At 65.0% G+C, this 55,438-nt stretch carries 54 protein-coding genes; 24 read left to right on the forward strand and 30 right to left on the reverse strand.

Annotated features, from left to right (window positions below; translation table 11 throughout):
* Positions 1-189 precede the first annotated feature (189 nt).
* The 5 genes from JQ617_RS39095 to JQ617_RS39115 all read right to left on the reverse strand — a co-directional run bounded on the left by JQ617_RS39095 (position 190) and on the right by JQ617_RS39115 (position 2,824).
* On the reverse strand, positions 190-675 hold the full coding sequence (locus JQ617_RS39095) for a F0F1 ATP synthase subunit B family protein (RefSeq protein ID WP_063686536.1): 486 nt from the start codon (positions 673-675) through the stop codon (positions 190-192).
* Positions 676-680: 5 nt separating this feature from the next.
* A complete protein-coding gene (locus JQ617_RS39100) occupies positions 681-1,247 on the reverse strand; it encodes a F0F1 ATP synthase subunit B family protein (RefSeq protein ID WP_145656718.1) in 567 nt (188 codons plus the stop codon).
* A gap of 60 nt (positions 1,248-1,307) precedes the next feature.
* Complete coding sequence (locus JQ617_RS39105; RefSeq protein ID WP_018643436.1) at positions 1,308-1,535, reverse strand: F0F1 ATP synthase subunit C; 228 nt, start codon at positions 1,533-1,535, stop codon at positions 1,308-1,310.
* 53 nt (positions 1,536-1,588) lie between these two features.
* Positions 1,589-2,338: a F0F1 ATP synthase subunit A gene (locus JQ617_RS39110; RefSeq protein ID WP_212031003.1), complete on the reverse strand. Its 750-nt coding sequence runs from the start codon at positions 2,336-2,338 to the stop codon at positions 1,589-1,591.
* A 111-nt stretch (positions 2,339-2,449) separates the two neighbouring features.
* Complete coding sequence (locus tag JQ617_RS39115) at positions 2,450-2,824, reverse strand: AtpZ/AtpI family protein (RefSeq protein ID WP_063686541.1); 375 nt, start codon at positions 2,822-2,824, stop codon at positions 2,450-2,452.
* 75 nt (positions 2,825-2,899) lie between these two features.
* Between JQ617_RS39115 and JQ617_RS39120 the strand changes: the two genes are divergently transcribed.
* The 3 genes from JQ617_RS39120 to JQ617_RS39130 all read left to right on the forward strand — a co-directional run bounded on the left by JQ617_RS39120 (position 2,900) and on the right by JQ617_RS39130 (position 4,318).
* Positions 2,900-3,142: a hypothetical protein gene (locus tag JQ617_RS39120; protein WP_212031004.1), complete on the forward strand. Its 243-nt coding sequence runs from the start codon at positions 2,900-2,902 to the stop codon at positions 3,140-3,142.
* Positions 3,143-3,184: 42 nt separating this feature from the next.
* The gene (locus JQ617_RS39125) at positions 3,185-3,706 is read left to right on the forward strand and encodes a hypothetical protein (RefSeq protein WP_212031005.1); all 522 of its coding nucleotides are present in this window, start codon (positions 3,185-3,187) and stop codon (positions 3,704-3,706) included.
* 132 nt (positions 3,707-3,838) lie between these two features.
* Complete coding sequence (locus JQ617_RS39130) at positions 3,839-4,318, forward strand: secondary thiamine-phosphate synthase enzyme YjbQ (protein ID WP_212031006.1); 480 nt, start codon at positions 3,839-3,841, stop codon at positions 4,316-4,318.
* An 84-nt stretch (positions 4,319-4,402) separates the two neighbouring features.
* Here the strand turns inward: JQ617_RS39130 and JQ617_RS39135 are convergent, their stop codons facing one another.
* Positions 4,403-6,028, reverse strand: a complete 1,626-nt coding sequence (locus JQ617_RS39135) for an MFS transporter (protein WP_212031007.1) — start codon at positions 6,026-6,028, stop codon at positions 4,403-4,405.
* 342 nt (positions 6,029-6,370) lie between these two features.
* Here JQ617_RS39135 and JQ617_RS39140 point away from each other — a divergent pair, with 342 nt between their 5' ends.
* Positions 6,371-7,042 (forward strand): response regulator, encoded by a 672-nt coding sequence (locus tag JQ617_RS39140; protein WP_063686549.1) that lies wholly within the window; start codon positions 6,371-6,373, stop codon positions 7,040-7,042.
* Between the two features lie 124 nt (positions 7,043-7,166).
* Positions 7,167-9,011, forward strand: coding sequence for a DUF3857 domain-containing transglutaminase family protein (locus JQ617_RS39145; protein ID WP_212031008.1), 1,845 nt, complete (start codon positions 7,167-7,169; stop codon positions 9,009-9,011).
* A 628-nt stretch (positions 9,012-9,639) separates the two neighbouring features.
* Here JQ617_RS39145 and JQ617_RS39150 read toward each other — a convergent pair.
* The gene (locus tag JQ617_RS39150; protein WP_212031009.1) at positions 9,640-12,483 is read right to left on the reverse strand and encodes an ATP-binding protein; all 2,844 of its coding nucleotides are present in this window, start codon (positions 12,481-12,483) and stop codon (positions 9,640-9,642) included.
* Between the two features lie 196 nt (positions 12,484-12,679).
* On the opposite strand from JQ617_RS39150, the gene JQ617_RS39155 reads away from it, so the two are divergent.
* The 4 genes from JQ617_RS39155 to JQ617_RS39170 all read left to right on the forward strand — a co-directional run bounded on the left by JQ617_RS39155 (position 12,680) and on the right by JQ617_RS39170 (position 15,641).
* Positions 12,680-13,099 carry an organic hydroperoxide resistance protein gene (locus tag JQ617_RS39155; RefSeq protein WP_212031010.1) on the forward strand — a complete coding sequence of 140 codons (420 nt, stop codon included), beginning with the start codon at positions 12,680-12,682 and terminating at the stop codon, positions 13,097-13,099.
* Between the two features lie 35 nt (positions 13,100-13,134).
* Positions 13,135-14,163, forward strand: a complete 1,029-nt coding sequence (locus JQ617_RS39160; RefSeq protein WP_212031011.1) for an alpha/beta fold hydrolase — start codon at positions 13,135-13,137, stop codon at positions 14,161-14,163.
* 74 nt (positions 14,164-14,237) lie between these two features.
* Entirely contained in the window at positions 14,238-14,801 is a 564-nt protein-coding gene (locus JQ617_RS39165) for a cytochrome P460 family protein (RefSeq protein WP_212031012.1), read from the forward strand.
* Between the two features lie 18 nt (positions 14,802-14,819).
* Positions 14,820-15,641, forward strand: coding sequence for an SDR family NAD(P)-dependent oxidoreductase (locus JQ617_RS39170; protein WP_212031013.1), 822 nt, complete (start codon positions 14,820-14,822; stop codon positions 15,639-15,641).
* A 12-nt stretch (positions 15,642-15,653) separates the two neighbouring features.
* Here the strand turns inward: JQ617_RS39170 and JQ617_RS39175 are convergent, their stop codons facing one another.
* The 3 genes from JQ617_RS39175 to JQ617_RS39185 form a co-directional block, all read right to left on the reverse strand.
* On the reverse strand, positions 15,654-19,163 hold the full coding sequence (locus JQ617_RS39175) for a PAS domain-containing hybrid sensor histidine kinase/response regulator (RefSeq protein WP_212031014.1): 3,510 nt from the start codon (positions 19,161-19,163) through the stop codon (positions 15,654-15,656).
* A gap of 268 nt (positions 19,164-19,431) precedes the next feature.
* Positions 19,432-20,661, reverse strand: a complete 1,230-nt coding sequence (hemA, locus tag JQ617_RS39180) for a 5-aminolevulinate synthase (RefSeq protein WP_063687741.1) — start codon at positions 20,659-20,661, stop codon at positions 19,432-19,434.
* Between the two features lie 224 nt (positions 20,662-20,885).
* Positions 20,886-21,611 carry a GntR family transcriptional regulator gene (locus tag JQ617_RS39185; protein WP_502754916.1) on the reverse strand — a complete coding sequence of 242 codons (726 nt, stop codon included), beginning with the start codon at positions 21,609-21,611 and terminating at the stop codon, positions 20,886-20,888.
* Between the two features lie 164 nt (positions 21,612-21,775).
* Between JQ617_RS39185 and JQ617_RS39190 the strand changes: the two genes are divergently transcribed.
* The 4 genes from JQ617_RS39190 to aroQ are packed head-to-tail and all read left to right on the forward strand — an operon-like array spanning position 21,776 to position 25,094.
* A complete protein-coding gene (locus JQ617_RS39190; RefSeq protein WP_212031016.1) occupies positions 21,776-22,804 on the forward strand; it encodes a TRAP transporter substrate-binding protein in 1,029 nt (342 codons plus the stop codon).
* A gap of 13 nt (positions 22,805-22,817) precedes the next feature.
* Positions 22,818-23,360: a TRAP transporter small permease gene (locus JQ617_RS39195; RefSeq protein ID WP_212031017.1), complete on the forward strand. Its 543-nt coding sequence runs from the start codon at positions 22,818-22,820 to the stop codon at positions 23,358-23,360.
* 3 nt (positions 23,361-23,363) lie between these two features.
* Positions 23,364-24,644 carry a TRAP transporter large permease gene (locus JQ617_RS39200; RefSeq protein WP_212031018.1) on the forward strand — a complete coding sequence of 427 codons (1,281 nt, stop codon included), beginning with the start codon at positions 23,364-23,366 and terminating at the stop codon, positions 24,642-24,644.
* An 18-nt stretch (positions 24,645-24,662) separates the two neighbouring features.
* Positions 24,663-25,094, forward strand: a complete 432-nt coding sequence (aroQ, locus tag JQ617_RS39205; RefSeq protein WP_212031019.1) for a type II 3-dehydroquinate dehydratase — start codon at positions 24,663-24,665, stop codon at positions 25,092-25,094.
* Between the two features lie 140 nt (positions 25,095-25,234).
* Here the strand turns inward: aroQ and JQ617_RS39210 are convergent, their stop codons facing one another.
* The 4 genes from JQ617_RS39210 to JQ617_RS39225 form a co-directional block, all read right to left on the reverse strand.
* Positions 25,235-26,296, reverse strand: coding sequence for an MBL fold metallo-hydrolase (locus JQ617_RS39210; RefSeq protein ID WP_212031020.1), 1,062 nt, complete (start codon positions 26,294-26,296; stop codon positions 25,235-25,237).
* 284 nt (positions 26,297-26,580) lie between these two features.
* Entirely contained in the window at positions 26,581-28,734 is a 2,154-nt protein-coding gene (locus JQ617_RS39215; protein WP_212031021.1) for a methyl-accepting chemotaxis protein, read from the reverse strand.
* A gap of 164 nt (positions 28,735-28,898) precedes the next feature.
* Complete coding sequence (locus JQ617_RS39220) at positions 28,899-29,621, reverse strand: outer membrane protein (protein WP_212031022.1); 723 nt, start codon at positions 29,619-29,621, stop codon at positions 28,899-28,901.
* A 225-nt stretch (positions 29,622-29,846) separates the two neighbouring features.
* On the reverse strand, positions 29,847-30,167 hold the full coding sequence (locus JQ617_RS39225; RefSeq protein WP_063686571.1) for a hypothetical protein: 321 nt from the start codon (positions 30,165-30,167) through the stop codon (positions 29,847-29,849).
* Positions 30,168-30,350: 183 nt separating this feature from the next.
* On the opposite strand from JQ617_RS39225, the gene JQ617_RS39230 reads away from it, so the two are divergent.
* The gene (locus JQ617_RS39230; RefSeq protein ID WP_212031023.1) at positions 30,351-30,638 is read left to right on the forward strand and encodes a hypothetical protein; all 288 of its coding nucleotides are present in this window, start codon (positions 30,351-30,353) and stop codon (positions 30,636-30,638) included.
* 15 nt (positions 30,639-30,653) lie between these two features.
* Here JQ617_RS39230 and JQ617_RS39235 read toward each other — a convergent pair whose 3' ends face one another.
* The 3 genes from JQ617_RS39235 to JQ617_RS39245 form a co-directional block, all read right to left on the reverse strand.
* Positions 30,654-31,592, reverse strand: a complete 939-nt coding sequence (locus JQ617_RS39235) for an AEC family transporter (RefSeq protein ID WP_212031024.1) — start codon at positions 31,590-31,592, stop codon at positions 30,654-30,656.
* Positions 31,593-31,734: 142 nt separating this feature from the next.
* Positions 31,735-31,944, reverse strand: coding sequence for a hypothetical protein (locus tag JQ617_RS39240; RefSeq protein ID WP_063686575.1), 210 nt, complete (start codon positions 31,942-31,944; stop codon positions 31,735-31,737).
* Positions 31,941-32,105 (reverse strand): hypothetical protein, encoded by a 165-nt coding sequence (locus tag JQ617_RS39245; RefSeq protein ID WP_212031025.1) that lies wholly within the window; start codon positions 32,103-32,105, stop codon positions 31,941-31,943. Before JQ617_RS39245 ends, JQ617_RS39240 begins: the two co-directional genes overlap by 4 nt.
* Before the next feature lie 385 nt (positions 32,106-32,490).
* Between JQ617_RS39245 and JQ617_RS40490 the strand changes: the two genes are divergently transcribed.
* Positions 32,491-32,769: a hypothetical protein gene (locus tag JQ617_RS40490; RefSeq protein WP_249157868.1), complete on the forward strand. Its 279-nt coding sequence runs from the start codon at positions 32,491-32,493 to the stop codon at positions 32,767-32,769.
* Between the two features lie 18 nt (positions 32,770-32,787).
* Here JQ617_RS40490 and JQ617_RS39250 read toward each other — a convergent pair whose 3' ends face one another.
* The 4 genes from JQ617_RS39250 to JQ617_RS39265 all read right to left on the reverse strand — a co-directional run bounded on the left by JQ617_RS39250 (position 32,788) and on the right by JQ617_RS39265 (position 38,049).
* The gene (locus JQ617_RS39250; protein WP_212031062.1) at positions 32,788-34,407 is read right to left on the reverse strand and encodes an ABC transporter ATP-binding protein; all 1,620 of its coding nucleotides are present in this window, start codon (positions 34,405-34,407) and stop codon (positions 32,788-32,790) included.
* 2 nt (positions 34,408-34,409) lie between these two features.
* On the reverse strand, positions 34,410-35,249 hold the full coding sequence (locus JQ617_RS39255) for an ABC transporter permease (protein WP_212031026.1): 840 nt from the start codon (positions 35,247-35,249) through the stop codon (positions 34,410-34,412).
* The gene (locus JQ617_RS39260; RefSeq protein WP_212031027.1) at positions 35,246-36,217 is read right to left on the reverse strand and encodes an ABC transporter permease; all 972 of its coding nucleotides are present in this window, start codon (positions 36,215-36,217) and stop codon (positions 35,246-35,248) included. The genes JQ617_RS39255 and JQ617_RS39260 overlap by 4 nt, the downstream gene beginning before the upstream one ends.
* Before the next feature lie 269 nt (positions 36,218-36,486).
* Positions 36,487-38,049, reverse strand: a complete 1,563-nt coding sequence (locus tag JQ617_RS39265; protein WP_212031028.1) for an ABC transporter substrate-binding protein — start codon at positions 38,047-38,049, stop codon at positions 36,487-36,489.
* 216 nt (positions 38,050-38,265) lie between these two features.
* Here JQ617_RS39265 and JQ617_RS39270 point away from each other — a divergent pair, with 216 nt between their 5' ends.
* The 3 genes from JQ617_RS39270 (at position 38,266) to JQ617_RS39280 (ending at position 40,431) form a co-directional block, all read left to right on the forward strand.
* Complete coding sequence (locus JQ617_RS39270; protein ID WP_063686583.1) at positions 38,266-38,904, forward strand: TetR/AcrR family transcriptional regulator; 639 nt, start codon at positions 38,266-38,268, stop codon at positions 38,902-38,904.
* A gap of 267 nt (positions 38,905-39,171) precedes the next feature.
* Complete coding sequence (locus JQ617_RS39275; protein ID WP_212031029.1) at positions 39,172-39,834, forward strand: DUF3313 domain-containing protein; 663 nt, start codon at positions 39,172-39,174, stop codon at positions 39,832-39,834.
* A 27-nt stretch (positions 39,835-39,861) separates the two neighbouring features.
* Positions 39,862-40,431 (forward strand): DUF2147 domain-containing protein, encoded by a 570-nt coding sequence (locus JQ617_RS39280; protein WP_212031030.1) that lies wholly within the window; start codon positions 39,862-39,864, stop codon positions 40,429-40,431.
* Positions 40,432-40,434: 3 nt separating this feature from the next.
* Here the strand turns inward: JQ617_RS39280 and JQ617_RS39285 are convergent, their stop codons facing one another.
* Complete coding sequence (locus JQ617_RS39285; RefSeq protein WP_212031031.1) at positions 40,435-40,746, reverse strand: hypothetical protein; 312 nt, start codon at positions 40,744-40,746, stop codon at positions 40,435-40,437.
* 180 nt (positions 40,747-40,926) lie between these two features.
* Between JQ617_RS39285 and irr the strand changes: the two genes are divergently transcribed.
* A complete protein-coding gene (gene irr, locus JQ617_RS39290; protein WP_283842111.1) occupies positions 40,927-41,451 on the forward strand; it encodes a Fur family transcriptional regulator Irr in 525 nt (174 codons plus the stop codon).
* Here irr and JQ617_RS39295 read toward each other — a convergent pair.
* The gene (locus JQ617_RS39295; RefSeq protein ID WP_212031032.1) at positions 41,415-42,965 is read right to left on the reverse strand and encodes a winged helix-turn-helix domain-containing protein; all 1,551 of its coding nucleotides are present in this window, start codon (positions 42,963-42,965) and stop codon (positions 41,415-41,417) included. The genes irr and JQ617_RS39295 overlap by 37 nt on opposite strands.
* 133 nt (positions 42,966-43,098) lie before the next feature.
* On the opposite strand from JQ617_RS39295, the gene mddA reads away from it, so the two are divergent.
* The gene (mddA, locus tag JQ617_RS39300) at positions 43,099-43,887 is read left to right on the forward strand and encodes a methanethiol S-methyltransferase (RefSeq protein ID WP_212031033.1); all 789 of its coding nucleotides are present in this window, start codon (positions 43,099-43,101) and stop codon (positions 43,885-43,887) included.
* A 218-nt stretch (positions 43,888-44,105) separates the two neighbouring features.
* A complete protein-coding gene (locus JQ617_RS39305) occupies positions 44,106-44,528 on the forward strand; it encodes a GFA family protein (RefSeq protein ID WP_063686595.1) in 423 nt (140 codons plus the stop codon).
* Between the two features lie 238 nt (positions 44,529-44,766).
* Here the strand turns inward: JQ617_RS39305 and JQ617_RS39310 are convergent, their stop codons facing one another.
* Positions 44,767-46,362, reverse strand: coding sequence for a winged helix-turn-helix domain-containing protein (locus JQ617_RS39310; protein ID WP_212031034.1), 1,596 nt, complete (start codon positions 46,360-46,362; stop codon positions 44,767-44,769).
* A gap of 311 nt (positions 46,363-46,673) precedes the next feature.
* Complete coding sequence (locus JQ617_RS39315; protein WP_212031035.1) at positions 46,674-47,081, reverse strand: BA14K family protein; 408 nt, start codon at positions 47,079-47,081, stop codon at positions 46,674-46,676.
* Between the two features lie 286 nt (positions 47,082-47,367).
* On the opposite strand from JQ617_RS39315, the gene JQ617_RS39320 reads away from it, so the two are divergent.
* Positions 47,368-48,729, forward strand: coding sequence for a class-II fumarase/aspartase family protein (locus tag JQ617_RS39320; RefSeq protein ID WP_212031036.1), 1,362 nt, complete (start codon positions 47,368-47,370; stop codon positions 48,727-48,729).
* Positions 48,730-48,842: 113 nt separating this feature from the next.
* Entirely contained in the window at positions 48,843-50,099 is a 1,257-nt protein-coding gene (locus tag JQ617_RS39325; RefSeq protein WP_063686605.1) for an aminopeptidase, read from the forward strand.
* A gap of 134 nt (positions 50,100-50,233) precedes the next feature.
* Here JQ617_RS39325 and JQ617_RS39330 read toward each other — a convergent pair whose 3' ends face one another.
* Positions 50,234-50,788 (reverse strand): hypothetical protein, encoded by a 555-nt coding sequence (locus JQ617_RS39330; RefSeq protein WP_212031037.1) that lies wholly within the window; start codon positions 50,786-50,788, stop codon positions 50,234-50,236.
* A gap of 236 nt (positions 50,789-51,024) precedes the next feature.
* On the opposite strand from JQ617_RS39330, the gene JQ617_RS39335 reads away from it, so the two are divergent.
* Complete coding sequence (locus JQ617_RS39335) at positions 51,025-51,480, forward strand: cupin domain-containing protein (RefSeq protein WP_063686609.1); 456 nt, start codon at positions 51,025-51,027, stop codon at positions 51,478-51,480.
* Positions 51,481-51,561: 81 nt separating this feature from the next.
* Here JQ617_RS39335 and JQ617_RS39340 read toward each other — a convergent pair whose 3' ends face one another.
* The 4 genes from JQ617_RS39340 to JQ617_RS39355 all read right to left on the reverse strand — a co-directional run bounded on the left by JQ617_RS39340 (position 51,562) and on the right by JQ617_RS39355 (position 55,338).
* Positions 51,562-52,614, reverse strand: a complete 1,053-nt coding sequence (locus JQ617_RS39340; RefSeq protein ID WP_212031038.1) for an amidohydrolase family protein — start codon at positions 52,612-52,614, stop codon at positions 51,562-51,564.
* A gap of 297 nt (positions 52,615-52,911) precedes the next feature.
* On the reverse strand, positions 52,912-53,433 hold the full coding sequence (locus tag JQ617_RS39345) for a hypothetical protein (protein WP_212031039.1): 522 nt from the start codon (positions 53,431-53,433) through the stop codon (positions 52,912-52,914).
* A gap of 74 nt (positions 53,434-53,507) precedes the next feature.
* On the reverse strand, positions 53,508-54,452 hold the full coding sequence (locus JQ617_RS39350) for an EamA family transporter (RefSeq protein WP_212031040.1): 945 nt from the start codon (positions 54,450-54,452) through the stop codon (positions 53,508-53,510).
* 70 nt (positions 54,453-54,522) lie between these two features.
* Complete coding sequence (locus tag JQ617_RS39355; protein ID WP_212031041.1) at positions 54,523-55,338, reverse strand: MBL fold metallo-hydrolase; 816 nt, start codon at positions 55,336-55,338, stop codon at positions 54,523-54,525.
* Between the last annotated feature and the right edge of the window lie 100 nt (positions 55,339-55,438).

The raw sequence follows: 55,438 nt of genomic DNA on the forward strand, positions 1-55,438 counted from the left end.
GCTACTAACCGTCCTCAACGCCATGATGCGCGAAAGGAAGCCCTACCTAAAGGCCAAGCCGACATAACAGTTGCCGGCTCTGCGCCGCGTCATTTCATGCCGCGTCGCGTCCGGGACACGAGACCTCTCCGCCCAACAAAAAAGCCGGCGCTCATCGCGCCGGCTTTTTGATTGGTGAAGGCGAAACCCTCAGTTCAGCTTCTGCCGGACTTCGTTGATGCCCTTGGCGAGCAGGTCGTCGGCGACCTGGCCCTTGACCGACTGCGACAGGATCGTGGAAGCGGCCTGGACGGCGGCTTCCGCGGCTGCGGCGCGGACATCGGCCAGCGCCTGGGCCTCGGCGAGTGCGATCTTGCTCTCCGCGGTCTTGGTGCGGCGGGCGACGAAGTCTTCCATCTTCGCCTTGGCGTCGGCAGCGATGCGCTCGGCTTCGGCCTTGGCGTTGGAGATGATGTCGGCGGCCTCGCGCTCGGCGGTGGCGCTGCGCGCCTTGTAGTCCGCGAGCACCTTGGCCGCTTCTTCCTTGAGGCGCGTCGCGTCGGCGAGCTCGGCCTTGATGCGATCGGCGCGATGATCGAGCGCGGTCATCGCCGACTTGAACACCCCGACATAGCCGAACACGACCATCAGGATCACGAAGGCGACGGCGACCCAGGTCTCAGGATCGAAGAACATATCGACTAACCCTTCAAGGACGCGTCAACGGCAGCATTGACCGAGGCCGCATCCGGAACGACGCCGGTGAGCTGCTGCACGATCTGGCCTGCCGCATCGGCCGCGATGCCGCGGACGTTGCTCATGGCGGTAGCGCGGGTCGAGGCGATGGTCTTTTCCGCCCCGGCGAGCTTGGCCGCCAGCTGCTCTTCCAGGGCCTTGCGCTCGGCTTCCGCCTGCGCATTCGCCTTGTCGCGGGATTCGTTGCCGATCGCCTGTGCCCGCGAGCGGGCCGAAGCAAGCTCGCCTTCATAGGCCTTCAGCGCAGCCTCGGACTGGTCCTTCAGCTTCTGCGCTTCGGCGAGGTCACCCTCGATCTTGTTCTGACGCGCTTCGATCGCACCGCCGACCTTCGGCAGAGCGAACTTGGACACGATCACGTAAAGCAGGACGAAGAAGATCGCGAGCGACACCAGCTGTGAAGCGAAGGTGCTGCTCTCGAACGGCGGAAACCCGCCACTGTGGTGACCACCGTCAGCCTCAGTGTGAGCGCCCGCCGCCGGACCTTTTGCGCCGCCATGACTCTCAGCCATGGAGTACTCCCGTTGCTGTCACGCGCCGCTTCGGATGAAGCGGCGCGAAAGAAGTCGTTCTTAGAAAACGAACAGCAGAAGCAGCGCGATCAGCAGCGAGAAAATGCCGAGCGCTTCGGTCACGGCGAAGCCGAAGATCAGGTTGCCGAACTGGCCCTGAGCGGCCGAGGGGTTGCGGACGGCTGCGGCGAGGTAGTTGCCGAAGATCACGCCCACGCCGACGCCCGCGCCGCCCATGCCGATGCATGCGATGCCCGCGCCGATAAGTTTTGCTGCTGCCGGATCCATTTTAGACTCCTTGGAAGAAAGATTGGGTTGTGGGTGGAAATTCCCCGGACCGCTCAGTGTCCCGGATGAATGGCGTCGTTGAGGTAGATGCAGGTCAGGATCGCAAACACATAGGCTTGCAGGAACGCGACCAGAATCTCGAGCGCGTACAGCGCGACGGTGAGCGCCAGCGGCAGCACGCCGCCGACCCAGCCGATGGCGCCGAGCGAGAAGCCCAGCATGGCGACGAAGCCCGCGAACACCTTCAGCGCGATGTGGCCGGCCAGCATGTTGGCGAACAGACGAATGCTGTGCGAGACCGGCCGCAGGAAGAACGACAGGATCTCGATGAACATGACCAGCGGCAGGATGTAGCCCGGGACGCCGTGCGGAACGAAAATCGAGAAGAATTTCAGGCCGTTCTTGGCGACGCCGTAGATCAGCACGGTGAAGAAGACCAGCAGCGCCAGTCCGACGGTGACGATCAGGTGGCTCGAGACCGTGAAGGTGTAGGGGATGATGCCGACCAGGTTCGAGACGCAGATGAACATGAACAGCGAGAAGATCAGCGGGAAGAACTTCATGCCTTCCGCGCCGGCCGTCGAACGGATGGTCGAGGCCACGAATTCGTAGGAGATTTCGGCGACCGACTGCAGGCGCCCGGGAACGAGTTGCGAGCCGCTGGCGAGCATCAGCAGCGTGATGATCGCCACCGCCACCAGCATGTAGAGCGACGAATTGGTGAAGGCGATCGTGTGATGGCCGATCTGGCCCAGGGTGAAGAGAGGCTCGATGTTGAACTGGTGGATCGGGTCGATTTTCATCAGCGCGGCATCTCTTGGTCTGCCGGGCGACGCCGGCGGGTCTCGGTCTGCCGGCCGGGCCGGCCCGTACCGGCGATGCCGGCACGATCATTCCTCTCCGTGCGGATCGCCTTACGAACCACCGCGCCTGTTCTGACCCGCGCCCGCCGATCTCACCACGTTCACCACGCCGGCCACGAAGCCCAGCAGCAGGAACACGATAAATCCGAAAGGCGACGTCGACAGCAAGCGGTCGAACCCCCAGCCAATCCCCGCTCCGACAGCGACACCGGCGACCAACTCGGAGGATAACCGAAAACCAAGCGCCATCGCCGAGGCTCTGGCCGCTCCGTCTCCACCGTCACCTGCGGGTTGCTCGGTCTTGATCCGGCGGTCGCGAATTTCCGACAACCGCTGATCGAGATTTCCGAGCCGTTCGGAAAGCGCAGCTTCCTCGGGCGATCTATCGCGATCTCCATTCTCGCCGTGTCCCGTGCCCTGTGTCATGCAACGAAGACCCGAAACGCCGCGGCTGAATGGAAATTACGCCCGCCACCCTCAAAAGCCGCGCGGACCATACTGATGGCCTATAATCAAGTCAAGCCAAGTCACGATTGCGTCGCTTTCTTCTATGTAGTTGATTTATTTGACGATATTGGCGCGCACGGCAGCGCTGCACACAGCGTGACGCCGCACCGCAGCAGCTCTCTTGCGGATCGGTGGACGTGGCCGCCATTTCGCCGCGCTGCAGGGATCAAACACCCGCCCGGCATCGTTGATTCCGGGCGGGTGTTTTTGGCGGCGGATCGCCTCGGCCGGGTGTAGAATTGCGGACGTGCCACGTTTGGCGTCGTGGCGGAGAGTGCGATGAGACCAGTGACGTCATCCACAGCATCATGGCTTGCGGCGGCGTCGTTCGCCGTAGTGATGACCGTCAGCGGCAGCCTCTTGGCCGCCCAATCGGCGCCGGACAGCGAAAACGGCCGCTACACCATGACACCGATCCCGGAGGGGGTGCTGCGGCTCGACACCCGCACGGGCACGATGTCGACCTGCACCCGGAACGGGTCCGGCTGGGCCTGCTACGCCGTGCCCGACGAGCGTGCCGCGTTCGATGCCGAGATCGGCCGGCTCCAGGCCGAAGTCGAGAAGCTGAAGGGGCAGCTCGCGGCCGGGCCGACGGTCTCGGGCAAGATCGACGAGGCACTGCCGAAATCCGACCCGCTGAAGAAGGCCGAGCCGAAGGTTGCCGAGGGCGACCGCAAGATCGAGATTCCGTTGCCGAGCGATCAGGACGTCGACCGCGTGATGTCGTTCCTGGAAAAGGCATGGCGCCGGCTGATCGACATGGCCAACCGCGTGCAAAAGGACGTGTCGGGAAAGATTTGACGCGCGACGAGCTGCCGTAGGGTGGGCAAAGGCGCAACGCGCCCGGCCCACGATCCTGATATCGTCGCGCGGATTGGTGGGCACGCTTCGCTTTGCTCACCCTACGGCGGCTTTCCGAGTTGAGAGACGTTCATGACATCCACCAAATCCATCACCCGCTCAACGCCGAGCTCGGTGCAGGCCACCATCATCTCATCGTCGCTGCTGACCGTGCAGACGCCGGGCTGCGGCTTCATCGATCTCACCAGCGAGGCCGCGAAGTTCGTCGCCGAAGTCCGCGCGCGCGACGGCGCGCTGACGCTGTTCATCCGTCACACCTCGGCGTCGCTGACGATCCAGGAGAATGCCGATCCTTCCGTGCTCGTCGACCTCACCACGGCGCTGGCGCGGTTCGCGCCGGACGATGAAGATGCGGGCTGGACTCACGACACCGAAGGGCCGGACGACATGCCGGCGCACGTCAAGACCATGCTGACGGGGACCTCGCTCCACGTGCCGGTTATAGAGGGCAAGCTCGCGCTCGGCACCTGGCAGGCAATCTATCTGATCGAGCATCGGACCCGCCCGCATCGCCGCGAGGTGGTGCTGCAATTCATCGGCGGCAATCGCTAGAGCGCTCTCGCGCGAAGCTCGGGCCCAAAACAAAACCGGCCGCGGAGACCGCGGCCGGTTGGTGTTGGTTGATCGCTGCTTCGATCAGGTCGCCTTGATGTCGACGTCCTTGGTCTCGGGCAGGAACAGGAAGCCGATCACGACCGTGATGGAGGCGAAGATGACCGGATACCAGAGACCGGCATAGATATCGCCCGTGGAGGCCACGATGGCGAAGGCGGTCGCGGGCAGCAGGCCGCCGAACCAGCCGTTGCCGATGTGGTAGGGCAGCGACATCGAGGTGTAGCGGATGCGGGTCGGGAACAGTTCGACCAGCATCGCGGCGATCGGGCCGTACACCATGGTGACGAACACCACCAGGATGAACAGCAAGCCGATGGTCGCGGCCACCTGCGGACGGAAGATGTCGAACGGGTTCGACATCTTCACGATGCCCGCGTCACCCGGCTTCGGATAGCCGGCCGCCTGCACCGCGGCGAGCAGTGCGGGGTTGCCGTCCTTGGCGTTGGCGTAGGCAACGTCCTTGCCGTTGACCACGACCTTCACGCCGGAGCCGGCGGGGCCAGACGAGGTCGAGTACTTGACCGACGACTGCGACAGGTAGGCACGTGCGGTGTCGCAGGGCGCGGTGAAGACGCGGGTGCCGACCGGGTTGAACAGGTCGCCGCAAGCTGCGGGATCCGCCACCACGTCGACCTTGACCGTCTCGATCGCCTTTTCCAGCGCCGGGTTGGCGTTGGTGGTGATCATCTTGAAGATCGGGAAGAAGGTCAGGGCCGCGATCAGACAGCCGCCGAGGATGATTGGCTTGCGGCCGATCTTGTCGGACAGCACGCCGAACACGATGAAGAAGCCGGTGCCGAGCAGCAGCGACCAGGCGATCAGCAGGTTGGCGGTGTAGCCGTCGACCTTGAGGATCGATTGCAGGAAGAACAGCGCGTAGAACTGGCCGGTGTACCAGACCACGCCCTGGCCCATCACGCCGCCGAGCAGGGCGAGCAGCACGAGCTTGCCGTTCTGCCAGTTGCCGAAGGCTTCGGTGAGCGGCGCCTTCGAGCTCTTCCCCTCGTCCTTCATCTTCTGGAAGATCGGCGATTCGTTGAGGCGGAGACGGATCCAGACCGAGATGCCGAGCAGCAGCACCGAGACCAGGAACGGAATGCGCCAGCCCCAGGCCGCGAAGTCGGCTTCGCCGGTCGCGGTGCGGGTGAACAGGATCACCAGCAGCGACAGGAACAGGCCGAGCGTCGCCGTCGTCTGGATGAAGGAGGTGTAGTAGCCGCGCTTGCCGTTCGGAGCATGCTCCGCGACGTAGGTCGCCGCGCCGCCATATTCACCACCGAGCGCCAGGCCCTGGGCGAGGCGCAGCGCGATCAGGATGATCGGGGCCGCGATGCCGATGGTCGCCGCGTTGGGCAGCAGGCCGACGATGAAGGTCGACAGGCCCATGATCAGGATGGTGACGAGGAAGGTGTATTTGCGGCCGACGATGTCGCCGATACGGCCGAACACGATGGCGCCGAACGGACGTACCAGGAAGCCCGCGGCGAACGCCAGCAGCGCGAAGATGTCGCGGGTTGCCGGCGGATAGGCCGAGAAGAACTGCGCGCCGATGATGCCGGCCAGCGAACCGTAGAGGTAGAAGTCGTACCATTCGAAGACGGTACCGAGCGAGGAGGCGAGAATGACGAAACGTTCGTCCTTCGTCATCCCTCCTGCGCCAGTCTGAGACACAGCCATTGTCGACATAGTGAGTCGCTCCCCGAAATGCGTTTCCTCGCGCCCCGGATGTCCGGGCATGCCGGATCAACCCAGGTCTTGCCCGCAAGGTAACATCGGCGTGAAACCTGTCCCAATACGACTTTCGGCCTTGCGCACTGACGCGCACCTGACGTCCGGTCGCAGATGCCGGACCGCAAGTGCGGAGAATTCCGGATTAACCCCTTTCCAGCAAAGGGATAATGTACACTTGCATGCCACGGCCGCTCGGGGAAGAATTGACCCGCCGCGGCATCGACTCGCCCGGCGGTCGCGAACGACAGCAAGAGAACGATGAACGCTCCCTCGACCCATCTCGTCATTGCCGATGATCATCCCCTGTTCCGCGATGCGCTACGGCAGGCGGTGGCGAGCGTCCTGACCTCGGCCAGGATCGATGAGGCAGGATCGTTCGAGGATCTGACCAAGCTTCTGGAACAGACCTCCGACGTCGACCTGATCCTGCTCGACCTGTCGATGCCCGGGATTTCGGGCTTTTCCGGCCTGATCTATCTGCGCGCGCAATATCCGGCGATCCCGGTGGTGATCGTCTCGGCCTCCGACGACAGCGCCACGATCCGCCGCTCGCTCGATTTCGGCGCCTCCGGCTTCATCCCGAAGCGCTTCGGCGTCGAGACGCTGCGCGACGCCATCCTCAAGGTGATGGAAGGCGACGTCTGGGTTCCCGCCGACACCGATTTGTCGGCCGCGGCCGATCCCGACATGACGCGCCTGCGCGACCGTCTGGTCACGCTGACACCGCAGCAGGTCCGGGTCCTGATGATGCTGTCCGAGGGGCTGCTCAACAAGCAGATCGCCTATGAGCTCGGCGTCTCCGAGGCCACCATCAAGGCGCACGTCTCGGCGATCCTGCAAAAGCTCGGCGTCGAGAGCCGCACGCAGGCGGTGATCGCCGCCGCGAGGATCGCCGGCGGCCAGTGGAAGCAGGGCACGCCGACGGGGTAGGACTTCGCTCGTCCCGAATCGTTACGTCTACTCCTGCCGCGAAACTCCCGCTTGGCGTGTTGCGTTGCGACAGTCATTTGCTACAACCTGTGCGTCGGGCTGGTTATCGGGCTGGAGCAAGTGCGTGGGGTTGGAATGGAATGCGCGCGATCTCGTTCATTGCGCGTCGGTGCCGGAATGGGTGGATCACCAGCCCTATCGTTTTCCCATCCCAGAGACGGAGGTCTCCTGCATCGGGAACGGCGTATGCCGGCTGTTGTCTGATATTCAAACCGATCTCAGCACCGGCACGGTCGCCTGGCACTGTCGGGTCGCCAACCGTGTCCTGACGCGCGAAGGCGCGGAGCGGACCGCGCATTTCATGGTCGACTTCGATCCAGGCTATCAGCGGCTCGAAGTGCATTTCATCAGCGTTGTCCGCGGCGGCGAGCGGATCGAGCACGCCAAACCTGATGCCTTCCAGGTCTTGCGGCGTGAAACCAATCTGGAGCGGTTGGTGTTCGACGGATGCCTGACCGTTTCGCTGCTTGTTCCAGACGTGCGGATCGACGACATCGTGGAATTCAGCCTCACGATTTATGGCGGCGCACCGGTTCTGCTGGGCAAGTATCAGTCTTGGATCACGTTCGATCGTTTCAATCCGTACTTCGAACGGCGCCAGCGCTTGCGCAGGCCAATTGCCCGCAACATTCACAAGAAGGAGTTCAACAATCCGCCGCCGTCGCAGTGCACGACCGCTGACGGTGTCGAGGATCTGAGATGGCAACTGGTCGGCCAGAAGCGGCGCGATCCGGAAATCCTGACGCCCTCGTGGATTCTCTTCCACCCCTCGCTGCAACTCAGCGAATTCGAGAGCTGGAACGAAGTAGCATCGCTGTTGTCGCCTCATTATGAGGCGGGTGGTCTTCCTGATGTGCTCGCAGAGGAGGTCGATCGCATCGGGCGAGAGCATGCAGGGCTGGCTGAGCGGGCTGCCGAATGGTTGCGATTCGTGCAGCGTGAGCTCCGCTATTTCGCCGTTTCGCTGGGTGAAGGCGGGCTGACGCCCCGACCGGTCGAGACGATCTGGAATACGCGCTTCGGCGACTGCAAGGATTCCTCGACGCTCTACGTGGCGGGCGCGCGTCGGCTCGGCCTCGATGCCTGTGCGGCCCTGGTCTCGACGACCCACGGCTTTGCCCTGAACGATATCCTTCCGAGCGCCGGCGTCTTCAATCACTGCATTGCGCACGTGCGGCTCGATGGTCACAGCTACTGGCTCGATCCGACGGTGTCGATGCAGGGCGGTCGTCTGAACGATATCTCTCAGCCGCATCGCGGATGGGCGCTACCGCTCACGGGTGAGACGGTCGAACTGGAATGGATGGGAAGCGAAGAGCCGCTTCACGTCATCCATTGGGAAGACGAGATCACGCTGGGACCGAAGCGCAACTCGCCCGCGACCGTGGAACGGACGATCGACTATTCGTTTTGGTATGCCGACGGTATGCGCAATCGCATCGCCAACGAGGGGACCGCCGGATACGTCGAAGGCATGCTGCGGGAGTGGCAATCCGTCTGGCCCGGCGTTGCCGAGGCCGCGCCGATCGAGGTTCAAGATGACCGCGCTCGCAACACGGTCTCGCTGGTCCTGAAGCTCACCATTCCCGGCGGCTGGAAGACCGGCGGAGCCAATTCGCCGCTGGTGTTCCCCATTTCCGACATGGCGACGGTGCACGAGCTTCATCCGCTCACGGAACTTCGCCGCGAGAACGAAATCTTCCTGGGCCGGCCACGCAAGATCACCAACCTGATTAAGGTGAATATGCCGCGACGCTGGCCCGGTGATGGCTGGATAAATCACCTGCAGGCGCCCGGCATCGAGTACCGGGGTCGTGCGACGTTCGAGGGGCGGACCATGAACAGCTTTCGCGAATTGATCGTCCACCGATGGTCTTCGCCGGTCTCCGGAGCACACGCTTATTTATAATGAGATCGCCGAGAAGCTCGAAGAAAATCTCCTGCATATCTGGGCAAGCGAGCTGTTTGGCCGGGTCCGGCCCCACATAGGTGCACGCGGACGAATGGTCCTTGCTCTTCGCTGGTTGTCTGGCGGCGTCTGGGGCGCCATCGTCATCTGGTACTTGTTGCGGGCATTTATATTTGTCGGCACTCATCACTAGCCCGGTCTGCCTGGTGGCAGCGAGGTGATCATCCCAAGTTCTTGCGCTCCACGTCGGGCGAAACAGCTTCCGGCGAAGACGCTGCGAGAATGCGAAGGTATGTCTGCAAGCCGAAATGTGAGCTGGAAGAGTGACCCTGTTGCCTCATACTCCGTCATTGCGAGCGCAGGGAAGCAATCCAGAGTCTTTCCACGGAGGGATTCTGGATTGCTTCCCTGCGTTCGCAATGACGGAATTGGAGAGAGCTACCGTCGATCCATCACCGTCACTCTGAGGTGCGAGTGATGGGGCAAAGTGCCCCATCGGGAACCTCGAAGGATGCATGGCCCGGCTGGCACTTCGACCGTTCATCCTTCGAGGCTCTGGTCGCAATGCCTTCGCATCGCGCCAGTCGCACCTCGGGATGACGGAGCCGACGTAGCGAGTTCGTCGGATTTATAATGCCTGCAGCAGCTCGTTGGCGATCCTGATATCCGCCATGTCCGAGCCTTCGGCGAAACCTTCGAGCGCCGTCTGGAGCAGCAGCTTTGCGTCCGCACGGCCGCCTCGTTCGGCAAGGATCTGCGCAAGGTCGATCGTCGCCCGCAGCTCCCAGGCCTTCGCGCCCTGGTCGCGGCCAAGCTCCAGTGACTGCCTGAGACTGGCCTCCGCTGCCGCTTTGTCGGGTGCAGGAAGCGACAACAGAACTCTGCCCTTCATCCGCAGCAGCTCCGGCATGTAGAGATGATCGCCGCCGTGCTCGACGAGCCGGATGGCGTCGTCGATCAGGCCTGCCGCCTGCCCGGTCTGGCCGAGCGCCAGCAGGCCCTGAACCAGCGCGATGTTGAACGTCGTGGTCAGCAGCTCGTAGCCGGCCTCGTGCAGCTCGCGCAGGCAGGCGCGTATCGTCTCGACGCCGGCGGCGGCGTCGCCGCGCCGGATCGCCAGCTCGCCTTTGACGCCGCGGCCGACCGCGAGATAGGGGCCCATCGAGCGCGATTCGGCGTGGGCGATGAAGTGGCCAATGTCGCATTCGGCGCCGTCGAGGTCGCCGCTCCAGAGATCGATCGACACCGCCCAGATCAGCGCGATGCAGAGCGTGATCGGATGGTCCATCTGCGCGGCCTCGGTGACCGTTTGTCGCGCGAGCTGCTGAGCCTCCGCCGGACGGCCCTGCAGCCAGAGCTCGCGCGCAAGCGAGATGCCGGCGCGGTTGCGATGATCGAAGCCGTGCACCGTGCTGATCCGCTCCGTGCCCGGCCCCTGCCAGGCCGCCTTCAGCATCGTCAATGCGTCGCGATGCTCGCCGGCCAGATGCAGGGAGACGCCCAGCAGTGATTTTGCGAGCGCGATGGAGGCGGCATCGCCGAGCGTCTCGGCGACGGTGAGGCTCTGCCGGGCATAGCCGAGCGCGGCATCGAACTGTCCCATTCGCTCGTGGAAAATATGCATGCGGCCAAGCAGCTGGAGCTGGTTGGGTGCATCGCCGCGCGCCTGCGCGATCGCAAGCGCCCTGCTCAATGCGTCACGCGCCGCTTCGCTGCCGCCGCGCGTGAACATCAGCGTCAATCCGAGCGCCGCCTGGATGTGCATCTCCTCAGCACTGCCGTGCTTGGACGGGGCGATCGCCAGCAGCGCCCGTTCCGACCAGCGCCGGCATTCGATCAGCAGCGACATCGCCAGGAAGATGGGAGCTGCCGCCGCGGTGAGCGCAATGCCGATGCCCGCATCGCCGTCCGCGCTGAAGCACCAGTGCAAAGCGGCGCGCACGTTGTGGAGCGCGGAGAAGTGGATTGCCCGTTCGTCCGCGCCCGGCACCGTCGCCCATGTCGTGCCGGCCTGCTCCAGCCATTGCCGGTAATAGGTCGCGTGCCGAGCTGAGAGCGCCGCGTCGCGGGGCTCGTTCTCGAGCAGATAGGCGCGCGTCGTGTCGAGCAGACGGTAACGCATCATGGCGCCGATCGGGCGCGGCGCGACCATCGACTTGGCGACGAGGCTGTCGATGGCGTCGAACAGCCGGGCGCGGTCGACACGCTGGTCCGGCACGACCTCGAGCGCGGCGTCGATGGTGAAATGGCCGGAGAAGACCGCGAGCCTGCGCAGCACGAGGCGCTCGACGTCGGACAAGAGCCCGTAGCTCCAGTCCAGCGTCGCCTGCAACGTCTTCTGCCGCGGCGGCGCGGTGCGCTGGCCCTGCCAGAGCAGATTGAGGCGCTCGTCGAGCAACGCTGCCGTCTGCTCCAGGCCGTAGGCCTCGACCCTGCCTGCCGCGAGCTCGATCGCCAGCGCCATGCCGTCGAGCTTGCGGCAGATGCCGGCCATGATCGCGGCATTGCCGTCGTCGAGCGCGATGTGCGCGCCGCCGGCCGTCGCGCGCTCGATGAAGAGTTGAAGCGCAGGATAGGTCTGCGCGACCGTCGCCGTCAGCCCGGTATCGTCCGGCGGAACGGCGAGCGGCGCGAGCCGATAGACTTGCTCGCCCTCGACGCGCAGGGCTTCACGGCTCGTCGCCAGGATGTGCACGTGCGGCGCCGCATGGAAGATCGCTGCCGCCAGCGGTGCCACAGCCGCGATGACATGCTCGCAATTGTCGAGGATCAGCAGCATCCGCTTGTCCCTGATATGCGCGAGCAGCGCGGGCAGCGGATCGTCGGCCTGGGCCGGCAGGCCCAGCATCAGCAGGATCGAGGTGATCACGAGCTCGGGATCGCTCAGAGCCGCAAGATCGACGAAGTGTGCGGCGTCGGAGAAGGTCTCGAGCAGGTCGTGAGCGATCGCCACCGCGACCGCCGTCTTGCCGACGCCGCCGGGGCCGGCAATCGTGACGAAGCGCATGGTGACGAGCTTGTCCGAGATGGCGACGACCGCCTCGTCGCGCCCGACCATTCGCTGCAGCCGGTTCGGCAGCTTGACCGGCGGAAGTTCGGTTCGCGGCGCTGCCGGAGCCGGCTTTGCCGAAGGCTCCGCTTGCGAGATCGGCGCCACGAAGCAGTAACCGCGGCCGGAGAGCGTGGTGATGTAGCGTGCGCCGTCCTTGCCGTCGCCGAGGGCCTTGCGCAGCGCGGCGATGTGAAAGCGCAGATTAGTCTCCTCGACCGTCATGCCGGGCCAGACCAGCGCCATCAAATCCCATTTGCTGACGACCTGGTTCGGCCGCGACATCAGCGCGATCAGCGTATCGAAGCTCTTGGCGCCCATCGGCAGCGCGACGCCGTCGCGCATCACGAGCCTTTCATGCGGCGTCACGGTGAAAGGGCCGAATATCAATATCGATGCCGCGGGCGCAGCCGGTTCAGTCATCACGAATTCTTGCTCATTCGGAGAACCGGATAACGAGCCGTCGTCGATCCGGCAAGGCCAGCAGCGCATCGCCATCAGGCTACGTTTGCAGGTCTCGTCATTGGGTTCCCGGCCAGCCTCACAAGTTCTCACAACTCCCAACGGGTGTCCCGCCGAGGCGGCTGCTAGTCATTTGCCTGACGGCAAGGAGACCTTCATGACGCAAGCGGCAAAACTGATCTACACGGCCAGCACTCACACCAGCGGCGGACGACACGACGGCATATCGCGCAGTTTGGACGGCCGTCTCGATGTCAAATTGTCGCCGCCGGGCGGCGCGGGCATCGGCACCAATCCCGAGCAACTGTTCGCGGCCGGTTGGTCGGCGTGTTTTGAAGGCGCGATGGAGAAGGCGGCGCGCAAGCGGGAAATCGTGCTTCCTCGAAAAAGCGCGATCGATGCGGAAATCGATCTTCTGCTCGAAGACAACACTTACTCCCTGCGGGCGCGCCTCAATGTCAGCCTGCCGGGCCTCGATCCCGAGGCCGCGCGCGCCATCATCGATGAGGCACATCTGACCTGCCCCTATTCCAGGGCCGTGCGCGGCAACATCGACGTCACGGTCGCACTGATCTGATCACCCCCAACCAACCAGCAATGAGGTAGCCCATCATGAACCAGCTCATCGACCAGCATCGCCGCAAGTTCTTCGGCGTCGCCGCGGGGACCGTCGCTCTCGGTCTCGGCGTGATCGACCTTGCCCGCGCCGAAACGGAAGCGACGCGCGGCGCCGCATCGAATGCGTCCTTCGGCCCGATCAAGCAGATCGATGCCGGTGTCCTGAATGTCGGCTATGCCGAGGTCGGCCCATCGAACGGGCCCGTGGCGATCCTGCTGCACGGCTGGCCGTACGACATTCACGCCTACGTCGATGTCGCGCCGATCCTGGCAAAGGCCGGCTATCGCGTGATCATCCCCTATCTGCGCGGCTACGGCACGACGCAGTTCCTCTCCAGCGAGACGCCGCGCAACGGCGAGCCGGCGGCGATGGCCGTCGACATCATCGAGCTGATGGACAAACTCGACATCAAGAAGGCTGTTATCGCCGGCTTCGACTGGGGCGCGCGCACCGCCGACATTATCGCCGCGCTGTGGCCGGATCGCTGCCGCGCGCTGGTGTCGGTCAGCGGCTATCTGATCTCCAGCCAGGCCGCAGGCAATGCTCCGCTGCCGCCGTCAGCCGAGCTGCAATGGTGGTACCAGTTCTATTTCGCGACCGAGCGCGGCCGCCTCGGATACGCGAAGTACACGCACGACTTCGCCAAGCTGATCTGGAGGCTCGCCTCGCCGCAATGGAAGTTCGACGACGCCACCTTCAACCGCAGTGCGGCGGCGCTCGACAACAAGGACCACGTCGCGATCACGATCCACAATTATCGCTGGCGGCTCGGGCTCGCCGAAGGCGAGCCGAAGTTCGACCATCTCGAAAAGAGGCTCGCGGAAGCTCCGGTGATCAAGGTCCCGACGATCACGATGGAGGGCGACGCCAACGGCGCGCCGCATCCCGATCCCAGCGCCTATGCCAAGAAGTTCGAGGGTCGCTACGACTTCCGCCTGATCACCGGCGGCATCGGCCACAATCTGCCGCAGGAAGCGCCGCAGGCCTTTGCCAAGGCCGTGATCGACGCCGACGGCGCCTGAGCACTCATGCGATGCCTCGGTCCAGCGCCGCTGGACCGAGGACCTGCCGCGATCCCTCGCTTGAAGAAAACATCATGACCCCTGCCGAACCCGAGACGAAAAAACGCTCCTATGCCACGGCGATCACGCTGGGCATGCTCCTTCTCGTCGTCCTCCTCACTTGCGTCCCCTATCTGGTCTCGATCGCATTTGCCGAAGGGCCGGCGCCAGACAACGCGGCGGACGCCTCCCCGATCTTCGGTGTCACGATTCCCGCCGGCTACAAGCAGTGGGAGCTGATCGCGCCCGCCGAAGAGGCGCCGCCGCTCGACGAGCTTCGCGCCGTCGTCGGCAACCAGACGGCCATCGACGCCTATCAGGCCGCCAAGCTGCCGTTCCCGGACGGGACCATTCTGGTCAAGCGCGCCTGGAAGCGGAAGCAATCGCCGGAATTCGCGTCGGCAACGGTTCCCGGCGTCGCGACCACGGTGCAGGTGATGGTCAAGGATTCCAAGAAATACGCAGCGACCGGCGGCTGGGGCTTTGGCCGCTTCATCGACGGCAAGCCGGTCGACGCGGCTCAGCACCGCACCTGCTGGGGCTGTCACGAAGCCCGCGCCAAGAGCCATGATTATGTCTTCACCCGGCTTGCGCCCTGAGACCATGCGGAGGCCGACTTGAAGACTTGGTTCATCAGCGGCAGCTCCCGTGGGCTTGGCCGCGCCATCACGGAAGCGGCGCTTGCCGCGGGCGACCGGGTGGTTGCCACTGCCCGGAATCTCGCGCCGCTTGAGTCGTTGCGCGACCGGTTCGGCGACAGACTGCGGCTCGCGACACTCGACGTCACTGACGAGGCCGCAGCGCAAGCGGCCATCGAACTCGCCGTGACGGCGTTCGGCAGCCTCGACGTGGTCGTCAACAATGCCGGCTATGGCGAGCTCGGATCGGTCGAGGACACGAGCCTGGATTCATTCCGGCAGCAGATCGAGGCCAATCTGATCGGCACCATCATCGTCACCAAAGCGGCGATCCCGGTGCTGCGCCGGCAACGCCGCGGGCATATCGTTCAAGTCTCGTCCGTGGGCGGCCGGATCGGCGCGCCGGCGCGTGCGGCCTATTCGGCCGCGAAATGGGGCATCGAGGGCTTCTCGGAGTCGCTGGCGCGCGAGATGGCGCTGATCGGCGTGCACGTGACGATCGTCGAGCCCGGCGGTTTCCGCACCGGGTTTGCGCAGACCGCGCACGCGACTGATGAGGGGCGTGCCGAGTACGATGCCGTCGTCGGGACCGCTGTCAGGATGCAGCGCGACTACGATGGCCGGCAGCCCGGCGATCCCGTCAAAGCCGCCGCCGTCTTCCTGAAGCTCGTCGCGATGGAAAGTCCGCCCTTGCGGATCGCGCTCGGGAGTGATGCCGTCAACGCGATCGCGGCGACGGACCGGCAGCGTCTCCAAGAGCTGGAGAAGTGGCGCGCACTCGGCGTCTCCACGGACTTCTGAGCGGCGACAGAGCTACTCCGCCGCCACCATCTGCTGCGTGCGCCACTGGCCAAGCAAGGCGCGCAGCGAAGCCGGCTTCACCGGCTTGTTGAGCACGGCGACCTTCTCGTCGCGCGCCGCGATCTGCACCGCGGGGCTGCGGTCGGCGGTGATCAGGATCGCGGGGATGCCGTCGCCGAAGCGGCGGCGGATCTCGCGGATCGCGGCGATGCCGTTGCCGCGGTCGAGATGGTAGTCGACGAGCAATCCGGTAACGCGCTTGCCGGCAGCCTCGATCGCCGCGATCGCGCCTTCGGGATCGGCGACCGCGATCACCTCGGCGTCCCAGGCCTTCAGCAGCGTGCGCATGCCGTCGAGGATCGCGGCATCGTTCTCGATGCAGACGATCAGCGCGCCCGCGATCGGCGTGCGTGCCAGCGGCGTCGCGCTGGTCACGGCGGCGGTGAGGGTGACGGCCTTCGCCGTCGGCACCGTCACCGAGAAGACCGAGCCGCCGCTCTTGTTGCCTTCGATGGCGATGCCGTGCTTGAGCACGCGCGCCAGCCGTTCCACGATCGAGAGCCCGAGGCCGAGGCCGCGCGCGATCCGCGCGCCTTGCTCGAGACGGTGGAATTCCTTGAAGATCTCGACGCGCTTGACCGGCGGAATGCCGACGCCGGTGTCATAGACGCAGATCCTGAGCGAGGGGCCCTCGCGGCGGCAGCCGACCAGCACGCGGCCGCGCGGGGTGTACTTGATCGCGTTGGAGATCAGGTTCTGCAGCAGGCGCCGCAGCAGCAGGCGGTCCGACTGTACCGGCAGCGAGCAGGGCACGAAGGTGAGATCGAGGCCCTTGGCGCGTGCGACCGGCGCGAACTCGATCTCCAGCGAACGCATCAGGTCGGCCATCTTGAAGCTCGAGATCGAGGTCGTCATCGCGCCGGCGTCCAGCCGCGAGATGTCGAGCAGCGCGCCGAGGATCTCCTCGATGGCCTGCAGCGACTCGTCGATGTTCTCGACCAGCCGCGTCTCCTCGCCATTGTGCTGGCGTTCGACCAGGCTCGTGACGTAGAGCCGGGCCGCGTTCAGCGGCTGCAGAATGTCGTGGCTCGCGGCGGCGAGGAAGCGCGTCTTGGAGATGCTGGCATCTTCGGCCGCGCTCTTGGCGAGCGCGAGCTCCGAGTTCAGCCGGGTCAGCTCCTCGGTGCGGTCGCGCACGCGCTTTTCCAGGGTCGCGTTGGCGCGCTCCAGCGCTTCGGCCGCCTCGAAGGTCGGCGTGACGTCGGTGAAGGTGATGACGAAGCCGCCGCCGGGCATGCGGTTGGTCAGCACCTCGATCACCATGTGGCGGTCCGGCAGGCGCTCCAGATAGGGCTCGCTGTCGGTGGTGTAGGCCACGAGCCGCTGCTCGATCATCGCCTCGCGGTCGGTCTCGCCCGCCTGATCGCTCACGCCCATGAATTCCAGGATCTCGCGCAGGGGCGTGCCGAACTGGATGAAATGCGGGGGCACGTTGAGGAGATCGCCGAACTGGCGGTTGGAGCAGATCAGTTGCAAATCGGCGTCGAACACCGCGATGCCCTGGCGGACATGGTTGAGTGCGGTCTGGAGGATCTCGCGGTTGAAATGCAGCGCCGCGTGGGAATCGTCGAGCAGCTTCAGGGCGGCCTTGGCCGACACCGTCCGCTTGCGCAGCAGGAGCGACATCACGAGGCGCGAGGAGGCTGCTCCGATCGAGGAGGCGATCAGGTGCTCGGCATGCTGCAACAGCTCGAAATCGGCAGGCGCGGCGGATTCGAGCCGCACGTTGCGGCGGGCCGAGAAGGCCTCGAACGAATGCCGGGCGCGGTCGGGGCCGAGATATTGCGCCACCGTGGTCTGGATGTCCTGCACCGTGACGGTGGTGCGCCAGCGGCGGAAGCTCGGGGAGATCGGCGCCAGCGTGTTGGGCACGAACAGGTCGGCCTGCACCAGCTCGATGGAGGAAGGCCGGCGCGCCAGCGACAGCAGCACATAGGTGAGGATGTTGAGCGACAGCGACCAGATCACGCCGTGCATCAGCGGCGGCAAATCGGCGCCGAACAGCGCCTGCGGCCGCAGCGCCTCGATCCCGAACGGGCCGTGCTGGAGCCACAGGATGCCCGCCGTCGAGGAATCCATGAAGCTCGGCATGAACAGCGTGTAGAGCCACACGGCAAAGCCGACCAGCATGCCGCCGATCGCGCCGCGCGCGGTCGCGCGCCGCCACAACAGGCCGCCGAAGAAGCTCGGCGCGAGCTGGGCGATGGCGGCAAAGGAGAGCAGGCCGATGGCCGCAAGCTGGGTGTTGCCGAGCGCGCGGTAGTAGAAATAGGCCATCACCATGATGGCGAAGATCGCGAGGCGCCGCGAGCGCAGCAGGAAGTCGCTGAAATCGGCGCCGCCGGTGCGCCCCTCCGGCCGCCGCTGCAGCACCAGGGGCACCACGAGGTCGTTCGAGACCATGATCGAGAGCGCGACGCATTCGACGATCACCATCGCGGTCGCCGCCGAGAGGCCGCCGACGAAGACGGCGACGCTGAGCAGGTCGGCGCCCCCCTCCATCGGCAGCGCCAGCACGTACATGTCGGGGTCGGCCGCGCCGAACGGAAAGGTGACGAGGCCGGCGATCGCGATCGGGATCACGAACAAATTGATGGCGACAAGATAGAGCGGGAACAGCCAGCGCGCGCGGCCGACCTCGGCGTCGCTGGAATTCTCGACGACGCTGACATGGAACTGGCGCGGCAGCAGCATGACCGCGCACAGCGACAGCAGCGTCATGGTCAGGAAGTTGCCGATCGACGGCGAATAGTTGATGGCGCGGACCGCTTCCGGCGTCTTCATCGCGCGTTCGATCAATTCATGCGGTGAGAACATCCAGAAGGTGACGAAGATGCCCGCGGTGAGGAAGGCGACCAGCTTGATGATGGATTCGGTCGCGACCGCCAGCATCAACCCGTGCTGGTGCTCGGTCGCGTCGGTCTGGCGCGTGCCGAACAGCACCGCGAAGGCCGCCATCGCCAGCGTCACCATCAGCGCCATGTCGCCGAGGATCGGGATGTGGGAGAAGGCCTGGTCCTCGCTGAGAATGGTTTCGAGCGAGGAGGCCACCGCCTTGAGCTGGAGCGCGATGTAGGGCACCGAGCCGATGATCGCGATCAGCGCCACGGTCGCCGCCACCGCCTGGCTCTTGCCGTAGCGCGCGCCGATGAAGTCGGCGATCGAGGTGATGTTGTGGGCCTTGGCGAGCTGGATCACGCGGCGGAGCACGCCGGCGCCGAGGCCGATCATCAGGATCGGGCCGACATAGATCGCGAGGAAGTCGGTCGAGGTGCGGGTGGCGAAGCCGACCGAGCCGAAGAAGGTCCAGGAGGTGCAGTAGATCGCGAGCGACAACGGATAGATCAGCCCGGATGCGCGGCCGGCCTTGGCCTGCGAGCGGCGGTCGCCGTGGCTCGCCACCAGGAACAGGAAGCCGATATAGCCGAAGGCCGCGGCGATCACGCCCCAGTCGTGCAGCATGGCGAGCGCGTTTCTCCCTGGGCGCGGCAAACCCGCGCCAATGCTCATTTTCCCTTTAAATCTAGCGCGTTGCAGAGACGCAAGCGACACCGAAATGCCGTGCCGGGGGAGGAACTGGGGTTGTCGTTAAGGTGCCAATCCCAACGTCGTCCTGGCGAAAGCCAGGACCCATAACCACGGGACGTGGTTTCGGGCACGCTTGTTGCCCCAGCGAGCTACAACAATCCGCAGTCGGGGTAATGGGTCCTGGCTTTCGCCAGGACGACGATTACTCCGCCGCCAGCGACTTCTGCCGCAGCGGCAGGCCGAGGCGGTCCCAGACCTGCAGCAGGGCTTCGGCGAGCTGATCGATCAGGCCGTCGTCGTGATAGGGCGAGGGCGTGATGCGCAGGCGCTCGGTGCCCTTGGCGACGGTCGGATAGTTGATCGGCTGGATGTAGATGCCGTGCTCTTCCAGCAGCAGGTCGGAGGCCTGCTTGCACTTCTCGGCATCGCCGATGAACAGCGGCACGATGTGGGTGTCGCTCGACATCACCGGCAGTCCGGCCGCATTGAGGATCGCCTTGACGCGGGCGGCGCGGTCCTGATGGCGCTCGCGCTCCCAGCTCGAGGTCTTCAGATGCTTGATCGCGGCGGTGGCGGCCGAGCAGATCGCCGGCGGCAGCGCGGTGGTGAAGATGAAGCCCGGCGCATAGGAGCGCACGGCGTCGATGATCTGGCCGTTGGCGGCGATGTAGCCGCCGAGGCAGCCGAACGCCTTGGCGAGCGTGCCTTCGAGGATGTCGATGCGATGCATGACGCCATCGCGCTCGGCGATGCCGCCGCCGCGCGGGCCGTACATGCCGACGGCGTGGACCTCGTCGACATAGGTCATTGCGCCGTACTTCTCGGCGAGATCGCAGATTTTTGCGAGCGGCGCGACGTCGCCGTCCATGGAATAGAGGCTCTCGCAGGCGATCAGCTTCGGCCGGCTCGTTCCTGCGGCCTTCAGCTTCTCTTCGAGGTCGGCGAGGTCGTTGTGGCGGAACACGACGCGCTCGCAGCCGGACTGGCGGATGCCCTCGATCATCGAATTGTGGTTGAGCTCATCGGAGAGGATGAGGCAGTTCGGAATGAGCTTCGCGATGGTCGCGATGCCGGTCTGGTTCGAGACATAGCCCGAGGTGAACAGCAGCGCGGCTTCCTTGCCGTGGAGGTCGGCGAGCTCGGCCTCGAGCTGCACCAGCGGATGATGCGTGCCGGCGATGTTGCGGGTGCCGCCTGCGCCGGTGCCGACGCGGGTCGCGGTCTCGACCATGGCGCCGACCACTTTCGGGTGCTGGCCCATGCCGAGATAATCGTTGGAGCACCAGATCACGACGTCGCGCTTGCCCTTCGGCGAGTGCCAGACCGCGTGCGGGAACCGGCCGGCGGTGCGCTCGAGATCGGCGAACACGCGATAGCGCCGCTCGGAGTGGAGACGATCGAGGGCGGAATTGAAGAACTGGCTGTAATCCATCGGCAAAACCTAAGACGGAACTGACCAAAAGGGCGGCATCTTCTTAGAGCTTTTCCAGCTCCAATGTCTATGCGCTATCCCACATTTGGCCCTGTGGGGCATTTGGGCAAAATGCCCTATCGTGCGAATTGAAACTTGATCCGGATCAAGTTCGCGCGAGAGGTAATGTTGCTTTGCACCATGCGCCGGGGCGGTGGTCTATCCGGGCTTTTCGGGATGCCTTGTCAGGATGCCTTGGCCTTCTTGCGCGGCTCGCGCTGCACGTCCTTGGCCGTGACCGGCTTCAACCAATCCGAATTGCGCAAGGCATGCGTCACGCAATCATGGATGTGGGTGTGCAGCACCTTGTTGGCGCCGTTGGCGTCGCGCTTCAGCGCCAGCTCCTTGAGCTCACGATGTTCGGCGGCCGCCATCTCGCCGCGAAACACCACGGCGATCATCTGATAGCGCAGATAGCGGTCGTAGACCGCAGCATGCGCATCGAGCAGCACCTTGGAGCCGCAGGCCGCGACGAGCGCGCGATGAAACTGGAAATCACACTGTTTCCAGCTCTCGGCGTCCGACCGTTCGCCTGACAGCAGCATCCGCTCCATCGCCGCGAGCTTGTGATGCGCCGAGACGATGTGCGCCTCCCAGTCGAGATCGCCGGCCGCGAACGACTTCTCGATCATGTGGCCTTCGAGCAGCTCGCGCAGCTCGGCGATCTCCTGGAATTCCGCCGCCGAGATCGGCGCCACCTCGAAGCCGCGCTGGCCTTCGGCGACGACAAGACCTTCCGAGCACAGCCGGTTCAGCGTCTCGCGCAGCGTCGAGATGCTGGTGCCGTAGGCACTGCTCATCCGCTCGAGCTTGAGCTTCTGACCCGGTGTCAGCTTGCCGAAGATCAGGTCGGTGCGGATGCGGCGATAGGCGCTGTCGCCCACCGTCTCGGCAGTCGTGTCGGGAAGGATGTCCATGCCTCATCCTAGCGTCTTGGACGTGCGTTTTGGCAAATTTCGGAGCTTTATCAAGTGTTTCTTATAACATCATACAAAATGCAAAATATAGGTTGATTTATAGTTCGTCATATAAGACTTTCCCGCCCCTAAGAACGAGATCATCAGGGGAGGGCGCGATGCGTGTTCGGATCAAAGGTCTGGCTTGGGTGGCGGCGATCGGCGCGGTCGCCCTGGGCGTGATGGGCTCGGCCTCGGGCCAGGCCATCCAGGAGCGCACCATCCGCTGGGGACACCTCAACAACACCGACCATCCCGTCAGCAAAGGCGTGCAGAAATTCGCCGAGATCGTCGCGGCCAAGAGCGGCGGCAAGCTGAAAGTGCGCGAATATCCGGCCAATCAGCTCGGCAGCGAGATGCAGCAGCAATCCGCGCTGCGCGCCGGCACCCAGGAGATGCAGTCACCGGCGACGACCTCGCTGGTCGGCATCGTCAAGGATTACGGGCTGATCGATTTCCCCTTCATCGTCTCGACCCCGCAGCAGGCCGATGCGCTGCTCGACGGTCCGCTCGGCGCGGCGCTGCTGGCGAAACTGCCGGAGAAGGGGCTGGTCGGCCTCGCCTATTGGGACCTCGGCTTCCGCAACGTCACCAACAGCCGGCGGCCGATCACCAGGGGCGAGGATCTCGACGGCATCAAGATCCGCGTGATCCCGAACCCCGTGTATCTGGAGACCTTCAAGGCGTTCAACGCCAACCCGGTGCCGATGAGCTTCTCGGAGCTCTACAGCGCGCTCGAGACCCGCACCGTGGACGGTCAGGAGAATCCGTTCTCGGTGATCCTGTCGAACAAGTTCTACGAGGTGCAGAAATATCTTGGCGTCACCAACCACACCTACTCGACCAACATCATCCTGATCTCCAAGAAATTCTGGGATACCCTTTCGCCCGACGAGCAGAAGATCCTGCAGGACGCCGCGATCGAGGCGCGTGACTACCAGCGCAAGGTCAGCCGCGAGCAGGCCAAGGCCGCGATCGACGAGCTCAAGGCCAAGGGCATGGAGATCAACGAGATCGCGCCTAGCGAGCTCGACCGCATGCGCGCCAAGACCAAGCCGATCGCGGAGAAATTCTCCGCCGACTACGATCCCGCGCTGGTCAAGCTGTTCAATAGCGAGCTCGATCGCGTTCATGCGCTGAAGCCCTGAGCGGCCCGAACTCATGAAGGCGGTCGTCAAAGCCTATTTCTGGCTGCTCCGCGCGGTCATCGCGGTGCTGCTCGCCGCGATGGTCGTGCTGGTGTTCGGCAATGTCGTGCTGCGCTACGGCTTCAACTCCGGCATCGCCGTCTCGGAAGAGCTGTCGCGCTGGCTGTTCGTCTGGATGGTGTTCCTGGGTGCGATCATCGGCATGAAGGAGCACGCTCATCTCGGCGTCGACAGTCTGGTCAAGGTCCTGCCGCCCGGAGGTCGCAAGCTCTGCTACGGGCTCAGCCACCTGCTGATGCTCTACGCCTCCATCCTGCTGACGGAGGGCTCGTGGAAGCAGACGATGCTGAACTGGGACACCGTGGCGCCGGCCTCGGGTCTCTCGGTCGGCCTGTTCTATGCCGCCGGCATCGTGTTCGGCGCCTCCTCCTGCGTGATCATCGTGCACGAGCTGTACCGGCTCGCGACCGGGCAGATCGCCGACGCCGACTTGATCGCGATCAGCGAATCCGAGGAGCTGGCCCATTCTCCCGACGCCGCCGGCGGAAAGCTGTAAGCGATGACCGTCGCCGTCTTCACCTTCTCGCTGCTGGGCGCCATGGCGATCGGCATGCCGATCGCGTTCGCGCTGATCGTCTGCGGCATCGCGTTGATGACGTATCTGGCCATGTTCGACTCCCAGATCATCGCGCAGAACGTCATCAACGGCGTCGATTCCTTCCCGCTGATGGCGGTGCCGTTCTTCATCCTTGCCGGCGAGGTCATGAACACCGGCGGCCTTGCGCGCCGCATCCTCAATTTCGCCATCGCGCTGGTCGGGCATTTCCGCGGCGGGCTCGGCTATGTCGCGATCCTCACCTCCTGCATCCTGGCTTCGCTGTCGGGCTCCGCGGTCGCGGACGCCGCGGCGCTCGGTGCGCTGCTGGTGCCGATGATGGCGGCGGCCGGCCACAATCGCGCCAGCGCGGCCGGCCTCGTCGCGGCTGGCGGCATCATCGCGCCTGTCATCCCGCCCTCGATCGGCTTCGTCATCTTTGGCGTCGCCGCCAATGTCTCGATCTCGAAGCTCTTCCTGGCCGGCATCGTGCCGGGGCTGCTGCTCGGCGTCGGCCTGTGCTTCGCCTGGTGGTGGGTGGTGCGCAAGGAGAATCCGGCGCGCCTGCCGCGCAAGAGCATTGCGGAGATCTGGCGCGCGCTGATCGACGGCTTCTGGGCCCTGATGCTGCCGATGATCATCATCTTCGGCCTCCGCTTCGGCATCTTCACTCCGACCGAAGCCGCCGTCGTCGTCGCGGTCTATTCGCTGGTCGTGGCGATGGGCGTCTACCGCGAGCTGAAGCCATCGCAACTGCCGGCGCTGCTGGTCTCGACCGCCCAGACCACGGCGGTGGTCATGTTCCTCGTCGCGGCCGCGCTGGTGTCGTCCTGGCTCATCACCGTCGCCGAGATCTCCGACCAGATCGTGGCCCTGGTCAAGCCGTTCGCCGGCAACCAGACGCTGCTGACCATCGTCCTGATGATCATCGTCGTCATTGTCGGCACCGCGCTGGACATGACGCCGACGATCCTGATCCTGACGCCGATCCTGATGCCGATCGTCAAGCAGGCCGGCATCGACCCGGTCTATTTCGGCGTGCTCTTCATCATCAACAACGCGATCGGGCTGATCACGCCGCCGGTCGGCGTGGTGCTCAACGTCGTCGCCGGCGTCTCCCGCGTCTCGATGGACGACCTGATCCGCGGCGTCTGGCCCTTCATGATCGCGCAGCTTGTCGTGCTAGCCTTGCTGACGCTGTTTCCCGTTCTCGTCACCGGCCCGGCCAAGTGGTTCGGTGGCTAACTCCCAGAAGGACCTTCCATGAAGCGCGTGATGATCCTCAACGGTCCAAACCTCAACATGCTCGGCATCCGCGAGCCGCACATCTACGGCACGACGACGCTCGCACAGGTCAATGCGAGCTGCGAAGAGGTTGCCGCAAAGCTCGGGCTCAAGCTCGCCTTCCACCAGTCCAACCATGAGGGCGTGCTGGTCGATCTGATCCAGTCGGCGCGGCAGGACGCCGATGCCATCGTCATCAATCCGGCCGGGCTCTCTTTCGCCTCGGTCTCGATCATGGACGCGATCAAGACGTTCGAAGGCCCGGTGCTGGAAGTCCACATCTCCAACATCCACGCCCGCGACGAATACCACCGCCACTCCAAGATCTCGTTCGTGGCGACGGGCGTGATCTGCGGGCTGGGTCCGTTCGGCTATATCGCGGCGCTGCACGCGATCGCGAATATGAAGTGAGGCGGTGCCGCAAACTCGTCATGCCCGGGCTTGTCCCGGGCATCCACGAATTTGTCTCCATCTGGAAGAACGTGGATGGCCGGGACATAGGCGAGCGACGCCGTCCTTAGGACGGCTATGCCCGGCCATGACGGCGTCGCTCACGTCGTCCTGAACTGCAGCACGCCGTCCTTCGCCTCGGACGTCAGCCGGCCCTCGACGATCATGTAGTTGACGTGGGCGACCAGCTCGCCGGCGGCAAAGCCCATCTGGTGTTCGTCCAGCACGTGCTTGTTGAACACGACGGGCACCAGCTCGCGCGAGGTCTTGGGCTGCTCGCGGCAGGCGTCCGCGATCAGGCGGCAGCGCTCCTCGTGGTGATCGGCAAGCTGCTTGATGCGGGTCTTGAGGCCGTAGAACGGCACGCCGTGGCCCGGCAGCACCAGAAGATCATAGGGCAGGGTGGTGGTGAGGCTCGCAAGCGAGGCCAGATATTCGCCGAGCGAGTTCTGGTCGGGCTCGACCGCCCACACGCTGACATTCGGCGAGATCTTGCTCAGCACCTGGTCGGCGGAGAGGAACAGCTTGTCGTCGGCGCAATAGAGCATCACCTGGTCGAGCGCATGACCGCCGCCGGTGATCACCTTGAAGCGCCGCGCGCCGATCACGACCTCGTCGCCATGCGAGATGCGCCGGTAGGAAGGCGGCAGCACCGAGACGCGCTTGAGATAGTCCTGGCCGCGGCCGAGCAGCTTCTCGGTCAGCGACTCGTCCATGCCGTGGCGGCGGAAGAACTGGCGCTGTGCCTCCTTCCGCTCCTCGGTGCCGCGGTTCTGGTGATAGACCGATTGCAGATATTCGACCTGCGACATCACCAGCGGGCAGTTGAACCGCTCGACGATCCATCCCGCGAGGCCGACATGATCGGGATGCGAGTGGGTGACGATCAGGCGCGTGATGTTGACGCCCTTCAGCGGACCTTCGAACAGCTTGGTCCAGGCCTCGATCGTCTCCTCGTTGCCGAAGCCGGCATCGATCATCGCATAGCCGTCGCCGTCGGCGAGCAGGTAGATGTTCACGTGGTTGAGGCGGAACGGCAGCTTCAGCCGCGCCCACAACACGCCGGGCCGGATCTCCACGACCTCTTCAGGGCCGGGATGCTGGTCCCAGGGATAGCGCAGGGCCTCGGCCGAGGACTGCACGGTGTCGGTTTTTGCGTTCATGCTACCGGCTTAAACCCAGTGCGGGCGAGGCGCCAGCCGAAAAAGGACGGAGGCCTGCCCGCATGGCGGACATACCGGGCAGTGCTTTTTCCGTGATGTGGGACGATCGTGCTCCGAACTCGGTCACCTCTCCCGCTTGCGGGGGAGGTCGGCGCGTAGCGCCGGGTGGGGGTTCTCTCCCCACGGGGATTTTACGAATGAACCGCGAACGGTCCCGTCGCGGAGCCACCCCACCCCTCCCCCGCAAGCGGGAGAGGGAGTCGAGTCCCCGCCTGGCCGGCGTCTTACGCCGCCCGCATGTTGTTGAGGAACGAGTCGATCTCGCCGCGCAGCAAGTCGGCCTCGCGGCGGAGCGCGTCGGAGGCGCCCAGCACTTCGTTCGCCGCCGCGCCGGCCTCGGCAGACGCCGTGGAGACGCCGACGATGTTGCTGGAGACCTCGCTGGTGCCGCCGGCCGCATGCTGGATGTTGCGGGCGATCTCGCGGGTGGCCGCGCCCTGTTCCTCGACCGCGGCGGCGATCGTGGTGGTGACGTCGTTGATCTCGCCGATGATCCGGCCAATGCCCTGGATCGCGCCGACCGCAGAGGTCGTGACCTGCTGCATGCTGGCGATCTGGGTGCGGATCTCCTCGGTCGCTTTCGCGGTCTGGCTCGCAAGGCTCTTCACCTCGGAGGCGACCACCGCAAAGCCGCGGCCGGCCTCGCCCGCGCGCGCCGCCTCGATGGTGGCGTTGAGCGCGAGCAGATTGGTCTGCGAGGCGATGGTCTGGATCAGGTCGACGACGACGCTGATGCGGCTCGCGCTGTCGGCGAGGCTCTGCACCGTGGCGTCGGTGGCGCCGGCCTCGTCCACCGCCTTCTTGGCGATCGCGGCCGAGGTGACCACCTGCTTGCTGATCTCCTCGATCGAGGACGACAGCTGCTCGGTGCCCGACGACACGGTCTGCACGTTGACCGAGGTCTCCTCCGCGGCGGAGGCGACCGCGTTCACCAGCGCATTGGACTGGTCGGCGGTGCTCGACATGCTCTGCGCGGTCGACTGCATCGAGTTGGCGGACTGCGCGAGATTGTCGAGCGCGGTGCGCACCGTACCCTCGAATTCCGCGATCTTCGCCTCCATGTGCGCGGCGCGCTCGGCCTTGACGGCGCGATCCTTGTCCTGCTCGCTGGCGAGCGTGCGGGCCTCGATCATGCTGTCGCGGAACACCGTCAGCGTTTCCTTCATCGCGCCGATCTCGTCGTTCTGCCGGGAGCGGACGATCTCGGTGTCGAGGTCGCCGGCCGAGAGCAGCTGCATGGCACGCTGAAGCTCGCGGATGCGGCGCAGGATGTTGCGGCCGACATAGAGCCAGACGAACAGGCCCGAGCCGACCAGCATCAGTGCGCCCAGCGCCAGCATGACCGTCGTGGCGAGCGAGGTCTCCTGCTGCGCCTGGGAGGTCGAGCTGTTGGTCTCCTTCTGCACGCCGTCGACGAGCTGCTGCACGCTGATGCCGAGGCCGACATTGAGCTTGCGCGTCTCGTCCAGGATGGTCTGGCCGTAGTCGATGGAGTCGAGCTCCTTCTCACGAAGATTGAACACGCCGGTCTTGCCGGTGCCGAGCGCGAGCAGCTTTTCCGCGGTCGCGCGCAGCGCCTTGTTGCCCTCATTGTCCGGCAACAGGTCGAGGTTCGACCGCAGGCGACCCTGTGCCGTCTTGAATTCCTTCTGGATGTCGTCGAGCTTGTCGCTCGTGCTCGCCGACAGCGCCGCGCTCATGTCGGCGGCCGCGAGATTGCCGCTGGCGACGACGTTGCCGAGCTGGCCGACCGTCTGCGCGACGTCGTTGGCATCGTCGGCCGACAGGATCGCCGAGCCGAGAATGGCGTTCATCCGCGTCTGCGCCTCCAGCATCGCCGGACTGGCCGCGCCGACAAAGGCACCCTGGGCGCTGCGCAGCGCGTCATATTGCTTCTCGTGAAGGGCGGCGAGGTCCAGCCGTTCGCGCGCGGCCTTGGTCAGACTCTGGGCCGCCTCGTTGATGCTCTTCATGGTCTCGCCGAGTCCGGCGACGACGGTCTTGTCGCCGCCGAGCGCGATGATCTCGTTGAGCTTCTGCTGCGTCTGCTCCTGCAGCTCCTTGAGCTTCTTGGTGCGCTCGTTCAGCGCTTCCTCGCTTTGAGCCGCAAGCAGGGCCGGTCCCTGCGCTGCAAGGCTCGCGCTCAGGGCCGACAATTGCAGGCTGGCGGAGAGGCGCGGGATGTCCTGTCCGCTCAATTCGGTCATGCGTCCGCCGAGATTCTGCAGCGCGAGGCCGGCGCCGGCTGCGATCACGAGGCCCATGCCGGCGACCACGCCGAAGGCTGTAAACAGGCTGCCGCGCACGCCCCAATTCGGCATCTTGAAGGGAGGCTTGAATCGGCCAAGCAAACGGCCAACGCCCAGACGGATCGCCATCGAAATTCCCCCACGCTCTTGCTTCTGTTTTGTGACGGGCAGTATCGACAGGGCCGGTTAAAAAATCGCAATTGCTGCAATCGCTTGCGTTGGTTCCGCAGAGCGAAAAAGAAAGGGCCGGCGAGATCGCCGGCCCTTCGTCGCGATAAGGTTTTGCTAACCGATCAGTAGCGCGCGGCGACCGGCGCGGCCCAGTTGAAGCGGTAGTTCAGGCCCGCCTTGACCGTGTGGTCGTCGGTCGTGAAGTTGCCGGTGCCCGCCAGCGGGCCCGCGACGAAGTGCGCGTCGCCGAAATTGTAGTACTGGTACTCGGCCTTGGCCGACCAGTTCGGGGCGAACATGTATTCGATGCCGGCGCCGACAGTGTAGCCGTTGCGGTGATCGCCATCGATGATGAAGCCGGTCGGCACGCCGGCGACGGTCACCTTCTCGTTGTTGTCCGAATAGGCGTAGCCGCCCTTCACGTAGACGAGGCCGGGGCCCCAGGTGTAGCCGACGCGACCGGTGATCGAGCCGAGGCCACGCTGGTCATTGGTGTAGGCGACGCCGCCCGGAAACACCGCGCCGACGCTGCCGGAGAGCCAGGAATACTGGCCTTCGACGCCGACGACGAAGTTCGGGTTGAACTGCCAGTCCGCGCCGACCTGCACGCCGCCGACGAAACGGCCGTTGCCGTTGTTGCCGGTGGAGAGGCCGCTGAAATTGTTGTCGCTCGAGAAGGCGCCGCCGACATGGCCGCCGATGTAGAAGCCGGTCCAGTTGTAGATCGGCGCGGCATAGGCCGGCGCCGGCGACTTGTAGTAGCCGCGGTTGAGATCGGCACCGAGGGCCGGCGCGGCAGCGCCCGCCGCCAGCAGCGCCGCGGTCGCAAACAGAATCTTCTTCATGGTCTTGAACTCCAACACGTAAGGTCCCCGGCTGGCGCGCTTTCCGCGCCGTCGTTGGTTTTGCAGATAGCTTGCTTTTGACGAAAATGCTGTCACATCCGTGGCACAGCGACAGCCAACCTAACTTGTTGGGCTGCAAATGATTTTCGTGCTTAATGGCGGCTTAAGAAGTGGTGAAGGAAGGCTTAATCCGGCGCGTTGTGAGTAACCTGCGCGCGCATCTCGTTAACCAAGGCGCCGCAACACCTCGTCACGCATCTGCGCGCGGAACGCCGCGCGCTTGGCCGGCCGGTCTTCCTCGCGCACGTCGTGGCGATCGAAGATGTCGAACTTCTCGAGGATCGGATAGCGCTCGCTGGCCATCGCGAGCACGCGCAGCACCTTGGTTGCCGACGGCGTCGGGCCGCTCACTTCCCAGCGCCGGACGATGTCGGCCCCGCCCTTCTCCGGCAGGCCGCAGAGTTTCGCCATGTCGGCGGCCGTCAGCTTGCGCGCGATGACGTCGGAAAGGTCGTTGCGAAGCTGCTTCAGTTCAGGGCCGGTCATGTCACTCGCGTCCAGAAAAGCGTCAGAGGCAATGCACTAGCGCTGATTCGGGTCCATCCGAAGGCCGCGCGCCGGGCTGCGGCACCTTCCCGCGTGCACGGAGTTATGAACGAGAGGCCAATGGAAATCGTCCCACGAATGATCACATGGTTGAAGGGGCATCCCAGCGAGGAGAAATCAGTCATGACAAGCATGAAGCTCGCCATTGCCGCATTCGTCACTGTCGGTCTGTTGGCCACGCCGTTCGCGGCCGAGGCGAAGAAGGCCCGCGTAACCAGACACTATTACAGCACGAGTGTGACGAGCCCGGCCTATAGCGGTGTCGGGGCGTCGGCCGCGCGGGGCACGGCCGCTTATGGCTCGTCCGGCCAGACGGTCGGCACGGTGACGGCGCCGTCGATCGGAACGTATAATTGGCCGTCGGTCGGCGTGACCAATTCGGTTCCCACCTGGAGCAACACCACGCGATGAGCGCGCAGTTGCGGATCAGCGCGTGCCGGGCGCCAGACCGGAGAGCAGGTACAGCGCGACCAGCAATGTTGCGACCGACAGCATTGTCGTGACCGAAACCGTGGCCGCGACCAGTTTCTCCTCGACCTTGTGCTCGTGCGCCAGCACGTACACCGTCTTCGCCGTCGGCACGGCCGCGCAGATCACCGCAGCGACGGTGTAGAGCGGATTGAGGCCGGTGATTACGCAAAGCCCGTAGACGATCAGCGGCATGACCACCAGTTTCACCGCGGCGAGCGCGAACGATGCCGTGAGGTTGGATCGAAGGCCGTCGACGGACAGGCCGAGCCCGATGGCGAACAGCGCGCATGGCGTGAGCGCCGCAGCGATCATGTTGAGATAGGCCGCGACCGGCGCGGGAATCGGCAGGCCCGTGATCGCCCAGACGAGGCCTATGAGGGTCGCAAGCACCATCGGGTTGAGCAGGATCTGCTTCGCGAGGCCCGCGGACTGCGCCGATGATCCGCCCGCGTCCCTTTCCAGCAGGATGACCGTGATCGGAAACATCACGGCGGCCACGAACACCGTCGCCACCGCCGCCGGCAGGACTGCAGGCTGGCCGTAGATCGCGTGAAGGATCGGCAGCGCCACGAAGCCGGTGTTGGTCATCGCCGCCGCCATGCCACGGATCGTGCTGCTGGCGAGATCGTGCTTTCCACCGGCGCGGACGGCCAGGAACACGAGTGCGAAGCAGATGAGGGAGCCGCCGCCGAAGGCGAGCAGGAAGCGCCATTCCAGCAGATTGCGCGCCGGCTCCTGGGCGATCGTGACGATCAGCAGCGCCGGCATCGCCACGTTGTAGGCGAAATGCACCAGCGCGTCGGCCAGCGAACGCGAGAGATAGCCGAGCTCGCCGGCCAGCCAGCCGGTGACGATGATCGCGAATACGGGAAGAACGAGGCTCGCGACTTCCATCCGGCTCCCCCTTGCTGCCAATGGCTGCGGGGAAGGTTACTCCGGCAATGGAGCGCCGTCACTGTCTTGCGCGAGCTGCTGCGGGCTCGCGCGGTTTGTCGGTGGAGGAGCTCCGGCGGGCAAGGCCCGCCGTTTCACCGCGTCAGATGCCGCGGCCGGCCTGCTGACCGATCACGCAACGCCATGCGGCAAGGCGTTCGGCCGGATGCTGGTTCATCCATTCGGCGAGCTGCGGCGCGCCCATCAGGCAGGATTGCACCGAGATCTGTGCAAAGTCGGAGCTTGTCACGAGCTGCTCGTGACAATTGCTCGGGGAAGCGAGACTGCAAAGCACGGCGATGATCTTGATCATGCGGGGCTGCCCCTCTCGCTCTGGCGCCCATTGGCTCCGCTCGACTGCTCGCCTGCGGCATCGTTCGGCGGAAAGATGCTGTCATAGATCGCGCGCGCCTCCTGGATGAGGCGTATGCGCTCGCGCTCGGACTTTGAGACAAACTGAATAACCTGGCCCATGTCGGCCTCCAATAGATCGCTCGATCCATCATCACATGATGGAAATCATTCCAAACGAAGGTGGGGTGCCGGCTGCTGCTTTTCAGCGGTGCGGGCGGTCACAAGGGATAAAAAGCCCGTGACTGTTCTGTTCCTAGCGGAACGGAATACCGGGCGCCGATCTCATGTCGCTCCGGGACACTCCTCGCGTCCTGGGACCATCGCAACCAATTCACGCATGAGGCGGATTCATTCGTCGCGGCAATTTGAGTGCATCGCGCCCGGTAGCGGCAGCGCGTTGCGGCACCTTTTGAAGGGCGTGGAGTTGTAAATCGACCCAGTGCACAAGCGGTCGACGAGTCCGCGGCTGATGCGACTGAGGGACCGCACCCGAAAGGATCAAGCCATGAATCAAGTCACGACAAGAACGAGACGTTCCATTGCCGCTCTCATCGCCATCGGATTTGCAGCCGCGCCATTCGCCGCAAGCGCGCAAAGCTCGGCGACGGGCGCACAAATCAGCACGCACAGCACCCCGGGAGCACCAGTACAGCAAGGCACGATTGGAAGCTCCGGGCAGACCGTCGGGACGGTGACAGCGCCGTCGGTCGGAACGTCCACTCAGCCCTCCGTCGGCGTGACCAACTCAGTCCCCACTTGGAACAACACTAACCCGCCCAAGTAGCAACCGCGACCGGCCGCCTCAGGCTGCCGGCGCGCGCTCCTTCTGCCCCGGCACGGCAGCCAGCAATTCGCGCGTATAGGCATGCTCGGGTGCGGCGAAGAGCTGCGCCGTCGGCTTCAGCTCGACGATGGCGCCGCGCTGCATCACCGCGATGCGGTCGCAGATTTGCGCCGCGACGCGTAAGTCGTGGGTGATGAACAGCATCGACAGGTCGAGACGCGCCTTGAGGTCTTCGAGCAACCTCAAGACTTGCGCCTGCACGGAGACGTCGAGCGCGGAGACGGCTTCGTCCGCGACGATGATCTCGGGTTCGAGCGCGAGCGCGCGGGCGATGCCGATGCGCTGGCGCTGGCCGCCGGAGAATTCGTGCGGATAGCGTTCGAGCGCGCCTGCATCGAGGCCCACCATCTTGAGCAGATCGCGGGCGCGATCGAACGCGACCTTGGGATCGGTGCCGGCCGCGATCGGGCCGTCGGCGATGATGTGGCCGATCTTGCGCCGCGGATTGAGCGAGGCGAACGGATCCTGGAAGATCATCTGGATGCGATGCCGCTCGGTGCGCAGCGCCTTGCCCGAGAGCGAGGTCAGGTCGGTTTCGCCGATCCGCACCGTGCCGCGGTCGGCCTCGATCAGCCGCATCACCAGGCGCGCCACCGACGATTTGCCGGAGCCGGATTCGCCGACGAGGCCGAGCGTCTCGCCCTTGAGGATGTTGAAGTTGACGGCGCGCGCGGCATCGACGCGGCGGTCCTCGCGGAACCAGCCGCCCGAGGTGACATAGGTCTTGTCCAGCCCGATCACCTCGACGGCCCTGGCCTGGTCGTCGAGCGGGGCGCGGGCGGGCGGGTCCATCGACGGCACGGCCGCGAGCAGCGCCTTGGTGTAGTCGTGCTGGGGATCGTTGAAGACGGTTGCGGCGGGGCCTTCCTCCACGACCTTGCCGTGGCGGAGCACCACGACCTGGTCGGCGATGTCGGCGACCACGCCGAAATCGTGGGTGATGAACATCACAGCCATGTTGCGGTTGCGCTGGAGGTTGCGGATCAGCTTCAGGATCTGCGCCTGCGTGGTGACGTCGAGCGCGGTGGTCGGCTCGTCCGCGACCAGCACGGCCGGTTCGAGCGCAAGCGCCATCGCGATCATCGCGCGCTGGCGCTGGCCGCCGGAGAGCTGGTGCGGATAGGCACGCACGATGCGCTCGGGATCGGGCAGGCCGACCTCGCGCGCCAGCGACAGCGCCTTGGCGCGCCGCTCCTTCGGCGTCAGCAGGCCGTGCGCCTCGAACATCTCCGCCATCTGGTCGCCGATGCGCATCAAGGGATTGAGCGCGGTCATCGGCTCCTGGAAGATCATCGCGAGGCGGCGGCCGCGCAGATCGCGCCAGCCGTCGTCGTCGAGCTTGAGCAGGTCGCGGCCTTCGAACTGGATCTCGCCCGAGGTGACCGAGACCGTGTCCGGCAACAGGCCCATCAGCGCATGCGCGCACATCGACTTGCCGGAGCCGGATTCGCCGACGACGCAGACGATCTTGCCGGGCCGCAGGTCGAGCGAGACGCCGTCGACCGCGAAGGGGCGTTCGGCGCCCTTCGGCAGCGCGATCCTGAGGTTCTTGATGGAGACGGCGGGCGGTGCGGTCATCATCAGCGGCCCTCCCGCGACAGGCGCGGATTGAGCGCGTCGTTGAGGCCTTCGCCGATCAGGTTGAGGCCGAGCACCGAGATCAGGATCGCGACGCCGGGAAACACGGTGATCCACCAGGCCTGCCGGATCACGGTGCGGCCGGCGCCGACCATGTAGCCCCAGGAGATCAGATTGGGGTCGCCGAGCCCGAGGAAGGCCAGCGAGGATTCCAGCAGGATGGCGGTTGCCACCATCAGCGAGGCCAGCACGATCACCGGCGACAGCGCGTTGGGCAGGATCTCGCGCAGGATGATCCAGGTGTTGCTCTGGCCGGTGACGATTGCCGCCTGGACATATTCGCGCGTGCGCAGCGACAGCACCTCGCCGCGCACGAGGCGGGCGACCGGCGGCCAGCTCACCACCGCGATCGAGGCGACGATCGAATAGATCGAGGGCTGCAGGATCGCGACCAGCACGATCGCGAGCGCGAAGCTCGGAATGGTCTGGAAGAATTCGGTGAAGCGCATCAGGGCGTCGTCGGTCTTGCCGCCGAAATAGCCGGCCATGGCGCCGATGGGCACACCCACGAGCAGCGCGACCAGCGTGGAGACGAGGCCGACGAGCAGCGACACGCGGGCGCCGAAGATCATGCCGGCGAACACGTCGCGGCCGAGCGCGTCGGTGCCGAGCGGCACGGTCGAAAGCGTGAAGGGCGGCAGGAACGGCCGCTGCACCATGCGCCAGGGCGAGTTCGGGAACAGCATCGGTCCGAACACCGCGATGGAGATCGCGAGGACCAGAATGATGAGCCCGATGACACCGCTCGGGCTGCGCAGCATCGATTTCCAGAACTGTTTCATGAGGCGAATTCGATGCGCGGGTCGACCAGGCGGTAGACGAGGTCGGTGATGAGGTTGAAGATCAGCACCATGGCGGAGCAGATCACGAACACGCCGAGCAGCAGATTGTAATCGCGCTGCAGCAGGGCGTCGTACATCAGCCGCCCGATGCCGGGCCAGGCGAACACGGTCTCGGTGATGACGGCGCCGCCGATCAGCGTGCCGGAATGCACGCCGGCTAGCGTCACGACCGGCAGCAGTGCGTTGCGCAGCACGTGGCGGCGCTGGATCACGGCGTCGCTCAGGCCCTTGGCGCGCGCGGTCTTGACGAAGTCGAGCCGTTTCACCTCCAGCATCGAGGCGCGGGTCATGCGGGTGTAGGTCGCCATGAAGAACAGGCCGAGCGTCATCGCCGGCATGATCAGGTGCTTTGCGACGTCGACCGCATGGGCGAAGCCGGTGAGGTTGGCGCCGACCGTCTCGTAACCGAAGCTCGGCAGCCAATCCATGGTGACCGAGAACAGCAGGATGCCCATCAGCGCCACCCAGAAGATCGGCATGGCGTAGAAGATCAGCGCGAATATGGTGATGGCCGTGTCGAGGAACGTCCCGGCAAAGCGCGCGGCAAATGTGCCGAAGAGAACGCCGAGCATCAGCGAGATTGCGAACGCCGTCAGCGTCAGCAGCAATGTCGCCGGCAGCCGCTCGCCGATCAGCTTCGCGACCGGCGCCTGCTGGCGGAACGAGAAGCCGAGGTCGAGGGAGGCGACGCCCTTGACGTAGATGAGGAGCTGCTCCGGCAGCGGCTTGTCGAGGCCGAACTTTTCGCGGAGCTGCTTGACGAAAACCGGATCGCTGGCGCCGGCTTCGCCGGCCATCACCACCGCGGGATCGCCGGGCGCAAGCCGGATCAGGAAGAAGTTGAGGACGACGATCGCGAGCAGGACGATCACGCCCTTGAGGACACGCTGTGCGACGAAGGAGAGCATATCTATAACGTGGTGAGGTTGAGGTGCATGTCACCGCGAGCGCGGTGCACTCCCTCTCCCGCTTGCGGGGGAGGGCAGGGGAGGGGGTATCTCCGCAGAGAAGGTGCCCGAATGGAGAGAGCCCCCACCCGCCGCGCTTGGGACGATGCTTCGCATCGCCCGGCGCGCGTCGACCTCCCCCGCAAGCGGGAGAGGTGCACCTTCTCCTTGGCCTGAGCAGCAATCAATCGGCGAAAGCCGTGGCAGGAGATGTCAGGCACGAGGTGCCATCACTTGTCGAGCCATGCGTCCTTGAAGCCGTCATTGACCCCGATCCCCGTGGTGATCAGGTTCTTGACCTTGCAGCGCGTGATGGTCGGGAATTGCAGCTCGAGCATCCAGGCCACCGGCACGTCCTCGACCAGGATCTTCTGCGCCTTCTCGTAGATCTCCTTGCGCTTGGAGTCCGGGGTGGCAACCGCGCCGTCGGCAAAGAGCTTGTCGATCTCGGGGTTGGAGTAACCCTCGACATTGTTGAACACCTGGCCCTTGGCGATGTTGCTGGAGATGTAGTTGCGGCCGACGCCGAGCGCGGGATCGCCATACTGGTAGAGATAGGTGAACGCGATGTCGTAATCCCAGTCGCCGATCTTCTGGTTGCCGCCGGCAACGTCGGTGGCGATGGTCTCGATGTTCATGCCGACGTCCTGAAGGTTCTGCTTCACCGCTTCACCCCAGCGCTGCCAGGTCTCGCCATAGGCGAGCGGCAGCAGGCGGATCTTCTCGCCCTTGTAGCCGGCTTCCTTCAGCAGTGCCTTGGCCTTGGCCGGATCGTACGGATACTTCTTCACGTCGTCGGTGTAGTACTTGATGGTCGAGGCGGACGGGCCGGTCGCAACCTTGCCGAGCCCGTTCCAGATCACGTCCTTGGCGAAATCGCGGTCGATCGCGTACATGACCGCCTGGCGCACGCGCTTGTCGGCGAGCGGACCCTGGCGGTTGTTCAGCCACAGCCAGGACAGCGGCGAGAAGAACTCCCAGCCGGCGCCGGTGACGCAGGTGTCCTTCAGCTTCGACAGACGCGGCACGTCGAAATTCTCGACCGAGCCGCCGGGCAGCACGTCGACCTTGCCGGTCTCATACGCCACCGAGCGCGCGGCGGCGTCGGGGATGATCTGCCAGTAGATCTCGTCGATATAGGGCTTGCCCTTCTCGTAATAGTTCGGGTTCTTGACCAGGCGGATGAAAGAGCCCTTCTGCCATTCCTTGAACATGAAGGGGCCGGTGCCCACGGGCGCGTTGTTGTAGGGGTTGGTCTTCCAGTCGGTGCCTTCGTAGAGATGCTTCGGCACGATCGGCATCGAGCCGACCTCGAAGATTCCGAGGAACGGGCCGAACGGCTGCTTCAGCGTGAACACCACCGTGGTATCGTCCGGCGCCTCGACCTTGTCGACCTGTGCCAGGTTGGTGCGGGCGCGGGCGTGGGTCTGCTTCAGCATCTCCATCGAGAACAGCACGTCCGCGGCGGTGAAGGGCTTGCCGTCATGCCAGGTGACGCCCTTCCTGAGCTTGAAGGTGTAGGTCTTGGCGTCCTCGCTGACGCTCCAGCTCTCGGCGAGCTCGGGAAGCGGCTCGAGCTTGGGGCTGTAGCGCAACAGGCCCTCGAAGATGTTGCCCGACACCATCTGGGTCGGACCGTTCTGGATCATTGCGAGCATCAGGCCGGGCGGCTCGGGCTGGATCACCGCGTTGATCACGCCCCCCGTTTTCGGCTCTTGCGCAAGAGCCGGTTCAAGAGCCGGGGCCGCGAGCCCGCAAGCCAGCAGGAGACCAAGCAACACTCTTTTCGGCATGTCGTATCTTTCTCAAGCGTGACCAGCCGAAAGCGCTTCGCACGTCATGGCGCGCAAAGCTACGGCCGGCCCATCCCAGTCCCCATCCGCTTTCGAGGCTCACATAGTCTCGTTCGGCGCCGCAAGATGAAAGTCTCGACAGTGTTCGCACAAAAAATGTACAGCGCGTCTTGTTTTCACTTGATTCATTCCCGTGTGACGGGAGACAAGTCCGCCATGGACAATGCCACGCGCTCCGAACGGTCCCGCAACGCTGCGCTCGAAGCGGCCATCGCCATCATTGCGCGCGATGGGCCGGGCCGGCTGACGCTCGATGCGATCGCGCGCGAGAGCGGCCTCAGCAAGGGCGGGGTGATGCATCAGTTCCGCACCAAGGAAGCGGTGCTGAAGGCCTTGCTCGAGCGGCAGATGGCGCATTTCGAGGAATTCTCGACCCGCTACATGGCGAAGGTGAGCGAATCCTCCGCGAGTCCCAATCTGGCGACGCAGCTCGCGACCATCAGGGAAGCGGCGACCTCGCCGAATTCCGCCGCGCTGGCGCTGGTTGCGGCCATGGTGGAGAATCCCCGCCTGATGGCGTTGCCGCGCGAGCGCGAGATGGAGCGGATGGCGGCGATCAGGGAGGAGGCCGCCGATCCCGATCTTGCCATGCTGCGCTGGGCCGGAGCGATGGGGCTGCTGCTGAGCGCGTTGTTCGGCATGTCGCCGCTCGGCAAGGAAGAGCACCAGCGGCTGTTCGCGCGCCTGCTCGACGATGGACAGTGGAGCGGCCTCGAACAGCCGGCCGGAAAGCGTGCCGCCAAATCCTCCGTGCCATCGGCGACGAAGGCCGCGGGCCCGCGCAAGCGCGCCTGATGCATCGTCAACAGTCCTCCCGTTAACTGCCCAAAACCGCGCCTGCGGCCAAATGTGCCAACCCCTGAATTTTGAACTTTACAAACCGCCCAGTCGGTTTTATAAGCGGAAACACTGAGGCGGCCCACTGGCATCCGAAAAGGCCCCGGACGATGCCTCGGGCCGGCACTGGTGAGCGCCGCAGCCGCGTCTGGTCCCAACCGCGGCTGCGGTCGTCACCGCATCCCGAAGATTGGCGCAGCCGGTAAGCCGCAAGAGGAGTCTGGAATGGATCGCTCGATCGCCCTGCGCGGTCTGGGAGCGCTGGCGCTTTGCCTGGCCTCGGCCGGCTGCGCGACGGTGGCGCCGGTGCCCTATTCGGAGATGGCGTCCTCGGCCTACATGGCCCCGGACAAGTCGGACGCCTCCGGCCGCGTGCCCTACCGCTACTCCACGCCGATCGATTGGCGCTCCTATAATAAAGTGATCCTCGATCCCGTCGTGGTCTATCGCGGCAGGGATCACCAGTTCGGCGACATGTCCGACAAGGACAAGGCGACGCTCGCCGCCTACATGCAGAACTGTTTCGCTGATCGGCTGCGCAGCCGCTTCGCCCTGGTGCGCGAGCGCGCGCCGAACACGCTGCGCATCCGTTTGACGCTGACCGGCGCGGTCACCAACACGCCGGTGCTCGGCACGCTGTCCCGCTTCGACATGGCCGGTGCGGTCTACAACGGTGTGCAGGCGGCGCGCGGCGGCGAGGGGATGATGACCGGCTCGGTCATCTACGGCGTCGAGATCTTCGATGCTTCGACCTCACGTCTGGTCTCGGCCTACGTCACCAAGCAATACCCCGGCGCCTACGACATCAAGGCCACGGCCGGCGCGCTCGCGGCCGCCACCGCCGGCCTCGACAAGGGCGCCGATGCGCTGATGGCGCAACTGAACTGACGCGCCCCCTCAACGAAAGGCATGCAGATGAACCTTCTCCTTCGCTTCGTGCTGCGCGTCGCGATCACCGTGGCGATGATGATCATCGGTGGCCGCGCCGGCGCCGCCGCGCCGCCCGATCCAAGCGGCACGTGGCTCGTCGAGGACGGTCGCGCCCGCATCCGGCTCGAGCGCTGCGGCCCGTCGCGCGACCGCATCTGCGGCTTCATCGTCTGGATGAAGGAGCCGGCCGACAAGCGCGGCCAGCCCTATCGCGACAAGGAAAACCCTGATGCGGACAAGCGCGCCCGCACGCTGCTTGGCCACCAGCTCATCATGGGCCTGCAGGCCACGCCCGAGGGCCGGTTTGCCGGCGACATCTACAATGCCGAGGACGGTAAGTTCTACTCGGTGTCGCTGTGGCGCGAATCCGGCGATCGCCTGAAGCTGAAGGGCTGCCTCATCAAATTCCTGTGCCAGACCCAGACCTGGCAGCAGACGCTCGACGTGCTGCCCGGCCAGCTCGTCGGCCTGACCGGCGATCTCAACGGTCCGCGCGCCGACAAGGAGTGGGCGGCAGTGCCGGCCCCGAAGCCGATCCCAGTGAAAGGGAAGTAGCCGTCAGGCGGCCCGCAGCGCCCGTCGCAATTCGTCGAGCGCGTCCGCGAGCTGCTCGCGATGGGCGATATCGTCCTTGGGCAGTGCGGCCACACTGCCGGCGAGCTCCCTGAGGATGCCGGCCAGCAGTCCGAAGTTGATGTGCAGATGCACCGACTTGCGTTCGTCGGCTGCGCCCGGATGCTGCAGCACGAGCGCAACGCCGCTGCCGTCGAGCCGCGCCTCGAAGCGCGATGAATGCTCGAAGGTGCCGACATAGAACTTGTCGGGGTATTCGAGCGCAACCTCTGCCTTGTCGGGAACGGGCCTGGACATGTGAGCCTCATCGATGCCGGCGCAGTCTGGCCGGGAATAAACCGGTCCGCCTTGCGATAGGTCAGAGGCGGGGTGGCGCCAAATTTGATCCGGATCAAAGCCAGCCCGCCGCTTCTGCGATCCAATAGCAACTGGGATCGCGTGTTGCGCGTCCCGGTTCCTGCAGACGTGAGACGATCGATGGACATGCACGCCACGGCTATTCCTGCCGGCAACGACGGTGGACCTGATGTCGCCGGACCGGAGGTGGACGAGGGGATGCAGCAATGCCTGCAATTGCTCGTCGATGCGGGCCTGCGGCCCACCCGCCAGCGCCTGGCGCTTGGCCGGCTGCTGTTCCTGCGCGGCCACCGTCATGTCACCGCGGAAATCCTCTACGAGGAGGCGATGGCGGCGAACAACTATCTGTCCCTCGCGACCGTCTACAACACGCTGAACCAGTTCACGGAAGCCGGCCTGCTGCGCCGGATCGCGGCCGACGGCATCAAGTCGTTCTTCGACACCGACACGTCGGTGCACCCGCACTTCTATCTCGAAGGCGAGGACATGCTGGTGGACGTCGCCGACGGGCTGACCTTCAACAGGATGCCCGAGGCACTCCCCGGCCACGAGATCGCGCGGCTCGACGTCATCGTCCATCTGCGCCGTGCGGCTGTTGAGCGCGCGCCTCACCGCAATCCGGCGCGCCGGAATCCCTCCAGATAGTGCTCGCGATCGGCGTCGCTGGCCCAGGGCAGCTGCGTTGCGATCCAGTGCAGCGAGATACCCGGCTGGGTGCGGCGGAGCTCGCCGAGCGCCATCTCCGCAAGCGCGCCGTCGCCGGTCATGCCGGCCGAGACGGCGAGAACGCGGTAGGCGCCCGTGAGGTCGCCGCGATGGCGGATCGCCTCGCGGGCGAGTGCGATGGCCTCGTCATATTGCCGCTCGGTGAAGCGCGCATAGCCTGCGATGCCGTAATAGATTCCCAGCGACGGATCGCGCGGCGAGAGCCGGATCGCCCTCTGCGCCGCCGCAAACGATTCCTTCGGCCGCCCGGCATAGGACAGCACCAGCGCGCAATAGCCTTGCGCCAGCGAGAAGTTCGGATTGAGCGCCAGCGCCTGCTCGAACTCGGACAACGCGTCCGCAAGCCTGCGGGTCGAGAAGTAGACGCTGCCGAGCGCGGCATGCGCCCAGGCATCCTCATGGTCGCAGCGCACCGCGGCGAGCGCGGCGGCTTCCGCGGCCGGAGCGGCGGCGGCAAGCTCGGTCCAGCCGAGATGGACGCCGAACATGTGGTTCACGGCCAGCACGGACAGCGCCTGGCCGTAATTCGGATCGATCGCGATCGCGCGCTCGAGCAGCGCCTTCGCGATCTCGTGGTCCTGCCGGGTCACGCGCCAGTAATGCGACAGCGCGCGCATCAGCAGATCCCAGGCATCGAGGCTCGCGGGCGGCTTGCGATGGCTGCGGAAATTTTCCGCGGCGTGGATCTGCGGCTCGATCGCTGCGGCGATCGCGTTGGTGATCTCGTCCTGCACGGCGAAGACGTCGACGAGATCGCGGTCGTAACGCTCGGCCCAGAGATGGCTGCCCGTGGTGGCGTCGTTGAGCTGCGCCGTGATCCGCACGCGGTTGTCCGCCTTGCGCACGCTGCCTTCGACGATGTAGCGGACGCCGAGCTCCTCGGCGATCTGCCTGATATGGACCGGCCGGCCCTTGTAGGTGAAGGACGAGTTGCGGGCGATCACCATGAACCAGCGCTGTCGCGACAACGCGGTGAGGATGTCCTCGCTGATGCCGTCGCCGAAATAGTCCTGCGCGGGATCGCCGCTCATGTTCTCGAAGGCGAGCACCGCGATCGCCGGCCGGTCCGCTGCGGCGCGCGGCCGCGCCGTGGCGGGCTCGGCGGGAACAGGCGCGGCTGCCGTCTCTTCCCGGACGTCGGCGACGAAGCGGAAGCCCTTGCGCGGGATCGTCTTGATCAGCCGCTGGGTCGCGCCGTCGTCGCCGAGCGCCTTGCGCGCGGCGTTGATCCGGCTGTTCAGGGCGGAATCCGAGACGATGCGGTCGCTCCAGATCTGGCTGATCAGGTCATCCTTGCTGACCACACGGGCGCGTTGCGCGACGAGGTAAAGCAGGAGATCGAACACCTGCGGCTGCAACGGCACGGCTACTCCGGCGCAGGTCAGTTCGCGCAAGTTGGCGTCGAGGACGTTGTTTTCAAAGGAAAATCGCACGTTTCTGTCGTCTCAAGCAAAAATCAAAGTCGTCTCAGGCGAAAATCAACCGTCCGCAAAAGTCTGGGGCCGTCCGATCCGGCATGGTGAGAAGACCAAACAGTGCCGATGCCTCGGCACAACGGAGCGTTCTATGACCCAAATTGATCACCAGGTTCATTCCATCGGCCCGGAGGTTGCGGGCTCTCGCATTTTCAAGTTCATCGCCTTTCTGTACGGAATTGCGGCATATCTCGTCTTTTTCGTCACCATTCTCTACGCTATCGGCTTCGTGATGGGGCTGATGGTGCCGAAGACCATCGACACCGGGGCCGAAGCGCCCGTCGTTCGCGCACTCGTCATCAATCTGCTGCTGATGTCGCTGTTCGCGGTTCAACACAGTGTGATGGCGCGCCAGCAATTCAAGGCGTGGTGGACGCAGTACGTCCCCAGGCCGGTCGAGCGCTCGACCTATGTGTTGTTCGCGAGCCTCTCATTGCTGCTCCTGTTCTGGCAATGGCGTCCGCTGCCGGCGGTCGTATGGGAGGTCGAGAACCCGGACTTTGCCGTGACGCTGGTCACGCTGTCCTTCGCGGGCTGGGTGCTGGTGTTCACCTCGACCTTCATCATCAACCATTTCGAGTTGTTCGGCTTGAATCAGGTGACCAATCACCTCGTCGGCAAGGAAGCGTCGCCGCCGCGCTTCAAGACGCCGCTGCTCTACAAGTTCGTGCGTCATCCGATCTATCTCGGCTTCATCGTCGCGTTCTGGGCGGCGCCGGTCATGACGGTGGGACATCTGCTGTTTGCGGCCGTGACCACGCTCTACATCTTTGTCGGCATCGCACTGGAGGAGCGCGACCTCGTCGATCTCTTCGGCGACGATTACCGGCAGTACAAACAACGGGTGTCGATGCTTATTCCCTGGCGCCGATCAGTATAGCTGCAGCGTCGTTCCGCCGCGTCCCCCGAAAGGAGGACGCAGGACGACGCGGCGCCGGGTAACGCAAGCCTTGTAACTCGAGCCTCGCAGCCGTGCGTCCCCTCAACGTCCCCGGGGTGATCCCCCTCACCCCGACGCCTCTCCCTGCCTCCGTTTTCACCGAATTTCGTGTGAACAGGAGCGGGGAGAGGAACCCCCTTCATCAACGGAGACGACCAATGAAACATGTCGGAAACTGCTTCTGTGGCGCTGTCACGGTCGAGGTCACGGGCGCGCCGGAGGCGATGGGCTATTGCCATTGCCGTTCCTGCCGGTCCTGGTCCGGCGGGCCGGTGAACGCCTTCAGCCTGTGGAAGCCTGAAGCGGTGCGCATCACCGAGGGCGCGCAGCATGTCGAGACCTTCGCCAAGACGCCGCTCAGCCAGCGGAAATACTGCAGGAAGTGCGGCGGCCATCTCATGACCAATCACCCGCCGCTCGACCTGATCGACGTCTTCACCGCGACCATCCCCACGCTCGCCTTCACGCCCGGCGTCCACGTCAACTACGCCGAGACCGTGCTGCCGATGCGCGACGGCCTGCCCAAGCTGAAGGATTTTCCGGCCGAGTTCGGCGGCAGCGGCGAGATGATGCAGGAGTGATTCTTCGTCGTTCGCCGCTGAAAAAGCGCGCGAGCATTCACAAGACGTCGTCATGCCCGGGCTTGTCCCGGGCATCCACGTTCTTTGTGCTGCAAATCGAGGCGTGGATGGCCGGGACATAGGCGAGCGGAAGCGACGCCGTCCTTTGGACGGCTGTGCCCGGCCATGACGACCTGAAAAGCTATTGCGTCTGTCTCTCAGATCACGTGCGATTGCCATGCGGGCCGAGGAAGGGTCCCTACCGCATTCCCGCGCGCCGAAATCCTTCCAGATAATGCGCGCGATCCTCTTCCCGCAGCATCGGCAGCTCGCGCGTGATCCAGGCCAGCGAGATGCCGGGCTGGGTGCGGCGCAGGCCGTCCAATGCGGAGGCCGCGAGTTCCTGATCCCCCGACATGCCGGCGGCAGCCGTCAGCACGCGATGGGCGCCGACGAAATCGGCGCGCTGCCGCATCGATTCCCGCGCCATGTGGATGCATTCCTCGTAATTGCCGCCGATGAACTGGGCGTAGGCGATGACGCCGCAATAGATCGCCGCGAGCGGATCGCGCGGGCTCAGCCGCAGCGCGCGCCGCGCGGCGGCTGAGCCGTCCTGCCATCGCCCGGCGTAGCACAGCGTCACGCCGTAAAAGGCGTGCGCCATCGCGAAGTTCGGGTTGAGCTGAAGCGCCAGTTCGAACTCCGCCAGCGCATCGACGAAGCGACGGCGGAACAGGTAGGTATAGGCGAGGCCGTGATGGGCGAAGGCGTCCTCGCGATCGGCCGCCACCGCCGCAAGTGCCGCGCGTTCGGCGACCGGCACGGTCGCGGCCATGTCGGCCCAGCCCATATGCGCCCCGAAGATATGGCTGGTTGCGAGCAGCCCCAGCGCCTTGCCATAGGCGGGGTCGATCGTGGTCGCCTTGTCGAGCAGCGCTTGCGCGGCGGCGTTGTCCTCGCGCGTGATGCGCCAGTAATGCGACAGCGCGCGCATCACGAGATCCCAGGCGTCCAGGCTCCCCGGCGGCTTCTGCTGGGCGCGAAAGCTCTCGGCGGCATAGAGCTGCGGCTCGATCGCGGCGACGATCGCCTCGGTGATCTCGTCCTGCACGGCGAAGATGTCGGCGAGCTCGCGGTCGTAGCGCTCCGCCCAGAGATGGCTGCCGGTCGAGACGTCGTTGAGCTGGGCCGAGATGCGCAGGCGGTCGCCGCTCCGCCGCACGCTGCCCTCGACCACGTAGCGCACGCCGAGCTCGCGCGCGACCTCGTGCATGTGCACGGCGCGGCCCTTGTAGATGAAAGAGGAATTGCGCGCGACGACGAAGAACCAGCGCAGCTTCGACAGCGCGGTGATGATGTCCTCGCTGATGCCGTCGGAGAAATAATCCTGCTCGCGATCGCCGCTCATGTTAGTGAAGGGCAGCACGGCGATGGCGGGGCGGTCGGGCAGGGCGAGCATGGCCTGCGGGGCGACCACAGCCTGCGGCGCGATCGTAGCCTGCGGCGCCTGGACGAAACGGCCGATTTCCGGCGCGACCGCGCCGAGCTTGGTCTGGACGTCGCCGACGAAGCGAAATCCCTTGCGGGCGATGGTGCGGATCAGCGCCTGGCTCGCGCCATTGTCGCCGATCGCCTTGCGGGCGGCGTTGATGCGGCTGGTCAGGGTGGATTCGGAGACGCTGCGCCCGTGCCAGATCTTGTCGATCAGCTCGTCCTTGCTGACCACCCGGTCGCGATTTTCCATGAGATGGACGACGAGATCGAAAACCTGCGGTTCCACGGAAATAGGAACCTGCTCGCGGCTCAGCTCGCGCCGGTCGGTGTCGAGAAGGTGATCCCGGAACAGAAACTGCACGTCGGAAACTCGGACCTCACAAGCGACATCAGGCAATCATGAAATCAAAATGGATTTCGACTTGAAGTCTGTGAGTCCTCCGAACGGTCGAGGCGGTTCACCACGATCGCGTGATGCAGCCATGCGGTTTTCGAAGAGGAATACAACCTCAATGAGAATGTGGCAGTTCTGGTCAGATTGTCGCGGGCCAACCGGCCCGCAACTGGAGACATTGTAGCCCGGATGAGCGAAGCGATATCCGGGACCGGTCGCCGTCTTGCCCCGGATGTCGCTTCGCTCATCCGGGCTACAAGACAACGTGACTGAAGTCGTCACGGGCAGGAATGGCGTCTGCCGTCGTTGCCGAGATAGGTCCCGGTGTTCGGATTGTAGGATTTGTAGCGCTGCATGCAGTACTGCACGTCGCCATCCGGCGGCGGACCATACGCCTCGGGCGGCGGCGGATAGCCCGGTCCATAAGAGTAGGGCGCGCCATAATAATAAGGCGCCGCCACCGCGCCGCCGATGATCGCACCCGCCGCGAGGCCGCCGATGAACGCACCGCCACCCCACCCGTAGCCTCGGCGGCCATACCAGCGCACCTGCTCGACCTGGCCCTGGTCCGCATGCGTCATCGCCAGCGGTTGCCCGATCGGCGCCGCCGATGCCGCGGTCAGGGTTGCCGCAGGCAGGCTCGCAAGCAGACAAGCTCCAGCAACGAAGCGAAACGATTTCAACATTGTGGTCTCCTCGTCATGCGGCGAGAGAGCCGCCGCAGACAAGTGATAGTGCAACCCGGCAAGTGTGCTGAATTAAAGTTTTGACAGGATGACGATGCCCGGCGCGGCGCCTTGTAGCCCGGATGAGCGAAGCGACATCCGGGGCCGCTCCAGCATATCGCTGCGCTCATGCGGGCTACGAATGATCGCATGCACCGAACATGTGACGAACTGCGAATGTCCATTGCCGAACATCGTGGCCTGCGTAAGCTAGCCGCATAGAAAACAACAGCCACGAAGAAACGCCATGCCCGCATTTCACGCCTCGACCACCGTGCTCGACTCCATGCTGTTCCGCGATGCGTTCGGCACGCCTGAAATGCGCGAGGTGTTTTCCGACGTCGCGCTGGTCGCCCGCTATGCCGAGGTCGAGGTGGCGCTGGCGAAGGCAGAGGCCGTCTGCGGCGTGATCCCGCAGGACGCGGCCGATCAGATCGCGGCGCGCACCGATGTCGCCGCGCTCGACTTCGACCTGCTCAGGCAGGAGACCGACATCGTCGGCTACCCGATCCTTCCCCTGGTTCACCAGATGGTGAAGCAGTGCGGCGAGGCCGGCCGCTACGTGCATTGGGGCGCGACCACGCAGGACATCATGGACACCGCCGTGGTGCTGCAATTGCGCGCCGCGCTCGAGATCGTCGAACGCGACATCGCCGAGTTGCGCACGATCCTCGCCGGCCTCTCGCAGCGCTATCGCGACACGCCGATGGCGGGCCGCACCCACCTGCAGCAGGCGCTGCCGATCACCTTCGGCTACAAGACCGCGATCTGGCTCGCGATGTTCGACCGCCATGCCGAGCGCCTGGCGCAATTGAAGCCGCGCGTGCTGGTCGGCCAGTTCGCGGGCGCGGCCGGCACGCTGGCCTCGCTCGGCACCAGGGGCTTCGAGGTGCAGGAGGCGCTCTGCGCGGAGCTGAAGCTCGGCGTTCCCGCCTCGACCTGGCACGTCGCGCGCGACGGCTTTGCCGAGGCCGTGAACTTCCTCGCACTCGTCACCGGCTCGCTCGGCAAGATCGCGCTCGACATCATGATCATGGCCTCGACCGAATTCGCCGAGGTGTACGAGCCCTTCGTCAAGGGACGCGGCGCCTCCTCGACCATGCCGCAGAAGCGCAACCCCATCTCGTCGGAACTGATGCTGGCCGCGTCGAAGGCGGTGCGCCAGCACGCCGGCCTGATGCTGGACGCCATGGTGCAGGATTTCGAGCGCGCCACCGGCCCGTGGCACGCCGAATGGATGGCGATCCCGGAAAGCTTCGTGCTGAGCGCCGGCGCGCTGCATCAGGCGAAGTTCGCGCTGGCGGGCCTCATCGTGGACGAGGCGAAGATGAACGACAATCTCGCCGTCAGCCGCGGCCTGATCGTGGCGGAAGCGGTCATGATGGGCCTCGCACCGCAACTCGGGCGGCAGGAGGCGCATGACGTGGTCTATGACGCCTGCCGAAAGGCCAACGAGACCGGGTCGAGCCTTGCCGACGCGCTGTCCGCAGATTCCCGGATATCGAGTCGCATCGACCGTGCCACAATCGAGGCGCTCACCTCACCGAAAAATTACCTCGGCCTTGCGCCGGCCATGGTCGACCGGGTGCTGAAATCCTCAACGCGTTGAAAACCAAGATGCGTGAAACTGCGTATCTTTCATGTGTCCCAAGGCGCTCGCATACTTGTGTCTCGCGATGCTAGACTTAGATTGAACGAGAGACTTTCGGCAGAGGACCCGGCATGACCGATCAACGCATCACCGCCACGCCCATCGATCCCGTGAAACTCGACCGGCTGGCCGAGGTGGCGGTGAAGGTGGGCCTGGGCCTGCGGCCGGGACAGGATCTGCTCCTGACGGCACCGGCGATCGCGCTGCCGCTGGTGAGGCGGATCGCGGTGCATGCCTACAAGGCCGGCGCCGGCATCGTGACGCCGATCCTGTCGGATGAGGAGATGACGCTGGCGCGCTACCGCCACGGTCACGACAACAGCTTCGATCGCGCCGCCAACTGGCTCTATGAGGGCATGGCCAAGGCGTTCTCCGAGAACACCGCGCGGCTCGCCATCGTCGGCGACAATCCGATGCTGCTGTCGGGCGAGGATCCGTCCAAGGTCGCGCGCGCCAGCAAGGCCAATTCGATGGCCTATCAGCCGGCGCTGGAAAAGATCGTCAATTTCGACACCAACTGGAACATCATCGCCTATCCGAGCCCGTCCTGGGCCAAGCAGGTGTTCCCCAACGATCCCGAAGACGTTGCGATCGGCAAGCTGGCGGATGCGATCTTCGCTGCGTCCCGCGTCGACCGCGAGGACGCCATCGGCAATTGGGCGAGCCACAATGCGGTGCTGCGCGAGCGCACCAACTGGCTCAACGGCCAGCGCTTCCGCGCGCTGCAGTACAACGGACCGGGTGTCGACCTCACCATCGGGCTTGCCGACGGACATGAATGGGAAGGCGGCGCCTCGTCCGCCAAGAACGGCATCAGCTGCAACGCCAACATCCCGACCGAAGAGGTCTTCACCACGCCGCATTGCCGGCGCGTCTACGGCCACGTCGTCAGCTCGAAGCCGCTGTCCTACCAGGGCACGCTGATCGACAACATCGCGGTGCGCTTCGAGGACGGCAAGATCGTCGACGCCAAGGCTTCGCGCGGCGCGGAAGTGCTGAACAAGGTGCTCGACACCGACGAAGGCGCCCGCCGGCTCGGCGAAGTGGCGCTGGTGCCGCATTCCTCGCCGATCTCGCAGAGTGGATTGTTGTTCTACAACACGCTGTTCGACGAGAACGCCGCTTCGCACATCGCGCTCGGCCAGTGCTATTCGAAGTGCTTCGTCAACGGCGCGCAGCTCACGCCGCAGCAGATCGCCGCGCAAGGCGGCAACCAGAGCCTGATCCATATCGACTGGATGATCGGCTCGGCCGAGACCGACATCGACGGCATCCTGGCCGACGGCAGCAAGGTCCCGGTGTTCCGCAAGGGCGAGTGGGCGAAGTAAGGCCTGCTCGTCATGCCCGGGCTTGTCCCGGGCATCCACGTTCTTCGTGCGCGGTTAAGACGTGGATGGCCGGGACAAGCCCGGCCATGACGATCGTGGAACGTTCAAACGCCAAGCGTCAGCATAACGTCCCTTCACGCCGCCGCGTTGCGCAGCATCCGGTTGTTGTCGATGCTGAAGCGGTTGAACAGCGTCGTGAACGGGCTGCCGTCGGTGGCGCGCACGATGGCGTCCGACGCCGCGACGGCCTCGTAGAGCGCGCCGACGGGATCGCCGGCATCCGACAATCCGAGGGCGCCGCGGATTTCGTCTCTGGCCTCGTTGATGTCGTCCTCGTCGTCGCGTGTCGCCTCCAGCGCATCCGCCGCGCGGCGCATCTCGGCGAGGTCGCCGCCGGCCGAAAATTTGAGGATGTCGAGCCAGTAGGGGCGGGCGATGACGAGCTGGATGAACGCCTCGAAGCTCCCCGCGATGATGCCCGCGCGGCCCTCCGATGACACGTAGAGCACATTCTGTGACGGCAGCAGCACGAAGGCGCCGCCGGAGCCGTCACTGCCGATCTGCCGGGGGCTCTCGATGCCGTCGATGGTGAACCAGGGTTCATCGTCCGGCGCGAAGGACAGATCGAATTCGCCGAGCCGGGCGGCGACCTCGCCTTTGGCTGTCACGAGCTCCGGGGTCAGCGGCATCTTTAGGGCTCCTTCCTGATACTTCGCGCACTTTGTCGCACCCCGGAAAAGAAGGGTTCATGTGCGCGAATTCGCAGGGAAATCGAGACGTTAACCGCTTCGCACCTGCAACTTGCGGCTGATTGTCGGGGCCTGCGTAAGAAAGAATTAAAAACCGCCTACTAGCGTTCCCAACATCTTTTGAAACATTCCGGGCCGAGACCCGGCAACCCATATTATATCCCCTGGGGAAGCAGATGTCGCGCGCATTGATTGAAATCAGTAGTTGCAATGTGGATCTCGAGCTGCGGCCTATCGAGCCGTCCTGGATCATCGAGGGCAACCCGGTGTCGCGCTCGCACATTCTCTCCACGAGCGCCGACGGCACCGCCTCGACCATCATCTGGCATTGCACCGAGGGCCGCTTCAACTGGTACTACGACATCGACGAGACGATCATGATTATGGAAGGATCGATCGTGCTCGAGAGCGACGGCATGCCGCCGAAGCGCTACGGTCCCGGCGACGTCATCTTCTTCCGCGACGGCGCGCATGCCAAATGGCATGTCGAGGGCTACGTCAAGAAGATCGCCTTCTGCCGCAAGACCAACCCCGTGATGATCGGCTTCCTGATCCGCGTGGTGAACAAGCTCAAGAAGATGTTCGTCTCCACCGGCGAGCGCCGTCCGGCCTCGCTGATGGGAGCCGGCTAGTCTTCCAACAACGTTTCAAGGACGCTTCCCAGCGGCCACGACGAAGAGGGGTCGGGATCAACATCCCGGCCCCTCTTCTCGTCAGGTCGGCAGTTCGAGCCGGTAGAATTCGGTCGCGGTCTGCGAGAATAGCGCCGTCTTCTCTCCCTCGCTCAGGGGCGCCGCGATCCGCTTGAAGGCGTTGAAGATCACCTGGTAGCTGCACTGGCCCTTGTCCGGCGGAAAGTTGCTCTCGAACATCGCGCGCTTGGGGCCGAACGCCTCGATGCAGGTCTCGATATAGGGCCGCCAGGCCGCCGCGAGCTCCTCGGACGACGGCGGCTTGTCGCGCAGATGGAAGTCATAGCCGAGCAGGCACATCGCGAGCCCGCCGAGCTTCACCACCACGTTCTCGCACTTTGCGATCTCCTGGATCGAGGCCCGCCATTGCGGAAACACCTCTTCGCGCCGTCCGGCGAAGCGGCCGACCCCGGCCGGGCCGCCGCAATGGTCGAGCACGATCCTGGTGTCGGGGAAGGCGCGTGCCAGCTCGGTCAACTCGCCGATCTGCGGGTGAAACAGCCAGGCATCGAAGCTGAGGTTCAGCGGGGCGAGGCAGGCAAAGCCCTTGCGGAAGGCCGGGTCCTGCAACAATCCCCGCGGCCGGTTGGCGTACATGCCGGCGACGGCGGGGTCCTCGTCCCACGCGGAGGAATGCCTTATGCCGCGGAAACGGCCGTTGCCGGCCGCGATCTCCGCTTCCAGCACCGGTTTTGCGGCGTCGCCCAGCAGCAGATTGGCATGGCTGACGATGCCGGCACAGATCGCGGCCTTGCCGTAACCGCCGCTCGCGCTCATCGCCGCGACGCCGTTGGCGAACTCGACCTCGCCCACGGGCCGGAACGCCTCGGGCCCATGCGCGCGATACATCGAGCGGCAATCGACATAGACGGTGGCGATGATGTTGTGACCGGAGGCGACGTCATCAGCCATCTCCTCGATCAGGTAGCGGTGCCCGCGATTCCAGAGATGGTGATGCGGATCGACGATCGGGCGCGAGGGATCGATGATCTCTTCCTGATACTGCGCGAGCCAGTCCTCGCGCGGTTCGACGAATAGCCCGCTCGTATTGGCGGGCAGACCGCTTGCAGCCATCGGCGTTCACTCCCTGATATTTTCTTGTACGGGAGCCTAGCAGCTCATCCTCGCATGCAGCAGCGCGCAGCGCGCAACCACGCCCTTCGCCCTGAGCACAGCGGCGGTGTGACCAATATCCGCCACGCGGAAGGTGCGCTCCCTCTGCCGCTTGCGGGGGAGGGCTGGGGTGTCTCCGCAGAGAGATCCTCGGTGCGGAGAGAGTCCCCACACGCGCCTTCGGCGCGACCTCCCCCCAAGCGGGAGAGGTTGCAGCGAGCTTGTCGCCCGATCGATTCAATCAAAATGCATTTGGCCTCAAGCCTTGCGCCGCTTCGCCCGCACATCGACCATCAACCGCCAGTCGGCTGCCGCGGCCGGCTTGACCTCGCCGAGCCAGTGGAAGGAATCGCCGGTGATCTCCGTAAAACTCCAGCGCGTCAGATCGCCTGAATCCGTCGTGCCCTCCTGCACGATATCCGCGCCGCGCGCACGGCCGATCTGCTGACGGAACACGGAGCGCCCGGGATCGAACCAGGAAATCCGCCATGCGGATATCGAGGGATCATAGACCCGCAGCGTCGTGCCGTACCAATTGCCGGCGATCGGAAAGGCCTGGGAGCCCGCGGGTCGCGGAATGATCCAGACGTCCTGCACGGCACGGCCCTCCAGAATCCAGCCGAAATAGATCTCGCCGGACGCTTTGTGCTTCGCTCCATCGGGGCCGTGGGCCGTGATCTCGGCGTCCCAGTCGCCGACGAAACGGCCGTAGAGCTGAAGCGCCGCCGCGTGCTCGGGGTTCGGCCCGTCCGCGTGCAACAATTTCGCAAAGTCGGTCATGTCGATCTCCTGTCGCGAGGGAGATCAGCATGCCGGCCGAGAGCCGGCTTGGAGAAAATTGCCGTCGGCGATCGTCAGGTCTTGCGTGTGGACAGATGTCTCATATCCCGGTCGGGCTCATCGCCGGGCCGCCGGCTCCCCGAGCGTTCCGCCCGCCAGATGACGATAACGGAGACGATGACGAGGCCCGCGCCCAGCAGCATCATGCGCGAGAACGGCTCGCCCAGCACGACGGTGCCGAGCAGCACGGCGATCACCGGGTTGACGAAGGTGTAGGTCGACACCAACGAGGTCGCGACGTTCTCCAGCAGCCAGTTATAGGCGACGAATCCGATGACACTGCCGGAGACGATCAGCCAGAGCGCCGCCGCGAGCGACGTCAGCGAGACGTCGCTTGGCCTGAAAGCATCGATCTCGCCCACCTGCCAGCTGATCGCGAACAGCACGACGCCGCCGATCGAGAGCTGCATACCCGACAGCAGGATGGCGGACGCCTCGCTCGACATGCTCCGGGACAGAACGGTGCCGGCCGACCACGACAAGGCCGCGCCCAGCAGCAGGATCACGGGAAGAACGCTGATGCCCGCCTGCTCGACATTTTGCCATGCCACGATCCCGACGCCGAAGAAGCCCGGCACGAGAGCGAGCAGGGCATGGGGCTTCGGTCGCTGATCGCCGGGGAACACGGTATCGATCAGCAGGATCCAGAACGGGATCGTGGCGAGCACGATGGCGGCCACGCCCGAGGGAACCGATTGCTGCGCGAAGGCGAGCACGCCGTGGCAGCCGACAAAGAACAGCAGCCCGCACAGGCACGCCGCCGCCCACGTCTGGAGCGACATTTTCGCGACCTGCCGGCCGCTCAGCGTCAGCAGCACGATGCCGCCGCAGAACGAGCGCAGCGCCATCAGCAGGAAGGGCGGGAACGACTTCAGACCCAGTGTGATGGCGAAGTAGGTGGAACCCCATAGCAGATAGATGGCGGCGAACGCGCCGATGACCAGGAACCTTCTGCTCATGATTGCTCCGATCGATGACGATCTCGAAGCAACCAAGTCGGGGAGGGGTCATGCGTTCCGGCTTCGCGCCTCAGACGCCGTCGAGGATGATCACCGTCGGGGCCGACGGCAGGGCGTCACGCGACATCCGGAACGAGCGGTCGAGGCGCCGGTCGATCTCGAACTGCTGGCCGATCCGGCGCATGAAGTCGTCGAGCTGCGTGGCGAAGCGGTGCATCGGCAGCACCACGGAGGCACGCAGCCGCTTGGTGATCTCCGAGATGCCGTCGAGCGACATCGTGTAGGTGCCGTCGATCGGCACCATCACGATGTCGAGCCGTCCGATCTGCGCGAAATGGCTGTCGTCGAGCTTGTGATGGAGATGGCCGAGATGGCCGATGCAGAGGCCGGCGACCTCGAAGATGAAGATCGAATTGCCGTCGCGGATCATGTCGGCGCCGGCATCGTCGCCGAAATAGCGGCGGATGTCGGTGGTGACGTTGCGGATGAAGGTGTCGCCGATGCGCTCGGAGACGATGGCAGGCTTGCCGTCGTCGCTCCAGCCATGCAGCACATGGGGAATGCGCTTGTCCGGAAACAAGGAATAGTGCGTGCTGTGCGCCCGGTTCATGGTGACGACGTCGGGCAGCCGCCCAACCTGATAGGCGCCGCTATAGTCGGTGGCGATGCGCAAGCCGCCGGGCGTGTCGATGAAATAGGTGGAATGGCCGGCATAGGTGATCGTGACCTCCGCGCCAGCTGCCGCTTGCCTGAAGGCGGCCGGCATGATCTGCGGCGCGGCATTGGCCATCGCCAGGCATTCGCTGCGCTGAGGCGCCTGCTGGGCAAGCGCAGGTGTCAGCAGCCAGCCTAGGAACGCCAGAGCCGTCAGCAATAGTCGAGACATCACCAGTCCGCCCGCCATTCAGTCGACGATCCGGTCAGTGTAGCTTCGAATCGTTCCGGCGTCATGCTGATGCCGCGAGCGCATACCGCATTAAGTATAG

The sequence above is a fragment of the Bradyrhizobium sp. KB893862 SZCCT0404 genome, from assembly GCF_018130885.1.
GTDB classification, from domain to species: Bacteria; Pseudomonadota; Alphaproteobacteria; order Rhizobiales; family Xanthobacteraceae; genus Bradyrhizobium; species Bradyrhizobium stylosanthis.

Bases quoted from the DNA above. Each gene is read 5' to 3' on its own strand.
- hemA (WP_063687741.1), bottom strand. From the start codon at position 20,661: ATGGATTACAGCCAGTTCTTCAATTCCGCCCTCGATCGTCTCCACTCC.
- JQ617_RS39345 (WP_212031039.1), bottom strand. From the start codon at position 53,433: ATGACCGACTTTGCGAAATTGTTGCACGCGGACGGGCCGAACCCCGAG.
- JQ617_RS39200 (WP_212031018.1), top strand. From the start codon at position 23,364: ATGACCGTCGCCGTCTTCACCTTCTCGCTGCTGGGCGCCATGGCGATC.
- JQ617_RS39305 (WP_063686595.1), top strand. From the start codon at position 44,106: ATGAAACATGTCGGAAACTGCTTCTGTGGCGCTGTCACGGTCGAGGTC.
- JQ617_RS39325 (WP_063686605.1), top strand. From the start codon at position 48,843: ATGACCGATCAACGCATCACCGCCACGCCCATCGATCCCGTGAAACTC.
- JQ617_RS39285 (WP_212031031.1), bottom strand. From the start codon at position 40,746: ATGTCCAGGCCCGTTCCCGACAAGGCAGAGGTTGCGCTCGAATACCCC.
- JQ617_RS39315 (WP_212031035.1), bottom strand. From the start codon at position 47,081: ATGTTGAAATCGTTTCGCTTCGTTGCTGGAGCTTGTCTGCTTGCGAGC.
- JQ617_RS39235 (WP_212031024.1), bottom strand. From the start codon at position 31,592: ATGGAAGTCGCGAGCCTCGTTCTTCCCGTATTCGCGATCATCGTCACC.
- JQ617_RS39350 (WP_212031040.1), bottom strand. From the start codon at position 54,452: ATGAGCAGAAGGTTCCTGGTCATCGGCGCGTTCGCCGCCATCTATCTG.
- JQ617_RS39110 (WP_212031003.1), bottom strand. From the start codon at position 2,338: ATGAAAATCGACCCGATCCACCAGTTCAACATCGAGCCTCTCTTCACC.
- JQ617_RS39155 (WP_212031010.1), top strand. From the start codon at position 12,680: ATGACGCAAGCGGCAAAACTGATCTACACGGCCAGCACTCACACCAGC.
- JQ617_RS39355 (WP_212031041.1), bottom strand. From the start codon at position 55,338: ATGTCTCGACTATTGCTGACGGCTCTGGCGTTCCTAGGCTGGCTGCTG.
- JQ617_RS39140 (WP_063686549.1), top strand. From the start codon at position 6,371: ATGAACGCTCCCTCGACCCATCTCGTCATTGCCGATGATCATCCCCTG.
- JQ617_RS39150 (WP_212031009.1), bottom strand. From the start codon at position 12,483: ATGACTGAACCGGCTGCGCCCGCGGCATCGATATTGATATTCGGCCCT.
- JQ617_RS39340 (WP_212031038.1), bottom strand. From the start codon at position 52,614: ATGGCTGCAAGCGGTCTGCCCGCCAATACGAGCGGGCTATTCGTCGAA.
- JQ617_RS39250 (WP_212031062.1), bottom strand. From the start codon at position 34,407: ATGACCGCACCGCCCGCCGTCTCCATCAAGAACCTCAGGATCGCGCTG.
- JQ617_RS39215 (WP_212031021.1), bottom strand. From the start codon at position 28,734: ATGGCGATCCGTCTGGGCGTTGGCCGTTTGCTTGGCCGATTCAAGCCT.
- JQ617_RS39255 (WP_212031026.1), bottom strand. From the start codon at position 35,249: ATGAAACAGTTCTGGAAATCGATGCTGCGCAGCCCGAGCGGTGTCATC.
- JQ617_RS39245 (WP_212031025.1), bottom strand. From the start codon at position 32,105: ATGGGCCAGGTTATTCAGTTTGTCTCAAAGTCCGAGCGCGAGCGCATA.
- JQ617_RS39190 (WP_212031016.1), top strand. From the start codon at position 21,776: ATGCGTGTTCGGATCAAAGGTCTGGCTTGGGTGGCGGCGATCGGCGCG.
- JQ617_RS39270 (WP_063686583.1), top strand. From the start codon at position 38,266: ATGGACAATGCCACGCGCTCCGAACGGTCCCGCAACGCTGCGCTCGAA.
- JQ617_RS39195 (WP_212031017.1), top strand. From the start codon at position 22,818: ATGAAGGCGGTCGTCAAAGCCTATTTCTGGCTGCTCCGCGCGGTCATC.
- JQ617_RS39135 (WP_212031007.1), bottom strand. From the start codon at position 6,028: ATGACGAAGGACGAACGTTTCGTCATTCTCGCCTCCTCGCTCGGTACC.
- JQ617_RS39275 (WP_212031029.1), top strand. From the start codon at position 39,172: ATGGATCGCTCGATCGCCCTGCGCGGTCTGGGAGCGCTGGCGCTTTGC.
- mddA (WP_212031033.1), top strand. From the start codon at position 43,099: ATGACCCAAATTGATCACCAGGTTCATTCCATCGGCCCGGAGGTTGCG.
- JQ617_RS39335 (WP_063686609.1), top strand. From the start codon at position 51,025: ATGTCGCGCGCATTGATTGAAATCAGTAGTTGCAATGTGGATCTCGAG.
- JQ617_RS39230 (WP_212031023.1), top strand. From the start codon at position 30,351: ATGACAAGCATGAAGCTCGCCATTGCCGCATTCGTCACTGTCGGTCTG.
- JQ617_RS39100 (WP_145656718.1), bottom strand. From the start codon at position 1,247: ATGGCTGAGAGTCATGGCGGCGCAAAAGGTCCGGCGGCGGGCGCTCAC.
- JQ617_RS39280 (WP_212031030.1), top strand. From the start codon at position 39,862: ATGAACCTTCTCCTTCGCTTCGTGCTGCGCGTCGCGATCACCGTGGCG.
- JQ617_RS39265 (WP_212031028.1), bottom strand. From the start codon at position 38,049: ATGCCGAAAAGAGTGTTGCTTGGTCTCCTGCTGGCTTGCGGGCTCGCG.
- JQ617_RS39105 (WP_018643436.1), bottom strand. From the start codon at position 1,535: ATGGATCCGGCAGCAGCAAAACTTATCGGCGCGGGCATCGCATGCATC.
- JQ617_RS39130 (WP_212031006.1), top strand. From the start codon at position 3,839: ATGACATCCACCAAATCCATCACCCGCTCAACGCCGAGCTCGGTGCAG.
- JQ617_RS39120 (WP_212031004.1), top strand. From the start codon at position 2,900: ATGGCCTATAATCAAGTCAAGCCAAGTCACGATTGCGTCGCTTTCTTC.
- JQ617_RS39160 (WP_212031011.1), top strand. From the start codon at position 13,135: ATGAACCAGCTCATCGACCAGCATCGCCGCAAGTTCTTCGGCGTCGCC.
- JQ617_RS39210 (WP_212031020.1), bottom strand. From the start codon at position 26,296: ATGAACGCAAAAACCGACACCGTGCAGTCCTCGGCCGAGGCCCTGCGC.
- JQ617_RS39330 (WP_212031037.1), bottom strand. From the start codon at position 50,788: ATGCCGCTGACCCCGGAGCTCGTGACAGCCAAAGGCGAGGTCGCCGCC.
- irr (WP_283842111.1), top strand. From the start codon at position 40,927: ATGGACATGCACGCCACGGCTATTCCTGCCGGCAACGACGGTGGACCT.
- JQ617_RS39320 (WP_212031036.1), top strand. From the start codon at position 47,368: ATGCCCGCATTTCACGCCTCGACCACCGTGCTCGACTCCATGCTGTTC.
- JQ617_RS39165 (WP_212031012.1), top strand. From the start codon at position 14,238: ATGACCCCTGCCGAACCCGAGACGAAAAAACGCTCCTATGCCACGGCG.
- JQ617_RS39260 (WP_212031027.1), bottom strand. From the start codon at position 36,217: ATGCTCTCCTTCGTCGCACAGCGTGTCCTCAAGGGCGTGATCGTCCTG.
- JQ617_RS39115 (WP_063686541.1), bottom strand. From the start codon at position 2,824: ATGACACAGGGCACGGGACACGGCGAGAATGGAGATCGCGATAGATCG.
- JQ617_RS39220 (WP_212031022.1), bottom strand. From the start codon at position 29,621: ATGAAGAAGATTCTGTTTGCGACCGCGGCGCTGCTGGCGGCGGGCGCT.
- aroQ (WP_212031019.1), top strand. From the start codon at position 24,663: ATGAAGCGCGTGATGATCCTCAACGGTCCAAACCTCAACATGCTCGGC.
- JQ617_RS39240 (WP_063686575.1), bottom strand. From the start codon at position 31,944: ATGATCAAGATCATCGCCGTGCTTTGCAGTCTCGCTTCCCCGAGCAAT.
- JQ617_RS39095 (WP_063686536.1), bottom strand. From the start codon at position 675: ATGTTCTTCGATCCTGAGACCTGGGTCGCCGTCGCCTTCGTGATCCTG.
- JQ617_RS40490 (WP_249157868.1), top strand. From the start codon at position 32,491: ATGAATCAAGTCACGACAAGAACGAGACGTTCCATTGCCGCTCTCATC.
- JQ617_RS39175 (WP_212031014.1), bottom strand. From the start codon at position 19,163: ATGCTGCACGACTGGGGCGTGATCGCCGCGGCCTTCGGCTATATCGGC.
- JQ617_RS39225 (WP_063686571.1), bottom strand. From the start codon at position 30,167: ATGACCGGCCCTGAACTGAAGCAGCTTCGCAACGACCTTTCCGACGTC.
- JQ617_RS39125 (WP_212031005.1), top strand. From the start codon at position 3,185: ATGAGACCAGTGACGTCATCCACAGCATCATGGCTTGCGGCGGCGTCG.